41 protein-coding genes and 2 pseudogenes are annotated in these 45,528 nt (G+C 44.0%); 17 read left to right on the top strand and 26 right to left on the bottom strand.

All coding sequences use genetic code 11. The features are described 5' to 3' along the window. Nucleotides 1–101: 101 nt before the first annotated feature. The 5 genes from JGK14_RS22920 to JGK14_RS22900 form a co-directional block, all read right to left on the bottom strand. Nucleotides 102–1,763, bottom strand: a complete 1,662-nt coding sequence (locus JGK14_RS22920) for a trypsin-like peptidase domain-containing protein (protein WP_293184068.1) — start codon at nt 1,761–1,763, stop codon at nt 102–104. 26 nt (nt 1,764–1,789) lie between these two features. Beyond that, on the bottom strand, nt 1,790–2,845 hold the full coding sequence (locus tag JGK14_RS22915; RefSeq protein ID WP_293184066.1) for an RRXRR domain-containing protein: 1,056 nt from the start codon (nt 2,843–2,845) through the stop codon (nt 1,790–1,792). A 332-nt stretch (nt 2,846–3,177) separates the two neighbouring features. Continuing rightward, nucleotides 3,178–3,963 (bottom strand): S1 family peptidase, encoded by a 786-nt coding sequence (locus JGK14_RS22910; RefSeq protein ID WP_293184063.1) that lies wholly within the window; start codon nt 3,961–3,963, stop codon nt 3,178–3,180. A gap of 31 nt (nt 3,964–3,994) precedes the next feature. Further along, nucleotides 3,995–4,558 carry a COP23 domain-containing protein gene (locus JGK14_RS22905; protein ID WP_293184061.1) on the bottom strand — a complete coding sequence of 188 codons (564 nt, stop codon included), beginning with the start codon at nt 4,556–4,558 and terminating at the stop codon, nt 3,995–3,997. A 397-nt stretch (nt 4,559–4,955) separates the two neighbouring features. Then, entirely contained in the window at nt 4,956–6,242 is a 1,287-nt protein-coding gene (locus JGK14_RS22900; protein WP_293184058.1) for a Glu/Leu/Phe/Val family dehydrogenase, read from the bottom strand. A 36-nt stretch (nt 6,243–6,278) separates the two neighbouring features. Between JGK14_RS22900 and JGK14_RS22895 the strand changes: the two genes are divergently transcribed. Further along, nucleotides 6,279–6,404 carry a hypothetical protein gene (locus JGK14_RS22895; RefSeq protein WP_325315526.1) on the top strand — a complete coding sequence of 42 codons (126 nt, stop codon included), beginning with the start codon at nt 6,279–6,281 and terminating at the stop codon, nt 6,402–6,404. Nucleotides 6,405–6,722: 318 nt separating this feature from the next. Continuing rightward, nucleotides 6,723–7,334: a DUF4126 domain-containing protein gene (locus JGK14_RS22890; RefSeq protein WP_293326261.1), complete on the top strand. Its 612-nt coding sequence runs from the start codon at nt 6,723–6,725 to the stop codon at nt 7,332–7,334. A gap of 425 nt (nt 7,335–7,759) precedes the next feature. Here the strand turns inward: JGK14_RS22890 and hemH are convergent, their stop codons facing one another. Further along, nucleotides 7,760–8,923 (bottom strand): ferrochelatase, encoded by a 1,164-nt coding sequence (gene hemH, locus JGK14_RS22885; protein WP_293184056.1) that lies wholly within the window; start codon nt 8,921–8,923, stop codon nt 7,760–7,762. Nucleotides 8,924–9,023: 100 nt separating this feature from the next. Between hemH and JGK14_RS22880 the strand changes: the two genes are divergently transcribed. Next, the gene (locus tag JGK14_RS22880; protein WP_293184054.1) at nt 9,024–9,665 is read left to right on the top strand and encodes a class I SAM-dependent methyltransferase; all 642 of its coding nucleotides are present in this window, start codon (nt 9,024–9,026) and stop codon (nt 9,663–9,665) included. A 227-nt stretch (nt 9,666–9,892) separates the two neighbouring features. Here the strand turns inward: JGK14_RS22880 and JGK14_RS22875 are convergent, their stop codons facing one another. From JGK14_RS22875 to JGK14_RS22855, 5 genes are all read right to left on the bottom strand, one after another. Next, complete coding sequence (locus JGK14_RS22875; RefSeq protein WP_293184051.1) at nt 9,893–11,023, bottom strand: hypothetical protein; 1,131 nt, start codon at nt 11,021–11,023, stop codon at nt 9,893–9,895. Nucleotides 11,024–11,326: 303 nt separating this feature from the next. Beyond that, nucleotides 11,327–12,028: a GDYXXLXY domain-containing protein gene (locus JGK14_RS22870; RefSeq protein WP_293219482.1), complete on the bottom strand. Its 702-nt coding sequence runs from the start codon at nt 12,026–12,028 to the stop codon at nt 11,327–11,329. 180 nt (nt 12,029–12,208) lie between these two features. Next, nucleotides 12,209–13,609, bottom strand: coding sequence for a DUF2157 domain-containing protein (locus JGK14_RS22865; protein WP_325315525.1), 1,401 nt, complete (start codon nt 13,607–13,609; stop codon nt 12,209–12,211). Between the two features lie 341 nt (nt 13,610–13,950). Continuing rightward, nucleotides 13,951–14,655 (bottom strand): DUF547 domain-containing protein, encoded by a 705-nt coding sequence (locus JGK14_RS22860; RefSeq protein ID WP_325315524.1) that lies wholly within the window; start codon nt 14,653–14,655, stop codon nt 13,951–13,953. 513 nt (nt 14,656–15,168) lie between these two features. Beyond that, entirely contained in the window at nt 15,169–15,558 is a 390-nt protein-coding gene (locus JGK14_RS22855) for a pentapeptide repeat-containing protein (protein WP_325315523.1), read from the bottom strand. Between the two features lie 129 nt (nt 15,559–15,687). On the opposite strand from JGK14_RS22855, the gene JGK14_RS22850 reads away from it, so the two are divergent. Further along, nucleotides 15,688–17,166, top strand: a complete 1,479-nt coding sequence (locus tag JGK14_RS22850) for a bifunctional orotidine-5'-phosphate decarboxylase/orotate phosphoribosyltransferase (RefSeq protein ID WP_293219474.1) — start codon at nt 15,688–15,690, stop codon at nt 17,164–17,166. A gap of 400 nt (nt 17,167–17,566) precedes the next feature. Here the strand turns inward: JGK14_RS22850 and leuB are convergent, their stop codons facing one another. Beyond that, complete coding sequence (leuB, locus tag JGK14_RS22845) at nt 17,567–18,652, bottom strand: 3-isopropylmalate dehydrogenase (protein ID WP_293184039.1); 1,086 nt, start codon at nt 18,650–18,652, stop codon at nt 17,567–17,569. 119 nt (nt 18,653–18,771) lie between these two features. Between leuB and JGK14_RS22840 the strand changes: the two genes are divergently transcribed. Continuing rightward, a complete protein-coding gene (locus tag JGK14_RS22840) occupies nt 18,772–19,572 on the top strand; it encodes a Uma2 family endonuclease (protein ID WP_293184036.1) in 801 nt (266 codons plus the stop codon). A gap of 185 nt (nt 19,573–19,757) precedes the next feature. On the opposite strand, the gene JGK14_RS22835 is transcribed toward JGK14_RS22840, so the two are convergent. Beyond that, on the bottom strand, nt 19,758–19,985 hold the full coding sequence (locus JGK14_RS22835) for a hypothetical protein (RefSeq protein ID WP_293184072.1): 228 nt from the start codon (nt 19,983–19,985) through the stop codon (nt 19,758–19,760). Nucleotides 19,986–20,008: 23 nt separating this feature from the next. Between JGK14_RS22835 and JGK14_RS22830 the strand changes: the two genes are divergently transcribed. Next, nucleotides 20,009–21,133: a DUF4336 domain-containing protein gene (locus tag JGK14_RS22830; protein ID WP_325315522.1), complete on the top strand. Its 1,125-nt coding sequence runs from the start codon at nt 20,009–20,011 to the stop codon at nt 21,131–21,133. Between the two features lie 158 nt (nt 21,134–21,291). Here JGK14_RS22830 and JGK14_RS22825 read toward each other — a convergent pair whose 3' ends face one another. From JGK14_RS22825 to JGK14_RS22815, 3 genes are all read right to left on the bottom strand, one after another. Beyond that, nucleotides 21,292–21,894 (bottom strand): HEPN domain-containing protein, encoded by a 603-nt coding sequence (locus JGK14_RS22825; protein ID WP_293270917.1) that lies wholly within the window; start codon nt 21,892–21,894, stop codon nt 21,292–21,294. Nucleotides 21,895–21,946: 52 nt separating this feature from the next. Then, a complete protein-coding gene (locus JGK14_RS22820) occupies nt 21,947–23,194 on the bottom strand; it encodes a DUF262 domain-containing protein (protein WP_293207565.1) in 1,248 nt (415 codons plus the stop codon). A gap of 266 nt (nt 23,195–23,460) precedes the next feature. Next, a complete protein-coding gene (locus tag JGK14_RS22815) occupies nt 23,461–25,245 on the bottom strand; it encodes a metallophosphoesterase family protein (protein WP_293232142.1) in 1,785 nt (594 codons plus the stop codon). 397 nt (nt 25,246–25,642) lie between these two features. Between JGK14_RS22815 and JGK14_RS22810 the strand changes: the two genes are divergently transcribed. Further along, a complete protein-coding gene (locus tag JGK14_RS22810) occupies nt 25,643–26,614 on the top strand; it encodes an acetamidase/formamidase family protein (protein WP_293212572.1) in 972 nt (323 codons plus the stop codon). 161 nt (nt 26,615–26,775) lie between these two features. Next, a complete protein-coding gene (locus JGK14_RS22805) occupies nt 26,776–27,060 on the top strand; it encodes a hypothetical protein (RefSeq protein ID WP_293184022.1) in 285 nt (94 codons plus the stop codon). 160 nt (nt 27,061–27,220) lie between these two features. Here JGK14_RS22805 and galT read toward each other — a convergent pair whose 3' ends face one another. Beyond that, nucleotides 27,221–28,243, bottom strand: a complete 1,023-nt coding sequence (gene galT, locus JGK14_RS22800; RefSeq protein ID WP_293326251.1) for a galactose-1-phosphate uridylyltransferase — start codon at nt 28,241–28,243, stop codon at nt 27,221–27,223. A 103-nt stretch (nt 28,244–28,346) separates the two neighbouring features. Here galT and JGK14_RS22795 point away from each other — a divergent pair, with 103 nt between their 5' ends. Further along, nucleotides 28,347–28,661, top strand: coding sequence for a colicin D domain-containing protein (locus tag JGK14_RS22795; RefSeq protein ID WP_293270925.1), 315 nt, complete (start codon nt 28,347–28,349; stop codon nt 28,659–28,661). A gap of 2 nt (nt 28,662–28,663) precedes the next feature. Further along, complete coding sequence (locus JGK14_RS22790; protein WP_293270927.1) at nt 28,664–28,951, top strand: colicin immunity domain-containing protein; 288 nt, start codon at nt 28,664–28,666, stop codon at nt 28,949–28,951. Between the two features lie 29 nt (nt 28,952–28,980). On the opposite strand, the gene JGK14_RS22785 is transcribed toward JGK14_RS22790, so the two are convergent. Continuing rightward, nucleotides 28,981–32,316: an AAA-like domain-containing protein gene (locus JGK14_RS22785; RefSeq protein WP_325315521.1), complete on the bottom strand. Its 3,336-nt coding sequence runs from the start codon at nt 32,314–32,316 to the stop codon at nt 28,981–28,983. Between the two features lie 21 nt (nt 32,317–32,337). Then, a complete protein-coding gene (locus JGK14_RS22780) occupies nt 32,338–33,645 on the bottom strand; it encodes an AAA-like domain-containing protein (protein ID WP_325315520.1) in 1,308 nt (435 codons plus the stop codon). 379 nt (nt 33,646–34,024) lie between these two features. On the opposite strand from JGK14_RS22780, the gene JGK14_RS22775 reads away from it, so the two are divergent. Beyond that, nucleotides 34,025–34,255 (top strand): hypothetical protein, encoded by a 231-nt coding sequence (locus JGK14_RS22775; RefSeq protein WP_325315519.1) that lies wholly within the window; start codon nt 34,025–34,027, stop codon nt 34,253–34,255. Between the two features lie 69 nt (nt 34,256–34,324). Here JGK14_RS22775 and JGK14_RS22770 read toward each other — a convergent pair whose 3' ends face one another. From JGK14_RS22770 to JGK14_RS22760, 3 genes are read right to left on the bottom strand one after another with little or no spacing between them, the layout of a single operon-like run. Beyond that, a complete protein-coding gene (locus tag JGK14_RS22770; RefSeq protein WP_293270933.1) occupies nt 34,325–34,528 on the bottom strand; it encodes a type II toxin-antitoxin system prevent-host-death family antitoxin in 204 nt (67 codons plus the stop codon). 19 nt (nt 34,529–34,547) lie between these two features. After that, a complete protein-coding gene (locus tag JGK14_RS22765) occupies nt 34,548–34,796 on the bottom strand; it encodes a type II toxin-antitoxin system RelE family toxin (protein WP_293225477.1) in 249 nt (82 codons plus the stop codon). Nucleotides 34,797–34,847: 51 nt separating this feature from the next. Next, complete coding sequence (locus tag JGK14_RS22760) at nt 34,848–35,507, bottom strand: restriction endonuclease subunit R (protein WP_293207579.1); 660 nt, start codon at nt 35,505–35,507, stop codon at nt 34,848–34,850. Nucleotides 35,508–35,779: 272 nt separating this feature from the next. On the opposite strand from JGK14_RS22760, the gene acs reads away from it, so the two are divergent. Continuing rightward, on the top strand, nt 35,780–37,750 hold the full coding sequence (gene acs / locus JGK14_RS22755) for an acetate--CoA ligase (protein WP_325315518.1): 1,971 nt from the start codon (nt 35,780–35,782) through the stop codon (nt 37,748–37,750). A 95-nt stretch (nt 37,751–37,845) separates the two neighbouring features. Here acs and JGK14_RS22750 read toward each other — a convergent pair whose 3' ends face one another. Both JGK14_RS22750 and JGK14_RS22745 read right to left on the bottom strand, forming a co-directional pair. Then, nucleotides 37,846–38,133, bottom strand: coding sequence for a hypothetical protein (locus JGK14_RS22750; protein ID WP_293192510.1), 288 nt, complete (start codon nt 38,131–38,133; stop codon nt 37,846–37,848). Then, entirely contained in the window at nt 38,133–38,429 is a 297-nt protein-coding gene (locus JGK14_RS22745) for a hypothetical protein (protein ID WP_293192508.1), read from the bottom strand. Before JGK14_RS22745 ends, JGK14_RS22750 begins: the two co-directional genes overlap by 1 nt. Nucleotides 38,430–38,448: 19 nt before the next feature. Here JGK14_RS22745 and JGK14_RS22740 point away from each other — a divergent pair, with 19 nt between their 5' ends. From JGK14_RS22740 to JGK14_RS22730, 3 genes and pseudogenes are all read left to right on the top strand, one after another. Then, the gene (locus JGK14_RS22740; protein ID WP_293183987.1) at nt 38,449–38,607 is read left to right on the top strand and encodes a hypothetical protein; all 159 of its coding nucleotides are present in this window, start codon (nt 38,449–38,451) and stop codon (nt 38,605–38,607) included. An 11-nt stretch (nt 38,608–38,618) separates the two neighbouring features. After that, nucleotides 38,619–38,798, top strand: a pseudogene (locus tag JGK14_RS22735) (hypothetical protein); the annotation flags it as partial. A gap of 276 nt (nt 38,799–39,074) precedes the next feature. Further along, nucleotides 39,075–39,971, top strand: a complete 897-nt coding sequence (locus JGK14_RS22730; protein WP_293183982.1) for a thermonuclease family protein — start codon at nt 39,075–39,077, stop codon at nt 39,969–39,971. A 98-nt stretch (nt 39,972–40,069) separates the two neighbouring features. On the opposite strand, the gene JGK14_RS22725 is transcribed toward JGK14_RS22730, so the two are convergent. Together JGK14_RS22725 and JGK14_RS22720 are read right to left on the bottom strand one after the other, a co-directional pair. Next, nucleotides 40,070–40,399, bottom strand: a complete 330-nt coding sequence (locus JGK14_RS22725) for a hypothetical protein (RefSeq protein ID WP_293197997.1) — start codon at nt 40,397–40,399, stop codon at nt 40,070–40,072. A gap of 435 nt (nt 40,400–40,834) precedes the next feature. Further along, nucleotides 40,835–42,784, bottom strand: coding sequence for an iron uptake porin (locus JGK14_RS22720; protein WP_293270937.1), 1,950 nt, complete (start codon nt 42,782–42,784; stop codon nt 40,835–40,837). 707 nt (nt 42,785–43,491) lie between these two features. On the opposite strand from JGK14_RS22720, the gene JGK14_RS22715 reads away from it, so the two are divergent. Then, on the top strand, nt 43,492–44,259 hold the full coding sequence (locus tag JGK14_RS22715) for a class II glutamine amidotransferase (protein ID WP_293183975.1): 768 nt from the start codon (nt 43,492–43,494) through the stop codon (nt 44,257–44,259). A gap of 524 nt (nt 44,260–44,783) precedes the next feature. Then, a pseudogene (locus JGK14_RS22710) lies at nt 44,784–45,374 on the top strand (transposase); the annotation flags it as partial. Between the last annotated feature and the right edge of the window lie 154 nt (nt 45,375–45,528).

Raw genomic sequence — 45,528 nt, 5'->3', positions numbered from 1 at the left:
GTTATCCAAAAGTGAATAATGCTGAATATTCTGCTAGTTTAACACATTATTCAGATAATTGCAGCAAAATTCAGTAAATCAATCAACAGGAGAATGCTCCCCTACGAACCGGCTTGATTTTGCCACTTTTTGCCGAAATCTGTTAGCGTTTCCTTGGGAATTTGCTGCTGCAACCATTCCAAAGCCCGATTTTGGTGCGGGTGGAGGCCGGCGCGATCGTACACTTTGCAAACATCGACCAAATTAATCGGCCTGTTACCGACTCTTGCTATCAATTGAGTGCGCCACTCTTCAGCAAATTTCTGCATGGTTGGCGCGGGAATCCTGCCCTGCAACCACTCCAAAGCTCTTTCTTGGTGAGGACTTTGACCGCTGAGGTCGTAAGTATTGCAAACATTCACTAAACTCAAAAACCCGATCGGCCCTGCGGCTCTAGTTTGAGGTGGATTTACTCTGGCTGCGGGAGTAGGTGCAGGCCTTGTCGCAGGTGCAGTCTGGGTTGCTACGTTTTGCTGCGGCAGACTGCTAGCAGTCTTGCGTTGGGTACCCACACCGCAAACTAAATTATTTCTGCCGTAAGTCGGATCGGAAGGGCGAACATTGATTGGTGTGGTGGCTTCGCAGACAATGGAGATAGTCACCGGATTCTTTAAACTGGCGTTTTCTTCCAAGAAAATTGCTCCGACATAAGCTTTCATATCCGCAGATTTCGGTATTGCATAGTGAAAAGCGCCTCTGGTAGTGGTGCGAATTGCAAAGTTGTAATCCTGTGGCAATAAAATACTAAAGGTTTTGGCGATCGACCCCACAGAATTGAGAAAATCGTGGTTGCGAACCACATAGGTTTGCTGGCCGCGCACCATCGCACTAATTGCCGACTCCGCAGGTGATAGCGCTTCCCTCGCTGCGATGCGTTCCGGTGCTGGCACTAAAGCCTGCGACTGTTGTACTTCCGGCGGCTGGGCTGCGGGTGCGGGTGCGGGTGCGGGTGCTGGTGCGGGTGCTGGTGCTGGTGCGGGTGCTGGTGCTGGCGTTATCGGCGGTGGCGGTGCTATTTGCACGGGTGGATTCTGGGCTGAGGTCGATCGCACGTCGCCCCTTATTTGGTTCCGTCTCGCCAGAAATATCTCAAAAGGAACGCCGTAATTCTCTACAGCCTGTTGAAGCCGCACGTCAGCTTTACCGTGAGTTGCTACCACACGGCCGTTGCTGTCGAGAACCGGGCCGCCGCTCATACCGGGGAGAGATGCGCCGTCGTAGGATAGTTCGTAACCTTCACGAGAGCCGGGGGCTCTACCGTTGACGTTGACAGGGTAAAAGCGGTAGCCGCGTTTGGTATCAAATTGTCCGGGACTGGGATAGCCTGCTACATAAACTGTTGACCCAGGCTGCAAATTTGCAGAGGTCGCAGTTTGAGCGACTCCGTAGTTATTTTTGCTTTGGAACTGCAACACTGCTAAATCTGTTCCCGGCACGTTTATCGCTTCGTAGATTTTGTAACGCATACCGTCGCCAGTTTGAATAAAGCATTCACCAGTAGTTGCTACGACGTGATTGGCTGTGAGGACAGTATAATTTTCACCTTGACGCTCAATTATCGATCCCGATCCCTGACAGTCGCCAGCGATCATTACTGTAAATTTTTTAGCAATTTCCCCGATTTCGGTTCGTTCTAGTGCTGGTGCTGGCAGAATTTGCACTGAGACGACGATCGCCACCGCCCCTACCAATGTTGTTGAAATTCTGCTATAAAATTTTGTCATCAGAAAAATGGGTTTGAAACCCCGTCCTAGAAGGACGGCTTTACAATGTTTGCAATGCGCCACGAGTTGTAAGCCAAAAACTTACAATCTGGGGGTAATGCGTTTTGAGTTAGACGCTTGCCAGTTTTTAACTCGTGCAAGCTAATTGTTTTTCGGTCTGGTTCTTTCTTTGTAGGAGATTCTTGCCATCCGCCAACATAACAGAACCCATATTTAGGATGTTTAACGATCGAACCACGCTTAAACCCCGCACTTAAAGTGCCACCGTACCGAGAGCGGATATGACCTGTAGAATGCTGCAAACGATGGAGTTGCCTGCGATGAAACTCAAGAGAGATTACTTCTATTAGCTTGGTATTATCAGGTTGAATGTGTCCCCCTGTATACCAATTAGCTAATACCCAAGAATCAATGCAGTGAGCCTCAAACTTCTTCGATAGCTTCTGTTTGGATTTTTTTAGTCCTAAACTTTGACGTAGCTCATAAGTATCGTTTCCCGATCTAATCTCAAGATGGGCAATCTTTCTAATCTCACAGTAAAACCACTTTTTGCCCACTTCTAAAGGACTAAACGATACATTCCACACGGGCGATCCGTTTTTCCTCTTTTGTGCCTTGATGTCCTCTACAACAAATGTCGATATCGGAAACATCAATGTCAACCAGTTAGCTATCCTTAACTTCCACTGCCATCTTGATGCCGTGGATGGGGGGATACGATTTTTGTTAACCAGCCTGTTAGCTCTATTTTGGCGGCACGGCGTGTTCCGAAACCGACGAGATCGTCGCATATTGCGCCTGACCTCTACACGGTCTTTTACCCAATCAATTGCATGAGTTTGGATATTTAAGTAAGTATGCGATTTGGATTTAACGGTAAATCCTTCGCGCTTGCTGCCTGGATCGATGCCAACCGCTATGGGTTGATAGTTGTGATTTGAAGGTTCTGCATTTAGTCGGATGCAAAATACTCCTTTTTTCCAGAATGGTGTTGCCTTGCCTGATTTGATCCAACGCTTAGCACGGGCGTTGGTAGTCGGCATTAACGGTCTATTTTCACTGTTGACAACGGGTACAAACATTTACGGTAAGTCCTATTTCTAGGTGTATATTTCCCTTCGCCACTGACTGCCAGAGCGGTTAAAAACTAGAGAGGCATTCTTAACGTCTTGCAGGATACCACTCCCAGGCAGTTCAGTCTGTCTTTTAAGGACGTAGGCTAGACACTGTTTTAGTCTTGAATCAAGAAGGTGGTGAGTCTTCCTCTTTCAAGCCCCACGCCTTGATAGCTGGGGTTAGTGACTGTCCAATTATTTAGTTTAGTTTAAGGAATAGTAGGGCGGGTTTGTATATATTGTCGATCGCTCAAATCGCCACCAAGCCAAAGCACGAAATATCGCACACTCAATCGCGCCTATTTTTTCACAGAATTGGTTGTCATTTCCAGCCCTGAAGGTGCTAGCTGCTTAAAAGTGTCGATCGGAATTCCCCAACTGTACTTACTCATCTGCTCTCGCAGCGCTGCATTCGGTTCAGTGCCATCTTTATACTGGTATGGGTCTCCCCACAGCGGGTAAGCGTGGACGCCGTTAACCCCCACCACCTCGCCGCGAACATTCAGCAGCGGCCCGCCGCTCATCCCTTTTTCAATCTCATTGGTGTAACCAATTTGATAGCCACCTTCCAAAGCTTTATCTAACACTCGCCAAACTTTGCCAGTTTTGAAGACAAATCCTCGGTCTTTTTGACCTTCTTCTGTCAAAGGAAACCCACCTGCAAATACTGCATCCTCAACTTTTGGTACGGCACCCGGCTTAGCAGTGGTATATTCAACGCTGCTAGTAAAGCGCAACAACGCCAAATCATTGCCTTTAAAATTAGCGTCTTTGACGAAGATTGCAGGGTAAATTTTATTATCTGGGGTTTGGATTTGGTAGGGAGCCTTGCCGGCTTTGAGGACGTGTTCGTTTGTCAGTACGGTGTACTGCGAACCCTGCTTGCGAATGGCGATTCCCGTTCCGGCAACTTGTCCAGACGATCGCACCCTAACAGCGATAGACTCAGCTTGTTGCTGCAATTGCTGTTGCGACATTTCGACTGGCATCTGTTTTAAGAAATTTTTGGCACGCGGAAGTTGTGCAGGCAAAATCATTGAGATGCCACTGATACAAGTTGCCAAGATTAGTGAACGCCAATCCATGTTTGTTTAGCTCGCAGTTTCTTTGCTACTTTTACCACAAACGCTCGTTGTCTGGTAGTTCGTTTTCAAACCATTGATTGAGATTGACGTTAGCAAAGCCATTTTCGTATGTTACCAGTTGCTTTTCCCCACTCAGGTAAAGCGGCTGCTTGGAGGCGCGGTTGCGGGTGTTGAGCATTTCTTCGAGAATCTGGTTGGCATTGTTGGGCCGGGGTACTGTCAGCACTATTGCTTCAGCACTCGAACAGTTCCCGCTACCTCTGACTCTATCGACGCACAATACTTGTTGACCATTGAAAGTCCCCGCTCTCATGAATCGGAGTTGACCGTTATCGTTAAACCGTTGAAATCTAGCCGATACGTCTTCGCAGCGCCGTTTGGGAGTCCAACCTGAACCGGAAAAAGCTTCATTGTTCCAAACTATCAGCGGTACGGGGCCTTTAGCGGCCGTGCGGACGATGGTTGCTGGTTTGCCTTCGCTAATCCCGCAGAAAAATTGATTTCTGGTTTGAGCTTGGCTCGGCTGCGAAAAAACACCCGATGTACCTATAACGATCGCTGCCGCGGCGAGCTTGCCAAATAAAGGTTGTCTCATTAGAGTAGCCTATATAGTTTTAATGATTGGAATTTTTTTTACGTTCTCTCCCGTTAAACTCGATCGAGTTCACAGGAGACCCCTTGCCGCACATAGTTTTTAAATCTTGCGACCCTTAACATTTTACTTTACATTATCAAATAATATTAGTCAATCTGCGTCCACCAAATTTTTGATAATTAGCTGCTACCTGTTCTGAGCCTCGCCGCAGCCCGCCCCACAATCATATTCAATCTTTTTTTTGTGGAACAGGCTTCTAGCCTGTTGTTGTGGAACAAGCTTCTAGCCTGTTGTTGTGGAACAAGCTTCTAGCCTGTTGTTGTGGAACAAGCTTCTAGCCTGTTGTTGTGGAACAAGCTTCTAGCCTGTTCGTTCGATCGCACTTCCCAGCATTCCGTCAACCATTTAAGTAATAATCCCGCGTTCCCTTCGCATTCATAGCTTCTCCGAGTCGTTGCAAACCGTACACGTAAGCAGCAGTTCTCATACAAACCGACAATTCCTGAGATTTTGTCCAAATTGCCTCAGTTTCCTCGACCATTTTGTGCTGCAACCGCTGGTTGACTTCCTCCAGCGTCCAATAAAGCCCACTGCGATTTTGCACCCACTCAAAATAACTCACCGTCACGCCCCCGGCATTGACTAAAATATCCGGGAACACCTGAATTCCCCGCGCTTCCAAAATCAAATCAGCAGCAGAATCTATCGGCCCGTTTGCTACTTCAAAAATAAACTTAGCCTTGACATCATTGACATTTTGTGCAGTGATTTGATTCTCCAAAGCTGCTGGAACCAGCACGTCTACATCTAAGGCTAAAAGCTGCTCGTTTGTCAAGATTTCGTGTTCGACAATATTGCAGACAGAACCTTCGCAGTAAATAGCTTTGATACCTTTGTTAGCTTCTTTGAAGCGGCGGATGCTGGGAATATCCAGCCCTTGTTTCGCATGAATTCCCCCTTGGGAATCGCTGACAGCCACAACTTTGTAACCTGCTTTCCAGAGCAATTCTGCTAATTCGGCTCCGGCATTACCAAAACCTTGGACGGCTACCGTTGTCTCCCACGGAGTTCGGTTAAATTTGGGTAGGAGATTTTGAATTACAAAAAAAGCGCCGGTGGCGGTAGCGGTATCTCTGCCTAAACTGCCACCGATTGTCACTGGTTTACCTGTCACAACCGCCGGACTGAGCTGCCGCTTAATAATATTGTACTGATCCATCATCCAACCCATAATCATGGGATTGGTGTAGACATCCGGTGCGGGAATATCGACATCTGGGCCGATAAAATCTGCGATCGCATCTACGTAACCCCGACTCAATCTTTCCAATTCGAGTTTGGATAATTCTTTGGGATTGACTGTGATTCCGCCTTTGGCTCCTCCAAAGGGTATGTTGAGCACTGCACATTTAAATGTCATCCAAAATGCCAGTGATTGCACTTCATCGAGGGATACTTTCGGGTGGTAGCGCACTCCTCCTTTAGACGGGCCTCTGGTATCGTCGTAGCGCACTCGATAACCTTGGAAAATTCGCAGGGAACCGTCATCCATCCGCACGGGAATTGATACGATTAAACTGGATTTGGGATATTTGAGCCGCTCGCTAGTATCCTCGGAAAGGGATACATATTTTAAGGCTCGTTCTAGTCGGCGGCTGGCATCGGCAAATAATGATTCAGACATAAGAATAGTTGACAGTTGACAGTTGACAGTTGACAGTTGACAGTTGACCGAAGGAAGAAGCTAGAAGGAAGAGGAAAGACGGGAAAAGGAACAATGAAGAAGGAAGAAGGAAGAAGAAAGAGGGAAGATAGGAGAATAATTTGCCGGAAAACTTTGGGTTAGCTGGTATTTTAAATTTAATTATTTTGGCTTAACTGCTGGTTTTTCGATCATTTCTAATTTAATCACGATCGCGGTTTGATTCTGGATAACTGCCTTCTACCTTCTACAATAACTGTATAAGTGGCTTCTGTCCCCCAAGTCGATCGACAATCTGGCAGTCCCAAGCAGCAATTCAGCAGATACAGTTAAAATAGAGGGTGATATTTAAGCTCAAGCAGCAATTTGAGGAGAGATCGCTCAAATCACCGCCAGCCACCAGGGGAATTATATTCTGAAATCTTCGACGCTTTAGCAAACGCTATAAACTAAATTATTATGATGGTTGGACTCCTAGCCGCGCTCTCTGCGTCTGCGGCGGGGGGTATGAGAATTGCCCTTCCCCTGCTGTTGATTGGTTTGTTGCGGATTGACAAACTTTGGTCAGAAATACCTCTATTGTCTCGCGTTCACCCCCAAGTGGTGATATCCATCTTGGTGAGTTGGTCGCTGTTAGAGTTATTTGCTTCTAAAACTTTTACGGGACAGCGGGTGCTGCAAGTTGTACAAATTATTTTTAGTCCTATTGTAGGAGCAATTATGGGAATTGCGATCGCTCAGGTAAGTGCGATCGACGAAATGATTCTTCACCCTGGGATGCTGTGCATCATTGGTATTGTCGGAGGTTTGCTGGCTTTAGTGCTGCAACTGGTACAAGCAGGATGGCTTTACCGACTACATATTTTACCGATTTGGGTGATTTTCCTGCAAGATGTTCTGTGTATTTCCTTGGTTTTGTTTGCCTTTGACGCCCCGAAAGAGGGTGCGTTAATTGCTATGCTGCTGCTGTGGTTGGCTATTCGCAGTTCTAAGGAGTGGTATTGCTGGTACAGAAGTCAGGGAGTACCGGGGGATGGGGGAAATCCCCGCCGCCACAAGCGCAATCCCGATTAATTTTTAGGTACGTAGTTGCGCTTGAGCGCTCTTTCTTAGGAATGATAATTAGATAACTTACAATCTTTATTGTTATTGTGGGATGGGCGTCCCGCCCGTCCAGAAAGGACGAGATCTTCTGGCCAATCCCACTTTCTTTGTGTAAATTATTTAATTCGCGATCGTTATATAAAAGCAAGAGCGCTGAAGCGCAACTACGTACCTTTCGGAGCGCTGAAGCGCAACTACGTACCTTTCGGAGCGCTGAAGCGCAACTACGTACCTTTCGGAGCGCTGAAGCGCAACTACGTACCTTTTATTCAATGAATTTAATCTCGATACAAAAACCGCCCTCTTGCGGTTTTTAGATGCGCGGGGCGGGTTTTATGTTGAGATTCTTTGTCTGCTGTTGGTTCGGATTGCAGGCTTAATCTGCACCTAAAGATCTAAAGCAAGCCGATCGAGTGTAGCGGGCCTTGACCCGTAATTAACTCGATCACTAATGCTATAAAACCAATCATTGCTACACGACCGTTCCAGACTTCCGCCCCCGTCGTCAAACCCCACTCCCACTGCTCTTGAGGGTACATTTTAACTTTCTTGGAAGGGCGTATCACATCCGCAAATTTAACGCTGGGAGATTCTATCGACTCGATTACTAAATCTGCCAAGGCTTCAATAAATACCGGATGAGTATTCAATGCAGGGACTCGGTAGAAATTTTCAATCCCCGACTCTTCTGCTAATTCTCGATACTCCATGTCAATTTCTTGCAGAGTCTCGATGTGCTCGGAAACAAAACTAATTGGAACTACCAACAAATCTTGAACTCCACTTTCTGCTAATTCGGTAATCGCTTCTTCGGTGTAAGGCTTGAGCCATTCCACCGGGCCAACCCGACTTTGATAAGCTAGTGTGTGTTCGTTCGATCGATTCAAATGTTCCATAATCAGACGAGTACAATCTTGAATCTCCCGCTGATATGGGTCTCCAGCCTCTTCTACGTAGCTGAGGGGGACGCCGTGGGCGCTGAAAAAGATGTGAACTCGATCGGGATTTGGACTGTTATCTAATTCTTGGGCGATCAATTCCGACATTGCCTGAAGGTAGCCTGGTCGGTGATACCAAGAAGGAATCGCGGTATATTCTATCTGGTTGAGATCTGGATCTTGGTTCCACATTTCTTCTAGCTGTCGGAAGCTAGAACCGCTGGTGCTGATCGAAAATTGAGGATACAATGGCAAGATTGCCAATTGTTCGATGCGATCGCGCTTTATTTTGGCGATCGCCTCTTCAGTAAAAGGATGCCAGTAACGCATCCCCACATATACTTTGGCATCTTGTCCCTTAGACTGCAAAAGTTCTTGCAGCGCCAAGCCTTGTTCTTCGGTAATCCGCCGCAAAGGAGAGCCGCCACCGATTTGGCGGTAGTTTTCCTGGGATTTTTTAAAACGCAGAGTCGAAATCAACCAGGCGAGCGGTTTCTGCATCCACGGAAACGGAATGCGAATGATTTCCGGGTCAGCGAACAAGTTGAACAGGAAAGGACGGACATCCTCGATTTGATCGGGCCCGCCCAAGTTTAATAGTAATACTCCTACACGGCCCATAGCGGTTACGCCTCTCCCATCGTCTCAGTTCTGTTAGTTATTTTTATCATATAACTTAATAATATCTTAAGTCGATAGCAAGATATACATAATTTTGAATATGGCAACAATTTTGAGAGATTTAAGTTATAGGTATCAGTGGCTGTACGATGCGATCGCGCGTCTGGCTGCTTTGAGCGTAGGTGGCGAAACTCGTTTTAGGCAGCTAGCCTTGGAAAATGTGACCCTGGGCGCGAAAACTAAAGTTTTAGACCTTTGTTGCGGTAGCGGTCAAACTACGCAATTTCTCGTGCAATATTCCCAGGATGTCACAGGACTTGACGCTTCACCATTATCGCTGCAACGGGCAAGAAAAAATGTGCCATCAGCCAATTATGTAGAAGCTTTTGCCGAATCGATGCCTTTTGGCGACAATCATTTTGATTTAGTACACAGCAGCGTTGCGATGCACGAAATGCAGCCGTTACAGTTGAGGCAAATTTTTCAAGAAGTATACCGCGTGCTCAAGCCCGGTGGTCTATTCACTTTGGTAGATTTTCATCGGCCCACAAATCTGCTATTGTGGCCGGGGTTGGCTGTATTTTTGTGGTTGTTTGAGACTGAAACTGCTTGGCAGTTGATTGAAACTGACTTGGAGAGTTTGTTGGCCCAAGTGGGATTTCAACTCTACAATTCAGAAGAAAGCGAACAACCTAAACTTTATGCTGGCGGCAGCATTCAAGTTATCCAAGTTAAAAAATAGGTACGTTGTTGCGCTTGAGCGCTCTTTCTTTTATATATAAGCAAGAGCAAGTTAAAAAATAGGTACGTTGTTGCGCTTGAGCGCTCTTTCTGTATATCTAGGAAAGAGCAAGTTCAAAAATAGGTACGTAGTTGCGCTTGGGCGCTCTTTCTTTATATAGATCAAAGAGCGCTCAAGCGCAACTACGTACCTGGATTTAATGTGACATTTGCGTCCATGACTGTTGACTAAACAAACTTTTTCGCTTCAGCCAAAGCTGCTTCAAACTTAAGCAATACATCCTTTTCTGTGTGAATAACTTTCTCCTGTTCTAGTAGCGGGCGGCCAAACCGAAAAATACCATCTTGTTCTACGTGGTCTACAGCAGGAAGCGTTTCGGGATGTGGCAAAAATTTGCGACCGATTGTGTACGGCGTGTGGTAAGAAAAACTAAAATCTGGAAACTTATCGCTCTTAATTTCCAGGTAGTAAAGCGAATAATAATCCTTTGTTTCACAGTACACGCATTCGCGACACTTATTTACCAGTTTCCGGTTTTGATAGAAAAAATCCCACTTATCCCAATAGTAGTCATCTTTCATCATGTCTTGGTGGTCGTCGCACAGTTCGAGATATAATTTGTCAGCACCGGGAGGACGGTAAAAGTAAAGCATCGCATAGGGCATTTCAATCAGTAATTTGACTGCTTGATTTTTGCGCTCGTACCATTCTTGCTGGTGAATTTCGTAAATTTCGTAGACTTCGTTAGATTTAATTGCTTTAAAGCTGTTAAGCTGATTTTCTTTTGCCCACCGCGACGCCCAAACTGTCCAGTAAGCTAACTGGAAAGTTGCTGAAATTTCCGCCGAACCTTGTTCTTTCCAGTCGGAAATAATTTTTTCCCACGCTGCACTAAAAGCTCCTCGCGATTGTTCGTTTTGTTCGGAGTTTTCTGTATTGATTGGCTCGGCTGTTGGGCGATGATTTTTAATCAGTCCTTTGGGTTCTTTGCGCCAGTTATCAATGTCAGTTGGCGTGAGAGTTAAGATGAATCTTCTGTCGTGAACGGGATATTCTAAATGAATTCCCGATTTGCGAAAAGAGCGGTATTCTAGGATCGGGAGCCTGCCTTGTTCGATCCATTGCTGGCGTTCTGCTGCTGAACACTTGAGCATTGCTTCTAATTCTACCGGATCGACGGCTAATTCACTTTTGAAGGTCTCCCAAAATCTTTCTTGTTCGGCTGCATTTGCTTCCAGCACTGATACAATTGTGCTGACGATGCGATCTGTTTGGTCTTGAGAATTGTCGGGAAGTCCTAAGAAGTCGAGGAGTTGGGCTTTGAGTATTCGTCTGGCAGAAATTAGCTCGGCTAACATGAGAAGCTCCAGTAGAGTCTGAACTTGCAACCTTGAATTCGCAAGATTTGTGCAAGTCTTATATATCTTAATGGATTCTCTTGAGTTGTCGGCAATTGAATTCACATCCGATCGCCAATTGTAACGGATATTGTCTCGCACAGGTCGATTTTACGGGATTTGGGCTTGAAAGTCGTGAAGCGTAGCTATCGGGCTCTTAATCGCCCGCTACCCAGTCATCTCTAAGCAAAAATACTCAAAGCCAGGTTGTAAGGTCGATTCCCTACGGGATAGCTACGTCGCGCGTGCTTGTGCCAAAACCGGCTAAAATCGATAATTGCGATCGCGCACCCACAAACTCACAGGCACAGCATGGCCTGTTTTGTCAACCTTGACTTCTACGACAAAAGACTGCCGCTGCTTCCGTTGAGCTTCGCTAATCTCGTCATTGACTTTTTCCCTTTCATTCTCGGGCATATAATAAGTTTCCAAGCCGTATTCCATGCGCGAACCGTTATATTTGCCTTGAATGGCGATTTGATTGGCTGGCAAATTTGGGGGATTTTTGAGACTGACGCGCGTCGGTTTCCAAGCTTGGGGGCGGACAGAATTTGTCGCGGCTTTTGGCGCTTCTAAGATTACATAAAAACTGATATTTTGGTTGACACGGTATATTTGTTTTTCGCAAACAACTCCGCGCGGACAAGGTATTTTCTCTAGTTTTCCTGGTAAATCTTGCCAGCCGGGGAGCTTTTCGAGATTTGTGCGATCGGAAATATCATAACTCAAAACTTGGTAATATCCGCGCAAAAAGTCGTAGGGGTCTACTGGTGCAGTTTGCAAGACAACGGTTTTGCCAGTAACAAAAGTGTACACTGCTGGAGCCGGTACTGCGGCAATCAGTCCAATTTGTAAAATCAATGGAATCCACAGCCGCCACGTGGGAAGCCGTTTTGCAGTGGGGGGAAGGGTGAAGGATGGGGACTGAATTAAAGTGTTGGTTGTTTCTGAGTTTTCGGTATTCATATTAGTATTTGGGAATTTGTGATTAATTGGTATGTTGTTGGGCTTGAGCCTCCTTGAGACGTATAGACAAAGAGGGCTAAAGCCCAACAACGTACCTAATTTTTAGGATAACAATAAAACGACCATGCTTCGATCGAGGGGCTAGGAAGATCGGATTGCAGTGAAACAACTATCTGACTTCTAATCATCGATTTTAGCGAAGTGTTTCTCGAACCACAAGCCAGCGGCAATTACGCCAATTCCACACAATACAAATACAAAAGATTTGAGCAACAATTCTGTGTTATATTCAAAGACTCGACTGATAATTTGCAAAGTTATCAATACCATTCCTCCCCAAAAACTCTGACGGTTTCCTAAAGCTAAACCTTCTCGGATTAAGCCGACTGCGAGCAGAAATGATAAAACATTAAACAGAAAAGTTGCTAATTGAGGAATTGGAGTAAAAGTCAGGTGAAAAAACGGTATGAAAGCGCTGGCGAGAATGAAAAGTGCGATCGCACCTGTAGTCAAATTCACTGCTTTTTGCGTGCGGCGGCCCATCTCCAAACGTCCCAAATGCAGCCACTCCAACACCGCTAAACCACCCAAAACAGCGACATTTGCCAACAAAACCCAATCAGGCTGGGTTTGCCTAGGTGTCGGCAAATCTTGCCAAAACCAGTGGAAAGACAGAAAGTAAAACAGACCGGCGAAGTACAGCAGTGCTAAACTGCGGGCGGTAGGTTGAAACAGTCTGCTGTGCAACTTCGGCCATATAGCATCGTCGTATCCCCACAGCAAAGCGGGCGCTAAACCACAAAATATTGCTGCACCCCAGCCGCCATCTGCTGTTTGGGCAATAGAAACTTGTAATGAGAAAATTATGGCGATCGCACCTATAGTAAAAATAACACGCGATCGACACCAATAAGCCAACGGCACAAACATCAAACTCGCAGCGATTGGCATTTGTCGCACCAAAACTTCCAGCCAAGAAAACTCAACTTTAGAAGACCAATCTAACACCGCCAGCCAATAGCCGAAACCGATTAAAAGTGCCGACAAAACACCCAACGAAGTCAACCGCAAACTGTAAGCCATTCCCAACACTCCGATTCCCCAGACTAGATAAAGTCCGTAAGCAGAACCGCCAATGTGGAACATTTGCGCCATCAGCGCCATATTTGCTCCTAAAATCAGAGCACCTAACAGTAACAATCCTTCACCGAGAAGTTTGTTTCGCCCTTTTGTTGCGGGTAAAATACTTGGATTTAAGTTTTTGTTTTGGGAAGGGGGAATGCGCCACAAATAAAAACCCGCCACATTGACTGCAACGAAAACGCTTAGCAGCATTGCAACTCTCACTTCGCGCGACCAAACTTGCCAGTTTGCTGCTACAAAGGTGATGACTCCTATACCTAGAAGTATGCTGCCCAAGCCGATGAGAATGCTCAGAAATTGGTTGCGGGAACTGGTTTCGATAATGTGAAATTGATATCGTTCCGAAAGTTGTTGGTAGAGAGATTTGTCGATGAGTCCTTCTGCTTCCCAGAGTTTGGCTTCTGCGCGCAACTCGCGCCGAAATTTATCTGAAATCATTTTCAATATTCCAGAGTGTTTTAACTGTGATTGTTATAATAATGTCACTTGTCGGTCGATTGTCAGTGGACGTTGGGACACCTGCTGAAGTTGCACAGGAGTGTTTGAAGACAGTAAACTTGAATTGCCTAAATTGTTGATTGATAGAGTAACCGCAGATGTAAGGCAGATAAACACGGATGAACGCGGATATTTTCAAGATAGTTGGCGATTTTTGCAATTCCAGTATATGATTGGTTTATAGTGATTTTCAAAGGTATTGCTAGAGCGAGAGATCAGGCAAAATCTCTTAAAATTATCTGCGTTCATCCGTGTTCATCTGCTTTACATCTGCGGTGGTTCTAAACTTGATTTAAATTCCAATCATAGGGCAAAAAAACGATCGCCCATTCATCGCTTACACCCACCTCCGGGCCCAAATAACCGCCCACATAGGCAGCTACCGAACCCGCATTCTTGACAAAATCCTCGCCGTACCACTCAAAAATCTTGCTCAAATAAAGCGTCTTTTTCCCAGCATCGTACCGCACTTTATCGGGATTCTTGATAAAACTATTCGCATCCGTCTCCAGTTGAGTTCGCACAGACTCGGGGAAGTAAGCGCCGCGGCGCAACAACGGACATCCGACGGAAGCGCAAACTAAGGCAAAATGAATGCGCGCTTCGGCAAATTCCGGGCGCAAAATAGCGTGTTCGATTTGATTGAGGCTGTACTTTTTGCCGCCAATAATTGAATTTGAACGGGTGAAGAATTCCAGAAAACCCAGCCAGTTGGGGATTCCTAAAATTTTGGGACGGATGGACGCGATCGGGTATACTTCGATTACTTGGGAAATTGCGATCGCATTGTACGCATTCAACCACAGCGCCAACCGCGCATCCGCATCCGTCATAGAAGCTAAATCTACATCTGTCAAAGTTCCCAGCCAATTGCTCAAAACCTCCGCCCCTTCAGCTTTCCAGCGTCGGTAATTGACGCGGCCGAAATCGTCAACGTAGCATTTTAGCAACTCGTCCCAAGTCGAAAAGTCGATCGAATTTATCATTAAGTAGAAGGGAGAAAGAAGAAGGAAGAAGGAAGAAGAAAGAAGGGAGAAGTAAGAAGTAAGAAGGAGGGAAAAGAGATACACAGCCAGCTTTTTAGCTATCCGTATTTCACGTTTAATTAGATCGATTTACCAGCAAGAATTGGTTGAAAGCCGGAACCCTTTGAGGGAGAAATTAAACTCAAACTATTCATTACTCCAATCCTCTTCGTTTTAGGTAGAAGTCGCTTTCCAACTATCAACTGTCCCAGGTCAACTGTCAACTGTCAACTGTTGAATTACTGTCCACATTCTAAAGCCGACATTGCTTTAGCTTCGGGTTTTATTTATTGTACACTTATTTTCTTTTAAGTCTTGTGCGGTAGCCTTCGACGCTGCCCAAAAGTTCAATTTAAGTGTACAGCCTTTCTCAAATAAATGAGGTATGCCCTATGCCCTATGCCCTATGCCCTATGCCCTATGCCCTATGCCCTATTAGCAGCTCATGTTACACCAGAAAGGCGATACAACAGCTTATTTAATAATACCGTCAACCCAAGTAGCCCCTTTCAGCTTAGCATTTTCCAAATTAGCCCCCGTCAAATCGGCTCCGGTTAAATTAGCATCAGTCAAATCAGCACCTGCTAAATTAGCTTGCCGCAAAGAAGCCCCGCTGAGTGAAGCCCCACTCAAATTTGCCCCGGATAAATTAGCCTCCCTGAGATTCGATCCTCTCAAATCTGCCCCTTGCAAATCGGCATTTGCTAAACTCGCTTGCTGAAGGGGAATGCTTCTCAAATCGCATCCCGGACATTGGTTAGTTTGCAGCAACTGGTTGATTTGCTGGGGGTTCCCTGCAATCACCGCTGTAGCCAGCCCGAATATCAGTCCAAATGAAATCGCTCCTAAAGTTACAGATTTCATAGTCTTTACCTTCTACAATTATAAAAGATTCTTAATTTAAACTTCAACGGCGATCGGTTTATTCCGGCACAACACCAATCCCACTTTCTGATGTTAATTTGTAATTTTTCGTTACCAAACAAACCAACTATGAGCGATCGCACCAATTTTTTTGATAAACTGTTAGCGGCTGTTGAAATCAATCAAAGTCTGCTGTATTTAGCCCTCGACCCAGACCCGGAAACCTTGCCAGCACTGGTTTCGATGACTGTCGATGAAACTCAAAGTTTTGTAACTGATTTGTTGAAAAGGCTCAAAAGTGCGATCGACCAAACAGCCGATTTAATCTGCGCCTGCAAAATCACCCTCGGTTTTTATCAATCTCTCGGCATTCCAGGCTGGCAACTGCTGCAACAAATATTAACAATTATTCCCGAACACATACCAGTAATTTTAGATGCCAAACACAGCGATTTAAACACCAGCACGGTGTTTGCCAAAACCGTATTTCAAGACTGGCAATTTGACGCTATTACCTTAAGTCCTTACGCGGGATTCGATGAAGTAGCGCCATTTTTATTATATCCCGGAAAAACAGTCTTTGTCCTCTGTGCCACGGCCAACCCGTCGGCCGCCGAATTGCAAGAATATCCGACAGCAGAAAACCCTTTCTACTTGCAATTAGTCCGAGTCTCTCAAACTTGGGGAACTCCCGAACAACTGGGTTTAGCAGTAGGAGTAATGCCGGATATGTTGGCGCGAATCCGCCAAGCTGCTCCCGAACGGCTGATTTTAGTTGAAGGAGACATCGCCGGAGAAAATCACTTGACAGAAGAAAACGACCTCGCGCAACTGCTGGCGGCCGGTTTAAGCAAGAATGGTGAGGGTTTATTGCTGCCAGTCCCCCCAAGTTTGTTGGCGGGGAAAGAGCCACGCCGAGAAATTGAGAAATTACGGGATAATATTAACAAAGAGAGGCTGCGCGCGATCGAAGGAAGTCCGACTTGCGAATTGTGGCTACCGGATGTTTGCTTTTTGCAACCGGAACCCAACCGCGATTTAATCTTGCAACTTTATGACATTGGCTGCGTAGTTTTTGGCGACCACGTACAAGCATCGGGCGCTGTATTTCCATATTACATTGACTTGCGAAAAATCATTTCAACTCCACAAATTTTCCATCAAATTGTCAGCGCCTACGCAGACATTCTCAAAGACTTAAAATTCGATCGCATTGCGGGCATTCCCTACGGTTCTTTACCTACAGCAACGGGTTTAGCATTGCGAATGGAACGCCCGATGATTTTCCCGCGCAAGGAAGTGAAAACCTACGGTGCGGGTAAGTTAATTGAGGGGCATTTTCAGCCTGGAGAAACGATTGTCGTAGTCGATGATATTTTGATTAGCGGTAAAAGCGTGATGGAAGGTGCGGGGAAGTTAAAATCTGCGGGGTTGAATGTGGAAGATATTGTGGTTTTGATTGACCACGAACAGGGAGTGAAAGATAAATTGAAGGCTAACGGTTATCGCGCACATTCTGTGCTAGCACTTTCTGAAATAGCTGAGATTTTGTATCAAGCAAATCGCATTGATACCGAACAATTTAATATGTTGACAGCCGAAGGCTAAGTCACAATTGTTGTAGGGGCGGGTTCGCCGACATCTATGAAACCCATAAACAATCTCATAAACCCGCCCTCCTTCGCCGTTATTTAAAGCAACATTTAATCTTAAAAAATTGGGTACATTTGTATTGTTTGTTGGGTGGGAAGGGTTTATGGAATTCTCGATTTTTGCCGTTAAATTTTGGCGAATTCGCCCCCTAGAAGTCGGGGATTTTTTATCATGTTTTTAGGACACATTTGGGTACATTTGTATTTTTTAGGACACATTTGGGTACATTTGTATTGTTTGTTGGGCGGGGGCGGGTTTATGAAATTCTCGATTTTTGCCGTTGAATTTGGGTGAACCCGCCCCTACAATGTTTTGTATTGTTTGTTGGGCGGGGGCAGGTTTATGAAATTCTCGATTAACCTTGCAAAACTTCAATTAAAGCCTCGCCCATCGCCCGACAACCGACCAGTTTCATACCTTCCGACATGATATCACCAGTGCGATAACCTCGATCCAAAACTGCCACAACCGCTTGCTCAATTTTATCAGCAGCTTCGGGCTGACTTAAGGCGTAGCGCAACATCATTGCAGCGCTTAAAACTTGGGCGATGGGATTAGCTTTATCTTGTCCGGCGATATCCGGCGCGGAACCGTGTACTGGTTCAAAAACTCCCGGGCCGCTTGCACCCAAACTCGCAGAAGGCAACATTCCAATACTACCAGTTAGCATCGCCGCCGCATCCGAAAGAATGTCGCCGAATAAGTTACCCGTGACAATTGTATCGAACTGTTTCGGCCAGCGAATTAACTGCATGGCTGCGTTGTCAACATAAAGGTGAGAAAGTTCCACATCGGGGTATTCTGAAGAAAGGGCAATTATACGATCGCGCCACAGTTGCGAAACATCCAAAACATTCGCCTTATCAACCGAACACAGCCTTTTTCCGCGCTTCCGGGCCGTCTCAAAAGCCACGCGCCCGATGCGATCGATTTCCGACTCGGTGTAAGCCATCGTATTCACACCGCGTTTTTCCCCGGTTTCCGTCTCAAAAATGCCTTTTGGCTTGCCGAAATAAATGCCGCCAGTGAGTTCGCGGATCACCATAATATCCACACCTTCGACAACTTCTTTTTTTAAAGAAGAAGCATCAACCAACTGCGGTAAAATAGTTGCAGGACGCAAATTTGCAAACAATCCCAATCCGGCGCGCAGTCCTAACAATCCAGTTTCAGGACGCTGTTCGCGGGGCAAATTGTCCCACTTGTAACCGCCGATAGCTGCTAATAATATCGCATCGCTGTTGCGGCACTTTTCCAAAGTTTCTTCCGGTAGCGGATTGCCTGTGGCGTCAATAGCAGCGCCGCCCATTAATGCTTCTTGAAATTCAAAGCCGATGTCCAATTGTTTGCCGACAAGTTTCAGGACATCTACCGCTACAGCGATAATTTCAGGGCCGATGCCGTCTCCCGGTAAAAGAGTGATGCGGTAGTTTTGAGTCATATCGATTTAGGAGTTTTGATTTGAGATTTGTGATTGAGAGTTAAGGGGAATTCTTTGGCAATCCAAGACATTCTCACAAGGCTATAATCATATCAGGATAAGCAACCTCAGAATTCATTATGACATTCCCGACTTACCCGCCTGCTCAAGCTGAACCGCCTCTAGACCCCCGGCAGAGTTTGCCAACAATGTATGATTTACCTAGCGAAGACCCAAAGGAGCCCGGTTTGCCTGATACATTTCATTTAGATCAGCCGCAACTCTTGGAATTCACGTTTTTGCCACCTGGATGGGATGCGGAGCAAGTATTTACAGCCAGCGACCTAAATTTGTATTACGATGCAACACAGCCGCGCTGGCATAAACGCCCGGATTGGTTTGCTGCGGTGGGTGTGCCCAGGCTTTATCAAGGGCGCGATATGCGTTTGAGTTATGTAGTTTGGCAAGAACGGGTAAATCCGTTTGTGGTGGTGGAATTGCTATCGCCGGGAACTGAGGATGAAGATTTGGGCCGGACTGTTCAGCAAGCTGGGGAACCGCCGACTAAGTGGCAAGTTTACGAACAAATTTTGCGGATTCCTTACTATTTTGTGTTCAGTCGCTACACGGATGAATTGCAAGCTTTTCATCTTGTAGGTGGTCATTATGAACCGGCAGAATTAATGGATGGGCGGTTATTTATTCCTGAGTTGCAGTTGAGTTTAGGGTGGTGGCAAGGCACTTATAAGAGTATGAATCGTTTGTGGTTGCGGTGGTTTACGGCCGAAGGAGGGTTGATTTTGAGTCCGGGTGAAAGGGCAACTGCTGCGGAACGGCAACTGATAGAATATCAACAGCAACTTATAGAATCTCAACAGCGAGAGGAAAGGCTAGCGGCGCGGTTGCGGGAATTAGGTATCGATCCTGAACAGTTGGTTTAATAGTCCCGCACTCAGCCCTGGTGAAACCGTTTCTTGGTATATTTATCGTAAGCTGTCGCACATTTAAATTGTATATTCAGGGCGGGCGGGACGCCCACCCCACTCATTGTCTGATTTTTTTGAGATGCAATTTAAATGCAGAACAGCTTAATAAACGCAAATTTTCTGAGAAACCTGGCTTCTAGTCATCCGTAAGTCCTGTTTGAGTATTCCAAAAGCAGGCGCGGCGCAGCTATCGGGATCTTAATCGCCCATAACCGCTTTTCAACTCCTCGCATCCGTGCAACAAGATTGAAATAAAATAACAAAAGTTCGATCGCACGCACGTACAAAAAATCGGCAAGGAGTCGCACCAGTGACAGACGGGGAAAGCACACCAACATCAGCACAGATTGACAATCGAGACTATTCATGGCCCTTTTGGCCAATTGTTCCAATGTATCCCTACAGCAGGCGACGGACAATCCGCAAGGAAATAGTCAAGGACAAAATCTGGACTTTTGACCAACTACAAGGCATTTTCTACGTCATTGTGCCGATTCGGATGACAGTCATCAAACTCGAATCCGAAGGCCTTCTCGTCTACGCCCCCGTCGCGCCGACTCCTGAGTGCATCCGCTTGCTAAACGAGTTAGTCGCAGAACATGGCGAGGTTAAGTATATCCTGCTGACAACGGTTTCGGGCATCGAACATAAGGTATTTGTCGGCCCCTTTGCGAGGTGTTTTCCCGAAGCGCAGGTGTTTGTCACTCCCAAGCAATGGAGTTTTCCGCTAAATTTGCCGCTGAGTTGGCTGGGTTTGCCCGGTAAACGCACCTCTGTACTGCCTTTGGATAGCAGCAACACGCCCCTTGCAGATGAATTTGATTGGGCAATCCTGGGCCCGCTGAACCTCGGTTTAGGCTTTTTTGCGGAAGTTGCGTTATTTCACAGGGAATCGCGCACGCTAATGTTAACAGATTCTGTGGTTTCGATTCCCGAAAACCCGCCCGCGATTCTCCAACTCGACTCGTACCCGCTGCTATTTCACGCCAAAGACACCGCTTTGGATGTGGTGGCAGACACCCAAGAAAATCGATGCAAAGGGTGGCAGAGAATCGCCTTATTTGCGATGTATTTTCGCCCTAGCGTGTTGGAGGTGCCGCCGTGGTCGGGGGTGTTAGCCAGCGCCCTGAAAGCGCCAGAGCGATCGAGAAAAGCTTATTTTGGATTGTATCCGTTTAAGTGGCAAACTGATTGGGTGCGATCGTTCGAGGCTTTGCGGGGAGGAGGGCGGTTGTTGGTGGCGCCGGTGTTGCAGACTCTGATTCTCAACCGCGCGCCGAGGGAAACTCTCGATTGGGTGGATAAAGTCGCGAGTTGGGACTTTGATCGGATTGTACCTTGTCACTTCGATCCCGCGATCGACTGCAAGCCCCGCGAATTTCGCCAAGCATTCTCATTTCTGGAAAAACATTCGGTTGTTAATTCTTTACCGGAAGATGATTTTAAATTGCTGAGGGATATTGATGCTGGTTTGAATAAAACTGGTTTAGTTCCGCCTGCAAAAGAGAAGGTTTAATCTGATATTTTTGACAATTCTGAATAAGCTGTTTGAGCACAAACAAGATGCCTGTTGCACTCAAAAATTCAACTATTGTGGAACGGGCATCTTGCCCGTTCCGGCTAGAAGCCCATCGCCAAGATAAAACCCTTAACAATTACTGGAAATTTATTCATTTATCTCATTAAATCATTAATCAACTCATCCACCTTCAAAAGTTCTTGAATAATTTGCTCTACCCTCTGCAATTCATTTATGGGATTGAGAACTCTAATAGTTGTTGGGGATGTAGCTGAAGTATGGACTGCAACACCTCTGTCTTCCCCAAAGGTATTCATAGTAGCCAGCCAAAAAATATTTAGATTCTCGGAATTGATTCCTATTGGCAAAAGCAACGACAGAATATTAGCTTCTTTTATTCCATGATTCTGGTCAATGATTCGCTTAAAACTATTAATAGCTAAATCTATCTTTTTGTTGATTTTTATTTTCTCATCCGGTATTTTTTTAGCTGGCTTTGTTGGACTTAGTGTATCTGGTGGTAATTCCATCATTTGACCGGAAAAGGCAAGCAAACATATCAAAGTACAGCAAGTCTTACCCTGACTGTCCCAATTGTTTTTAGCATTAAGGGCTGCTTCCCAAACTCTATCCTCTAGATAAGCTTCAATTTCGGCATGAGCTAAAACTCTGTAGGCAAGAGTTAAGGCTAACTGTCTGGGGGAATAAAAATGTCCGGGCTTAATCTTAGGAATGAATTGTTTTTTTAACCTATTCAACTCCTTAGTTAGAGTACGAAATCTGACGGATTTTGGCATACTGCTTAAGAACTTACCACAACCCGTTAAAGATAATGCGGTTATCTGCGAGTTCGGGGACATAAAACTCTAAATTTAAAACCTTTCGCAAAGTTTTGCCCCACAGTGAGAGACGAGTATGAGTTTCGCGAATGCTAGTTGTTCTTTTCTCAACAGCGTCTCTGAATTCGCTATTAGGGGACGAACATAACTCTTTAAAAGCATTTTCTACTCGCTCCTTATTATTCTTAGCAGCTTGTCCTATCTCGGGATATGAAAAATAAAAAACCATTACATCTAAAATAGCTCGATTCATTTTTTTGCGGTAAGTATTAGAAGTGTTAGACCATACGCGAAATATATTTTCTTCTCCAAATATTGCAATGGTTGTTTGCACCGCGTTCTCAAATTCGCTAACTGTATCTTCGATCTCGATTTTTCGTTCGTCCCAATTATTGTTGAGTTTTTCGCAGGTCATGTCCAGGAATTTTTTAAGATTCCCGCGATAATCGGATAAAAAATAATATAAGGCTACATACCGCAGCAACAATTCGACATCGCGCATCCGAGGATCGGGATTTTTTGATTTAAGTATTGTTCTTAAAGCCTGATTTTTAATTGATGCGTCGTCTAAAAAATTGACAAAATCTCCGGGATGCAATGCTTGCCTCAATTCTTGGGGAGATAGCGGAGTATTCTCTAAATTCAGGCGTAAAAAAACTTTGTATAGTAAACTTTCTGTACGCCAGTTTCTAATCAATGTAGTCCGAATAGTTTGAGTGTCGAGTACATTAAGTACGGGACTCAACACAACATCGTTTTTTATATCCTTATAGGTATAACCATTGAGATCGGGTCTAAATTCTAAGTTTACCAAAGCAAAACTATCATTAGGAGTTTCGCTCATTCCATAAAATTGCAGGATGGCAAGCAAGCGTTGCTTGCCATCAAGAACTATAAAATTTCCGCGCCTCTTTTCAGGAGAAGCTAAAACTATTTCTGGAATGGGAAATCCTAGAAAAATTGATTCGATAAACCTACTTTTGCGAGTTATATCCCAAGCATCTCGTCTTTGAAATCTTGGATTGAGTTGAATGTTTTCCCGCATAATTAGATCGAGGATGCTGGTTGTTGTCCAATCAGTGCTACCTACAATGATTTCTGAAATTTCTTTTAATATCGATTGTGGCTTTTCATTAGATTCCAGCTCATCATCTAAATATTCATCTTCTTTATCAAAGATTACTTCTTCTGGTTTTTCCAAGAGTTTTTGTTTGGGCATGACTGTACTCTACTCGTGAGTTTAATTTGGATAGACTATCTATTACCTAAGTATAGCAGAAGTCAAAAGACTGAAGTTGACTCTTGACCGAGAACGAGAGAGTTTTCTTCCCAACTCATAAATTTTGTAACTTCCACAGCGTATTAAACTATTGTCTATTGGTGCGTCGCTGTCATATTTTTCATTTTTATTTGGGATGAGCGATAGCGACGCACCCTACGAATACTGAGGACTTCAGTCCTCACTACAAACCTGACAGCACAAAATCACGATTTTTTTAACTTAAACTCATCAAATTTCACCACTTCCGAGTCTGGTTTCCGCGTATCAAAATAATAGCTACTAACCGTAGCATTCCCCGTGTCAAATATACTAAAAGCCGTAATATCATTACTATCAATATACGGCAATGCCAGCCCATCTTTCCCCAACAAAGGTGCAACTGTTGGCATCACAGGTTCCAATCCGTTCGGATCTCCAATCGCGCTGTAATCCTCCCCATATCCAGGCGGCACAAATCGGCGCTTTCTCCCCGCAAACGCCCCGTAACTGTTACCCACATTGGAAGTCTCTAAAAAGTGCATTCCGCTGGAACTCACAAACCGATTCCACAAATGCGAATGTCCGTACAAAACTAACTGCACGCCCGCCGTTTCTAGCAGCGGCATCACATCCCGAATCAGATAATCTTGCTGTTTCGGATATTCGTAACGCACCATCTTAATCTCGCCGTCCAAAGTGCGATCGACTATTTGCACTGGGTCAGTATAAGCAGGTACAATATTGTCACCCAGAGAATGCGGTGGATGGTGAAACATCACAATTTTATATTTAGCTTGCTGAAATTCCGCACTATATAACTCTTGTTCCAGCCAAGAATATTGAGCGCTACCTTTGGCAATTGGCTCAAAAATATGCTGTCCGTATCCCCATTTTTCAGGACGATCAAAATCTTCGTCCCGTTCCCGATACCTGCCTCTCGCCCCCGGATCTAAATTCGGAGTCCGCCAGATATTCGTAACATACAAAGTCACTAACCGCACGTCTCCAAACGTCACAGCATAATAATTCTTCTCACTTGGTAAACTGAAAATTTCGTTGTAAGTATCACTATTAAAACTATTGTTTTTTAACAAAACATCTTGGTCTTTCATCCCATATTTTTGAGTGAGGTATGGATATATTTTTTCCACAGCAGCGCGGGGAAAAGGGTCATTAAACTGGTCGTTGAGACTGCTGCTAGTTGAAAACCTACCCATAATCTCATGGTTCCCAATCGTCGGAAATATAGGCGCGTGTTGGATCAGTTCGCCACCGCTGTACACGGTTTTGATGCCGTTTTTGTCGATTTCGGAGAAGGCGCGGCCTTGCAAACCGGGGAAAAAAGCGCGGCCTCGGTCGTCGTCGAACCATTCGGAAGCGCGATCGGCTATATTAATTAAATCACCAGCCATGAAAACTGCATCAACTTTATCAATTGTTTGTGCTACTTTCTGGAGATTAGCCGCTGTCATCGGCATCAATTGATGATCGGAAGTAAATAGGATTTTTAGCCCAATTCCCGCTGCTGGTGTCGGAGAAAGGCTGAAAACTTTGCTGCTAACAGATTCACCATCTTTCGTTTCGCTAGTCACTAGATAAGGAATGCGAACACCGGGCATTAAATTAGTAATTTCTGCTTCGTGGCGCCAGATGTGGCGGACAATTGGATTGTTATCAATTATGCCCTGTTTCATTTCATCGGAGATGTGCGAGTCTTTGTCTTCCCGAACCCGGCTTAGCTTGGTAGTATTTGCAGTCGCAATTTTACTCAAGTTTTCGCCGTAAGCAACAATGTTCCGAGTCCCGGAAAATTCGGTAAACCAAACAACTCGCACCGAGTTAGTTGTTGGAAGTTGCAGAAACGGATCGGTTAAAAGTTTTGGTTTGTTGAGGAAAGATTGCATAATCAAACCTAGGAATAGGACAATCAAAATCAAAACAGCAAAAAACCACAGGTTGCGAGAAGAACCTTGGGGTATTTCTAATTTATCGGGCAATGGTGTTAACATAAGTTATTGTCAGTAGTCTCTAGGGGAAAGTTCAACAGTAAAATATAACTCCCAACCCCAATATATATAAACTGGCCCCCGGTTTGAATTTTAGACTACCAAAGTTATCAAAAAGTTAAGAAATTCTGAGAATATCTCAGATATCACAAACCGGGTGCATCTGACTTTTGAAGAGGGCGAAGCATGACCGCAGATAAGTTATTAGTTATAATCTCATATTGAATGCGGTCATGCTTCGCCCCTACACATATATTTGCCAAACATGAGATGCACCCCACAAACCTCAACTATTAATCTCAAATATAGCGGTTCTCGGAAAGATGAGGTATTCACCAATTCATTAACAATTACAAAATCCCCCAATCCCCAATCCCCCCAATCTAAAATCTAAAATCGAATGACTCACCACCTTCTCAAGGCTAACTGCAAAACCGTACACTTAGGCGGTTTCTCTCCCAAGCTAGAACCTGCTTTAACTGTCGATTCGGGCGATCGCATCGATATCGAAACCTATTCAGGATATTATGTTGCTGACAAGGCCCCGCCGGAATTTTTGACGCCGGAATTTTTAGATATCTGTCAGAATTTACCTGACAACCGCAAAGTCGGCCCGGGCCCGCACTTGCTAACAGGCCCGATTTATGTTAATGAGGCTGAACCCGGAGACGTTTTAGAAATTCACATCGAGGAAGTTTACCCAAGTTTACCAGTAGGATTCAATGCAATTCGCGCTGGTTGGGGAGTTTTACCTGAATATTTTCCTGACCCTAAATTGCGGTTTATTCCCCTAGATTTAGAACAAAAGATTGCGGAATTTCCGGCAAATAGCGGCGTCCAGATTCCGCTGCATCCATTCTTCGGAATTATCGGTGTTGCAGATTTTGAAATCAACCGTTCTTCTATTCCTCCACAACGCTACGGCGGCAATATGGACAATCAGGAATTGCAAGCAGGAACGCGGTTATTTTTACCTATTGCGGTGCGTGGCGGTTTGCTGTCAATCGGCGACGGACATTCGGCACAGGGAGATGGCGAAGTTAATGGTACGGCGATTGAAACTTCGATGAATGGGACTATTCAAATCATCTTGCGTAAGGATTTATTTTATATATTTCCGTTTGCGGAAACTCCTACTCATATTGTAGTTATGGGTTTTGGTCAAACATTAGATGATGCGTTTGATATGGCGGTAAAACAGACTGTTAATTGGCTACAAAAATATGCAGGTTTTCAAGAAGAAGATGCCTATGTTTTCTGTTCCCTCGCCGCCAATTTTCGGATTACTCAGGCTGTCAATAATCCCCGCAAAGGAGTTCACGGAATGATACCTAAGTCGATTTTGCCCAATGTGCAAATTATCGATCGCTAGCCGTGATGTGGTATGATAACAGCCGATCGCCAAAACAACCTCGATCGCGATCGCACAAATTACACATTTTTATCACTGCGGTTCGTCGATCGCGATCGCACCAGCGTTCAAAATTTAGCTTAAGATTAGGATAGGTTGCAAATTCTATCTAAATGGGTTCCATGAAAAACCAGACTGACGATTCTGCAAAACAAGATTTAGTCGATCGGGCTTTTGGAAGTCCAGCCATCCCAGATCCGACAGCGTGGGTGGATGAACATTATTTTCTGGCTAATTTTGCCAATACTCTCGCCCACCTCCAAGAAAATTTATCTGATGAGAGTTGCGAAATCGCCGAGAGTGCTGAGTCTGGCGAGGCGAGATTGTCGCTCGATGCTAAAATTAGAGATATATTGAAAGCTAATTTTAGCGATGACTGTTGGCAGTATGTCGAAAGTTTGTTGTGAGTTCGGTAATATTAATAAATATTTGTAGGTTGATAAATTTTGAGTGTCAATTAAGCTGTTGCAGATTTAAATTGTCTATTTCAACCGATGATTGAAAATCATTAAATTGTCTCCCGTCTTCGCTTCGGACATTCCTTGATAAATTGTAACTTTTTATACTTTAGGTTGGTCGAAAATTAGGGTTGATAGGAATTGCGATCGATCGCAAAAACTCAGCACTTTCTTCGGGTAAAGCAGTATTGATAAACATCCCGCTACCCAACTCAAACCCAGCCTGCTTCGACACTCTGGGAATAATGGCGATATACCAGTGGAAGTATTTTGTTGCTTGTTCCGCCGTTGGTACCGATCGAATACTATAGTTGTAATCTGGATTGTTCAATCCGTAATAAAGCTGAGCGAGTACAGTTTTCAAAGTATCAGCCAGATCCGTAATTTCCGCATCAGTAATATCATCAAACGAAGATGAATGTCGGCGCGGAAAAATCCAGATATGAAACGGTGAAAGTGCAGCGTAAGGAATAAAAGCCACGAAATATTTGCTCTCAAAAATTACTCTTTCACCTGCCGCTAATTCATCTTCCAAAGTCCTGCAAAATAGACATTCTCCCGTATCATCAAAATAGCGAACTGCTGCATCGATGCGGCTGCGAAATTGGCTGGGGACAACGGGCGTCGCTGCTATCTGCGAATGAGGATGTTCAAGAGAAGTTCCGGCACTTTCCCCGTGATTTTTGAAGATCACAATTGTTTCAACGTGGGGATATTTTCTAATTTCTAAATAGCGATAACGATAGACTAAAAGTATGTCCGTTACTTCTTCAACGGTCAACAAAGCAGTCGTCAAATCGTGTCGCGGGTGTTCCACAATTACTTCGTGAAAGCCGATTCCCGACATCATGCGGTGAATTCCCGATGATATCCTGATCCGTTCTGCTGTCGGCGACAGGGCGGGATATTTGTTGCCAATTGCGCGGACTTTCCATCCCGTGCGATCGCCCAAACGGCAAGTTTCTAATGTGCCATCTTCTTCGTTACCCACGCAAAACGGGCAGTCTGGGCGGTGTGAGGGTAGGAATGCGGGTATTTTTTTTGTGTTGGCGAATTGGTCAGGTCTTTTTGCGCGATCGGTGGCGATGATTACCCAATCTCTGGTAATTAGATTTTGTCTAAGTTCAGACATTTTCTTACCTTTTGTTTCAGGGTTGAGCCGTTTCTTATGGTAAGATAGGAGTTTGCCTGATGTCACTGCTAATTGTAATTTTTTAACAAATCTTGACTTGAATATGTCTGTAAATGTGGCTATGTGCGATCGGCAAATTCAAAAGAAATTCAAACACGCTGCCGATTTTGGTGTTTCAGGCAATTACAATTTGCAGACAGCAGCAGCATTTGCAGCAGCTATTCAAACTCATGTCCAGAAACAGGGAGTGCAGGAGATTGAGGGTACTTATCGCAGGCAACCTGTAAAGCACTACTTTGACCCTGCGACTAATTTAAATGTTATAGTGGACGCAGGAGACAATTTTATTAGCGGCTGGAAACTGAATTCTGCCCAAATTGCTGAATTAAGTGCGACTGGAGATATTGGAGGTGGATAAATATGGATAAGTACATCAAGTTATTAGAAGAGTTTGCAGGCAGTAAAATCAGCGCTGATGAGTTTGAACGGCGGTTTCTACAATTGTTTAAGAGTGACAATAACCTCCAGCCGGGGAGAGAATTTAAGATTTTAGACAAGTTGTTTTCCGATGTTGATGCTTATTGCAGCGACCCGGATTTGATTGAAGACCCTCGATTTGATATTGGTGAGGTTCAATTGCGAGTATCTGCCCAGGAAACGCTGGATCAGTTGCTAAACTTAACAACAGTTTTAACAAGTGAGAAATAAGAATCAAAACCATCCACGTGCATCAGCGGTTAAAATTTATCACCCAGCCATTCCCTCCCCCTCGCCAACAACTCATCCAAACTTTCCACGGGCCAAAACCGCACCTTTCCATCCTGCGAACCAGTTATTAAAAACTTCCCATCCCGACTAAAACAAATACTATAAATCGGAGTTTTCAACTCCACAAAATCAGCCTCACCTTTGAGTAAATTACCCTGATAGCCACTAAACTCGGCCAGTAAATTCCCCTGCAAGTCCCACAATTTGGCGGTGCCGTCTTGTGATGCAGTGGCGATCGTATCTCCTGTTGGGCTAAAACTGACACTCCATACCGAGTCATTATGTCCGGTGAATGTTACCAAGCAGTTGCCCTGCAAGTCCCACAATTTGGCGGTTTTGTCTTTTGAGGTAGTGGCGATCGCATCTCCTGTGGGGCTAAAACAGATACTTGTTACCCTGTCATTATGTCCGGTGAATGTTACCAAGCAGTTGCCCTGCAAGGCCCACAATTTAGCAGTTTTGTCAGATGAGGCAGTCGCAATCGCATCTCCTTCAGGGTTAAAACTGACACTATTTACCGAGTCATTATGTCCGGTGAATGTTAGCAAGCAGTTGCCCTGCAAGTCCCACAATTTGGCTGTTTTGTTTTGTGAGGCAGTAGCGATCGCATCTCCTGAGGGGCTAAAACAGATACTTGTTACCCTGTCATTATGTCCGGTGAATGTTGCCAAGCAGTTGCCCTGCAAGTCCCACAATTTAGCAGTTTTGTCAGATGAGGCAGTCGCGATCGTATCTCCATTCGGGCTAAAACTGACACTTCTTACCCAGTCATTATGTCCGATGAATGTTACCAAGCAGTTGCCCTGTAAATCCCAGAACTTGGCGGTTTTGTCATCTAATGCAGTAGCGATCATCTCATCTCCTGTTGGGCTAAAATTGACACTTCTTACCGAGTCATTATGTGCGGCGAAAGTCGCCAAATAGTTGTCTTGCAGTTCCCATAATTTGGCAGTGTCGTCAGATGAAGCAGTGGCGATCGCATCTCCTTTCGGGCTAAAACTCACACTATTTACCGGGAAACGATGTTCGATGAAAGTTATCAAACATTTGCCTTCCAAGTTCCATAATTTGGCGGTGCCGTCATGTGATGCAGTGGCGATCGTCTTTCCTGTAGAACTAAAACTAAGACTATTTACCGACGAGTTATTATATTCGTCGGTGAATGTTGCTAAGCAGTTGCCTTGCAGTTCCCATAATTTGGCAGTGTCGTCATATGAGGCAGTAGCGATCGTATCTCCTGTGGGGCTAAAACTGACACTTGTTACCGAGTCATTATGTCCAGTGAAAGTTACTAAGCAGTTGCCCTGCAAGTCCCATAATTTGGCGGTTTTGTCAACTGAAGCAGTAGCGATCGCATCTCCATTCGGGCTAAAACTGACACTCCATACCGATTTATAATGTCCGGTGAATGTTAACAAGCAGTTGCCCTGTAAATCCCACAATTTTGCTGTTTTGTCAGATGAGGCAGTCGCGATCGTATCTCCTGTGGGGCTAAAACTGATACTTGTTACCGATTGCTTATGTCCGGTGAATGTGACCAAACAGTTTCCCTGTAAGTCCCACAATTTTGCTTTTTTGTCAAATGAAGCAGTAGCGATCGTATCTCCATTCGGGCTAAAACTGACACTCCATACCGATTTCTTATGTCCGGTGAATGTTGCCAAGCAATTGCCCTGTAAATCCCATAATTTGGCGGTGTTGTCAGATGAGGCAGTAGCGATCACATCTCCTTTCGGGCTAAAACTGACACTTGTTACCCAGCCACGATGTCCAATCAATACACGCGGTTTGCGGATTTTAGCGATAATTACTTGCAAAGCGGACAAAGGAGTAACTGTGGGATATTCGGAAAGCGGGGGATTATCTGGTATCCACTGCTTTAAATCTTCTCCTGCTTTGATAGCTGCCCGCAAGGCTTCTATTTGCTTTCCCTCGAAATGAAAAAGCTCTAAGGCATTGCGTCCAGCTTCTTCAATTTTAAAAACTTCCCTGAATTGTTTACGGAATGCTCTTAATGATTTATTATTTTTCTTTAGTTCTTGCCGTTCATCATCTCGACTGGCATCTAAAAAATCATTATCCTCATCGCTTAAACGTTTCCCCACTTTCCACTGCAACGCATCATCCAACGCTTGGCCGTGTAGCAGTCGGGAAGTATCTTGACGATTTGAGGCGATCCAAGCGGCGAAGTTTTCCTGGTAGGGGCGGAGTTTCGCTAATTCTTGCTGTACCCAATCGAGGTTAAAAATAGCGGCGTATATGGGATTATAAACTTGTAGATATCCGTTGCGTTTGACGACTAATCCTGAGAGTTGTAACCTTCTTTGATCGAGACTATTATCAGCACAGATTTTCCGATCCGCGTCCGTCAGTATTTGCTGATAAATACCGAGCAGTAGCGCCGTGCGGTCTTGATAGTCAAGCAGCAAGCGACGCCTAATAGTCTTAAAGTGTTCTTGTTCGTCATTCGCTTCCCAATTGTCAATGACATACTTTTTTACTAAATCTTCCACATCAGCAGTCCGACTTGCAGATTTATAGACCATCAGTTGGCACAGCTTTTGCATCAAAAAAGGTTGCCCGTTTGTCCACTGAAAAACCTCAGCTAATATCTCCTCCGATATCTCCTGCGATCGCTCTCCCATTAAGCCAGGAATTAAAGCAGGTTTAGCTTCATCAAAAGTAAAGCCTGTTAAATCAATAGCCTTGCCAATATTAAAAGGTGTTCGGTCTTTATCGCGAATCAAATCTGCTGGTGTCGCAACTCCCAAAAGACAAAAGGTAAGGCGCTTATATTCAGAATTAATCGCTCTTTTGTTATAGCAAGCGCGAATCAATAGAAAAAAATCATCTTTCCAGCTTAGATTTAAAATCGAATCAATTTCATCAATAAAAATCACAATGTTTTGCGAAATTTCTGTCAATAAAACATCTTCAATAAACTGACTTAATCGCTGAGACGGTGACAGCAATTGTCGCTGCTGCCACCAACTGTCACTATCCACCTTTCTTGAGAGTGCGCCACCCCGAACCAACTCAGAAATAATCCCAAAATACCAGTAGTCTGAAGTTTCGCTACCGATATCTGTTAAATCTATAGCAATACATTTAAAGCCTGCTTTTTCGCGCAAGCGTTTCATCGTTTGTACTTGCAAGCTAGACTTACCCATTTGTCTGGAGTTCAACACATAACAAAATTCTCCTGCTATCAAACTTGCATAAAGTTCACTGTCTGCAAGACGCTTAACATAGGTAGGATGTTCGTACTCTAAAGAACCACCAACTTGATATTGATAAACCGTCATAATCTGGTTTTACTCCCGACTCTAATCTCGAAATTTTTCGGCAAAATAATCCCGATATAACCGACAGCTAGAAGTGATACCATGCTGATGCCGCTTGACTAAACCCGTACTCAGCAACTTAAATTCTAGCACCTGTTCTAATTTTACCGAACTGTCTGCAAGTACAACTTGTTTAAGAGCGAGTTTGAGCTCAGAATATTTTTGCAAATCCGTCCAGTGACGATACAAGTGCTCGCCGTAAATTCCCACGTCTGTAGCTGCATTGTGCAAAACTTCTGCTAAAGATAGATTGGAATCATGCAAATGATACAGTGCCTTGCGTACTAGATAAGGATAACCACCAACTATTGCCATCAATGCTATCACTTCATCAGTTCCCCAGGATAATTGATGGCGGCGGGCTAAATCTAGAATATTTGGCTGGTTAAATTCGGTCAACTCTACTGAAAAACCGACATTAAAGGGTGATTGATTATGAGGTAATTCCACGTAAACATTTGTAGAATGAAGCAGCACCATTCGTAAGTTTTTCCAAATGTCAGTTTTCTTAGTTTCTTCAAACCAGCTTCGTAACATCTTCAGAAATTCTTGGGCAGTTTTCTCATAATGAAAAATACAGTCGATTTCTTCTAAAGCCAAGACCAAAGGACAATTTATAGCTTCTAAAACTTCAGTTTGAAAGTATTTTTTGCAGTTTACGAGAATGCCCCCGCGCGCCTGCAAATCGATATTACATTCTAGTTTTAGCTTTTCGCTGATATTGAAGCAAAACCATTCAAAAAATTTATTTGTGTTGTTCAATACGTCTTCTTCAGCATCTCTAAAATCTAAACGTACTAACCGATACTCATTTATTTGTGCATTTTTTATGATGCGATTTAATAGAGAAGTTTTTCCCATTAATTTGGGAGCTTTAATGCGAATCATTGACCCCGGTCTTAAAATCTGCTGATAACAGTCAGCTTCCATTCTGGAACGCTCTATATAAAACTCAGAATTTAATGGCACTATCTCTTCTGGAACTTCTAATATTTTTCGAGGTTCAGGGCTTCTTTCCCCAAATTCCTTTAATAACTTTTCACAAACTAATTCGGGTTTGTATTGTACAAATAATTTAATCAAATCATCGCGTTGCGTATATGCACCCGGTTTATTTTCCACCCCAAACAATTTGCAAATCTTTGATATATTGGAAGAAACCGCCGTTCGATCTTTATGTAAAACTTGAGAAGTTTCTGCATCCAATCGACCTTGCAAGAACATCTCTAGCACTGAATGCTGTGTAGAAGTAATATTTTTATAGATCGCCTCAAACTCCTGTTTTGTCATCTTCCCCATGCCGATTCAGCCTCGATCGCGCTTCTTTCTCTTAAATTAGCATAAATCAGAGCTTTAGCGTAGTTGTCCTGTCAATTCCTGGTGAGTTTTCACAATTTTATAAGTCAAACATGATTTGTGAGTTTTTTTTCACAAACTCTTTCACAAATTATTCAAGCCCAACTCACAATCTCTCCAAATTTTTACCTGACAACTAATTTGGGAGTCTAAATTAACGATCGCCCGCGAACACAAACAATCCAGATATTCTAAAGTTACGCATCAAAACCAAAGAAACCGGGTTTTTCGCAGTTGATGCGCTGTAACGAAATATTCCCGCAAAAACCCGGTTTCTGGCCACCCGTGCATAAGTCCCATGAAACTTAAAACCATGAAACTAGAAAAACATAATCCGGACAAGACTAAATTAGCTAAAAAGGTAAAGCAAGTGAAAAAATCTGACAATTCAAACATCAAGTGGTTGATCCAGGAAGTTGTAGTACCGATCGCGATCGCCCTAATTCCTGCCCTAATTCCCTTAGCCACAGCGTCGATCGCCCCTCCAAATCCCCAACAACCGCCAAATCCAGCGATCGATCGCACAATTCCACCGTCAAAATGATGTTTTGTGCGATCGCTCTTAGAAAGGGCGATCGTACAACCGTATAAGACAACAATATCGATCGCAAATTTATGTCTCTAATCCTAACAGTCTCTTCACCTCTGCTAGCGGCACAGAAGGCTGATTTGCCTCTTCTTCCTTCGCCGCCCTCAAATCCATCAAATCTTCTATATCAGCAATTAATTCTTGCAATGCTTCAAATTCTTCGTAAGGTATCACCGCAAATTCCTTTTTGCCATTTTTGGTAATAAACTCAGGATGTAACTGAATCATGGGTATTTCCTCCAATCGTTTAAGAGTAAGCATCTTTTCTGTGTTTGACGCGGTAGATTACCAAAACATCTCCCTCAATTTCAAACAAAACTCGGTAATCTCCTACCCGCAACCGATATTCGGGCGTATAATTAGTTAAGCGTTTCACATCTCCTGCTAGGTTATTTTGCATTAACTCAATCTTGGTCAAAACTCGGTGTTGTACCTCTGCTGGCAAAGATGCTAAATCTTTGACTGCTTTCGGCTTAAACTCAACTTGATAATTCATCAAACTGTCGCCTATCTACAGGATAACTGATAAGCAACCAATTGTATCATCTTACGCCAACTGTAACTGCACATTCTGCAACTTGCAAATCGCTTTCAACACTTGCGCCAACAAGAGCGATCGCTCTCTATCAATCAAATTCAATTCCGGTAAAATCTGATAAGTGCAAGGATTCCCCCGCGTCACCCGCACAAACCGATAACTTTCCCCATTCGTAGTCAATCCCCAAACTGACGATTGCTGCTGCAAACTTTTATAAGCATAAGTCAGCAATTGTGGCAAACCGGCCAAAGGAGCGATCGCACTATTTTTCGCCTCCACTACCAAAATCCAAAACGGTGTCGCCCCTATCTCCGCATCCGGCTGATTTACTGCTAAAATATCCAACCGGCCTTTAATTAAAGTATCCTTATCTTCAACTTCAATGGGTATGCTATCCTCCATTGTCAGTACGATCGGAATATCAAAAAATCCTGTTAATCTCATCAAAGGTGAAAGCACTAAAAACTTAACGAGTTCTTCTGAAACTTTTCCGGCGGATAGGTATCGTCGAAAGTCATTTCTAAGTTTCAATAGTTCCTGCTGTTCTGATTCTGTCAGCGGTTCCAGAGAGAAAAAATCAGTGAAGCCTTCTCCTTCTAACTCTTCGAGTTTGAGAAGGTGGCGAACGTCATTTAACGAAAGTTGGCTTGCTTCTAAATTTTGAGTCATGGCTTTTGTGCGATCGCTGATCCATTCAACTATATTATAAAAGCATTTTCATAGAAATAGCAAAACTCCGCAAATTCAAAGCATAAAAAAATGCCCGGATCAAAACTGATGCCCATTCAGTATCTCTTTGATGAAAATTAGGTAATTGGTAATCGGTAATCGATCCCGATTTTTACACAAGTATTCAAAGTCTTAAGGAAAATAAACATACTTTTACCCCAACTTATGCACAAAATAGCTAAAAAGAGTAAGTTAACTAAAAACTAACAGCGATGTCACAAGATACGATCGAATCAATCCTCCAAGAAAAACGCCTGTTTCAGCCGCCTGCTGAATTCTCCCAAAAAGCTCACATCAAAAGCCTAGAAGAGTACCAAGCCCTCTACGACAAAGCCAAAGCTGACCCCCAAGCATTCTGGGCCGAACTCGCTACCCAAGAATTAGACTGGTTTCAAAACTGGGATACCGTGCTCGACTGGCAGCCGCCCTTTGCTAAATGGTTTGTCAACGGTAAAATTAACATTTCTTACAATTGTCTGGACAGACATTTAACAACTTGGCGAAAAAATAAAGCCGCCCTTATCTGGGAAGGCGAACCCGGAGACTCCCGCACCCTGACTTACGCCCAACTCCACCGCGAAGTCTGTCAAATGGCTAACGTCATCAAAGAATTGGGTGTCCAAAAGGGCGATCGCGTCGGCATTTATATGCCCATGATTCCCGAAGCTGCGATCGCCATGTTAGCCTGTGCCAGAATCGGTGCAGTACACAGCGTCGTCTTTGGCGGATTTAGTGCAGAAGCTTTGCGCGATCGCCTCAACGACGGCCAAGCAAAACTCGTGATCACCGCAGACGGCGGCTTCCGCAAAGACGCAGCAGTCGGCCTCAAAGTACAAGTAGACAAAGCCCTCGCCAACAACGCTGCACCCAGCGTTACCAACGTTCTCGTCGTCCAGCGTACCAAACAAGAAGTGCAAATGGAACCAGGGCGCGATCGCTGGTGGCACGAATTGCAAAAAAACGCCTCCGCAGATTGTCCCGCCGAACCGATGGATAGCGAAGATATGCTATTCATTCTCTACACTTCAGGAAGTACCGGCAAACCGAAAGGAGTCGTCCACACCACAGGCGGCTACAACCTTTACACCCACATGACAACCAAGTGGATATTCGACCTCCAAGATACCGATGTTTACTGGTGCACCGCCGACGTAGGTTGGATTACAGGGCACAGTTACATAGTCTACGGCCCCCTTTCCAACGGTGCAACAACTGTCATGTACGAAGGTGCTCCGCGCGCATCGAATCCCGGTTGTTTTTGGGATGTAATCGAAAAATACGGCGTCACTGTTTTCTACACCGCACCAACAGCAATTCGCACCTTTATGAAGATGGGCGAAGAGTTGCCGAATGCCAGAGATTTATCATCTTTACGATTGTTAGGAACTGTCGGCGAACCGATCAATCCTGAAGCTTGGATGTGGTATCAGCGCGTAATTGGCAACTCGAATTGTCCGATAGTCGATACTTGGTGGCAAACAGAAACCGGGGGAATTATGATTACTTCATTGCCAGGTGCAATCCCCACAAAACCCGGTTCTGCAACCCTTCCGTTCCCCGGAATTGTTGCCGATATCGTTGACCAAGATGGCGAACCAGTAACTAATCAAAGCGGCGGTTATTTAGTAGTCAAACATCCTTGGCCGGGAATGATGCGTACACTTTACAACGATCCCGATCGCTTCCGCCGCACTTATTGGGAATATTTGCACCCAAAAGATGGCCAATTCGTGTACTTTGCGGGGGACGGCGCGCACAAAGATAAAGACGGTTATTTCTGGGTAATGGGCCGCGTTGACGACGTGATTAATGTCGCCGGACACCGACTCGGTACGATGGAAGTTGAATCGGCTTTGGTGTCTCATCCAGCGGTGGCGGAAGCTGCGGTTGTGGGGAAACCGGATGAGATTAAGGGTGAGGAAATTGTGGCGTTTGTGACGTTGCAAAATACTCAGCAGCCTAGTGATGAATTGATTAAGGAATTGAAGCAGCACGTTGTGAAGGAAATTGGGGCGATCGCCCGTCCCGGCGAAATTCGCTTTACCGATGCTTTGCCGAAAACTCGCAGCGGAAAGATTATGCGGCGTTTGTTGCGTTCTTTGGCTGCTGGTTTGGAGGTGACAGGGGATACTTCTACTTTGGAAGATCGGACGGTGTTGGATAAGTTGCGGGCTGATTCCTAGGGGTATTTTTGCAACCGCAGATGTAGGCTGATTAACGCAGATGAACGCAGATAAGATTACATCTGCGTTCATCTGCGGTTTAATTGTTAATTCCGTTATTTACCTCGCCACAAATGAACGGCATCGCTGTTAATTTGCGACCTTACTTGCAGCCAATCTTCTAGCAAGTAGTCATCATCGACTGCTTCTGAATGCTGTTCGTCTTTGAGAATTGCTAAGACGTGAACTCCAGACGGATAGTTGACATGACGGATTTCTGGGTCATATCCTAAGTCTTGAATTTTTGCTAAAATGCGATCGACTGCACCAGCAACAGTTAAATCGACGGCCAGAATAATTTGACCGAGTTTAGCACCAGGTTTTACACACTCCAAAACAGCCATTATTCTTTCTCCTTGTAGTTGCAACGGTACACTTGAGGGCGATTTTCGACTTTTCGGGGTTGAGTTACAGATTCTAATTCAACCCGGTAGCGATCGGCTCGTTTTTGGCACTCCTGTTTCGCTTGGTTGGGGTTATCCGCTAAAATCGGCTCATCCCAACGTTCTGGTTCTTTTTCTGGATCTTGAATCATAATTAAATTGCTCCTTTGTTGGACGTTCAACTTCGGGGAAGTCGTCTTGGCATGGTGCGGTAACATTGTGCCAAGGCGCATTTCTCTGCTATGATTGTACTGCATTTTTCAGTATAATTGCAGTATGAGTAAAAACGTTAAAGTTCTAACCATCCGACTCCCTGAAGTAGAAATGCTTCGGCTAGAAGCTTATTGCGCGAACAGCGGTAGAACAAAAACCGATGTGATTCGCGAACAGATTAGGAATTTAAAAGTTGAAGATAACTCGCTTTACCCCGATTGATCGCCTTGGTTGATTTACGCGCGATCGCCCGTCCCGGCGAAATTCGATTTACCGATGCTTTGCCGAAAACTCGCAGCGGAAAGATTATGCGGCGTTTGTTGCGTTCTTTGGCCGCTGGAGAAGAGGTTTCTGGGGATACTTCGACCTTGGAAGATCGGACAGTTTTGGATAAGTTGCGGGCTGATTCTTAGGGGTATTTTGTAACCGCAGATGAACGCAGATGAACACAAATGAACGCAGATGTGTTTTGATCTGCGTTCATCTGCCTTTATCTGCGGCTGTATATAATTTTAGATCGACCGCCAGCATAATTTGACCAGTTTTTACACCGGGTTTTACATACTCTAGAACAGCCATTACTCTTTCTCCTGGTAGTTGCAACGGTACATTTATTGCATTCAGCAGCAAACTCATGTACAATTAACCCAATATGTGAATCAAATCTCAAGTTTAACAGGGTGCGAAATATGGCAACTAGAATTCCGAACCTGCAAATAACTCAAGTAGTTGATGGCGATACTGTCAAAGTTGCTCTCAACGGCAAAACCGAGTCTCTGCGGCTGATTTGCGTCGATACAGAAGAAAGTTACTCTAACACTTCAAAGCCTGTAACTGCCGCAGGGAAAGCAGCTTCGGAAATGGCTAAACAATACTTCGCTACAGCAAATGGTGGGCTTGCTAAAATTGACATTGAATTTGATACAGACGATCCGGTTGAAATTGCTCTAGAAAAACACCGTGACAACTACGGGCGCCTCTTATGTTACGTACATAAAGATGGAGAAAATTACAATCTAAAACTGATTAAAGAAGGCTGGAGTCCCTACTTTATGAAATACGGGCGATCGAGATTGTATCACCGACAAATGACCGAGGCAGAATCGGCAGCCAAAGCTTACAATCTGATGATTTGGGATCCGATTACCAATGCCAAGATTCCCTCTCGCAACTATGCTAATTTGCTGCCTTGGTGGTCGATGCGAGGCTCGATTGTTGAAGAGTTTCGATTGTCGGAAGCAAGGGACGGAGCACTTTCTGTGAGATTGCACTACCCAAAAATTTTAGCAGCTTCCGAGAAAGCTAAATCTATTACTATTTTCTGCGACTTGCAGGCAGGAATTAATAAATGGATCGGCGGCAATGCCCTGATTTATGCAGGTTCAGTTTATCATAAATTAGATTTGTGGATACCCGATGCCGAAACTTATGAAATGGCTCCTTTGAAGCGGTTGATTGAAAAGCGTTATGCAGGTCAAGGACGCGGTTACGTGTATATCAGCGGCAAGGTTGAACAGTACAAAAGCAAGCCTCAAATAATTTTGAAGAATATCAAACAGTTTTCTGACTTTCCCCCAGAAAGTTGAATTAAAAATGAAGTTAATTAAGCAAATAGAGAGCAATCCTCAGAAAGCATCGCCCTCTCTTCGGCCACGATCTTCTCTTTTTCCGATATCTGCGGTATTTATTGCTGCATTGAAGGAGTATTAAAAAATCGACATCCCAAGGGATTGCTGCGTACAGTTCGATTTTCCGGAGCCGCCGCCGTCGCACTAGGTTGAACGGTTACGGTATTAGTCTCTGAAACCACAAAAGATTTAGAAGTGCTAATAGTTTTTGAGCGATCGCCAGTAGAAGTGTTAGCACCATTCTGCTGGTTAGTGGTTGTTATATTCTTATCTCCCGTTAAATTTATATTTGATTCAACAGCCGTTTGTGCTTGACAAGGACAGGCTGTCAGAGCCGAAATTGCTGCCAAGCCCAGAGCCAAAAAATAGCCATTTGATTTAATCATGTTTTTTTAAATCCTAACTTCAGGAACTATCGAAGATATGTTAAGATATTAATTGAATTTAAAAATAATTCCTAGAGTGTTTGTGCGGATCTTTTTTTTACAAGTAATTCAGTATTTTTATCTACAAAATAAAGATTGAATGACGATATTAGTCCCAAAAATGTGAAGTTTTAGTAAAGCTCATGTGTTTGTACTTAGAAAAAAGATTAAGACATCTTCCTCGGCGTTTTAATCCGCGTCAGAAAGCGAAAACTGATTGAGGTTCAAAACTTGTATTTGTTGCAATAATTCGGGATTCCCGCAAAAAAGTTTAAGTCCTGGCGCGAGCTGACTGATAACTAATATTAATTATTTTAAAATAACCGTTATAAGTTTATAGTGAGGACTTTAGTCGTCTGACTTTTATGAGGACTGAAGTCCCCACTACAAACAAAATCAAAAAGAGAACGAAGTTCTCAAGACACCCACCGTAATCGGATCGCTATTGCGAGTGTGATCTGGTTGAAAAATCACCATTACTCCTGGAGTAACGCTGATATTATCGCTCACCTGCCAGCGGTAGAACATCTCTACATGAGTAGTCGTTCCCGGTTGGCCGCCTTTGCGCCCTAAACCCGTATCTAAAAAATCGGGAATATTGTTGCCTGTCGGTAAATTACTGCTAACAATTTTAGGAGGTTGCCCGATATAAATCCCCCCCAAATTTCCAGTGCCAAATAAATCTGGAAAATTCACAAACACCATATAATTTGTAGTGGCCACACTCCCAGATTTACCCGGAATCCGAGAATTAGTATAACCAGCCCAACCTCCCAAGGAAATACGCGAAGAAACCCGCCAATTTACAGTTGCTCCCACAGCATTCGTTTGGAGGGATGCTGATTTGCTGGTACTGGGATTAACAGCAGTTAATTGACTGTCTCCCGCCAGACCAAGCAAATTGCCGTTAGGCGAATAGTCGTTGACATAATAAACAGTAATATCTAGTGGATCGGCGGGAGTGAGAGTTAATTGCAATCCCAGTGTATTGTGTCCGCTCGGCCCGTTAGAACTGACAAAAAAACCGGGAACTGTAGTAGAATAAACAGCTTGCAAACTCGCTCTTTTGGCAAATTGCCAGTCAATTCCCGCGCCGCCTTGACCGAGACCGATGTTCAAAATAGGGTTTCTTTGAGCGAAGGTTGAAATCGGGCCAGAAGCGGCGCTTTCAGCTCGATTCGGTCCTCGGAAACCGCTAATCATGTTAACTCCTGCTGTCCCTCCAATTACTGCTAATTTATCGCCTACCAGAAAGCGATAGTTAAGATCGCTGAGGGTAAGGGCAGAATTTTCGCCAAAATCGTAAGCAAGGTTTACGTCTTCGGTTAATTGCGGTGATGTCTTTCCTCTCTGATTTAAAAGACCGATGAATAAGTTACTGCGGGGAGTGAATTGAGCCGTTAAATATAACTGACTTAAAGCGATAGTGTTGATATTTGTGCCGGGGTCTTTCGTATCTCTTTTGCCATCTCTAGGAGCGCGATCGGCACGGTTGGGACTGCGACCTTGTATCCCCACAATTGTCAATCCTGATAGCTTGACTGTCGGCGAAAATTGATTGGCTTCTACTTCTGTTATTCGCGCTTCTAATAAGTCGGTGCGCCCTCGCAGTACGGCGATATCGGCTGCAAATTCTTCTTGCAGTTTTTGAATTTTTACCAAGTCTTCTTGCTTGACTCTGTTTTCATTGCCTGTGTCAATTAATTCTCTAATTTTATCTAAACAAGCATTGACTCCGGCTGCAAATTCATAGCGGGTTAAAGCGCGGTTGCCACGAAAGGTACTGTCGGGATATCCAGCTATACAACCGTATCTCTCTACTAAGGATTGCAGTGCTTGAAATGCCCAATCAGTGGGTTTTACATCGCTGAGTTGAGAGACAGATGTAACTTGTTCTGTGCTTTCCTCTGAGATTGGTTCACTCTGGTTTTCAATAGTTGTTGGAGATTCAAGTAAACTGGCATCGGCTGGGAGATTTTGATTGGCTGATTGAGGATTTTCGACTAATATTTTCTGGAGTGAGTCAACTGCAATTTCGGTAGGGGCTGGTTCAGCAAGAGTTGCAGGAGTAGGGGAAGACTGGGGTAAGCTGGGTGTGGATGGTGGGATAGACCGATCGACAAATTGCTGATTTTCCGGTAAGATTGTCTCCGGTGCCTCAACTGCAATTACGGAAATTGCAGTTGGGGTGCGTTGAGCCTGGTTTTCAATCACAGCGGGAGATTCGGGTAAACTTGGTTGTGCTAATGCTGGAAGGCTAAATAGTCCTTGCAATCCCCATCCGAGGATTAAGCCTGTGAGAATTTGTCGGTTTGGGCGATCGTCTTTTTGATTGAGATTTTGCATTTTCAGTTGTTATACTTGGTGCTTGTTGATTGAAGATATGTGAAAACGAGACGACCCGATCAAAAATGACGCTATGAAATTAAAGATATTAGTAGTGAACTGCGCCGGAGAAACCTGAAAATCTCTGCCGAAGTGTAGTTAATGTAGCTAACATTAAATACCTGCTACTTGTCGCCAAAAATAACTCACAATCTCGTCATATTTGGGTGTTTTAGCATTCCTAATTAGATCGATCACATTGGCATTAATCTGATTGATTTGATGGAAAATTACGATATAGTCATCAATATGCTGTTAATGTGATAACTGATACCAGTTTAAAAAATAATGTAACAGTCGTCAAGCTCCAAACCAGATAAAATAAGTTATTTCCAACTTTTGCATCTAAAATCACCTGACTTTTTGTGGCAACTGAATCGCCAGTGTGTTGATAGTTGTTTTACTATTGCGCAGGGATAGATACCCCGCCAGCCCACATCAGCAAATATTTGCAACACAAACGGAACAATCAAGACTGCTCTCGGGGATAGGGTACTGAATTTTAGCGCCTCGGATTTTTCTCTAACTAAGTATTCTTACGGTTGACAAAGCAAATTAATTATGTTTTTTTTATAACGCTAAATCACTTCATACTATAATGGTATTATCAAAAATCTGTAGCTGCCCATAGCTGCGGCATCCATCCAAACTCCAGAGATTTAAAAGCTATGTGCCAATTACTGGGAATGAACTGCAATGTTCCAACAGATATTTGCTTCTCTTTTGAAGGTTTTTCTGCAAGAGGTGGTCGAACAGACATTCATCAAGACGGTTGGGGAATTGCTTTTTTTGAAGGCTTGGGATGTCGCCTGTTTATAGACTCAAAACCTGCGGTTGCTTCTCCGCTTGCTGAAGTAGTGCGTCGCTATCCCATTCACTCAACTAACGTCATTGCTCATATTCGTAAAGCTACTCAAGGGGAAATTGCTCTAGAAAACTGTCACCCTTTTATTCGGGAACTTTGGGGGCGGTATTGGGTATTTGCCCACAATGGAAATCTGGAAAACTTTAATCCTGAAAGTGCCGGGATTTACAAACCAGTCGGCAAGACTGATAGCGAAAAAGCTTTTTGTTTAATATTAGAAAAGCTGCGAGAAAGTTTTCCTCACAATAAACCTACTGTGACGGAAATTTACGTGGTTCTCAACGAAATTACTAAAAATCTTGCCGTTCAAGGAATTTTCAACTATTTACTTTCTGATGGAGAACACTTGTTTGCACACTGTTCTACTAATCTGCATTATATTGTGCGACAAGCACCTTTTGCCAGCGCGCACTCGATCGATGAAGATGTAACTGTGGATTTCCGGGAATTGACCAAAGAGGACGATCGCGTCGCGGTGATTGCCACTTTCCCGCTCACTGATAACGAAGTCTGGACGCAAATAGAACCGGGAAAATTGCTGGTATTTCAGGATGGTTTGCCTGTTATTTGAAAGCCGAATTAAAAAAAGATTAATGAAATTAAACCTTGTTGCATATTAGCTTTCCAAGTGTATACTTTGACTTTATATGGTTCCAAAATTATTAATTCATATTCAACTAATGCTCTTTGAGGACTCTAGGAAAATCGATTTTATTTCAGACAGCAATTCGCTGAGATAGTATAGCCTGTTGATTTTTATATGAATTCTCACACAGCACCAAAGTTACATTAAGCTGTTCGACATTCAAACTGCACTATTTGTAGCTCAGACCCCATGCTGTAAGAGGTTCAAGCAATAAATTTAAATGACTAACAGCTTAAACATCTGTAACGAGGAAGGTTATGTAGGGCTTGCTGAATAAGCCTAAAAGCCTTACCTGAAAAGACTTTGACTCGCGATCGGCGCGGATAAAGTGTAAGACTATGAGCTAAAATTAGTCAAAAGCCATGCACAGCATCACTTTCGTTCATGTACCGAAAACTTGACTAGGGCCCCAAAAGCACCGTCCAACTTTGACCTTAACGATCGCGTGACAATTATCAGAGAATAATCGTTGGGTAATCATGGCAAAAATAATTCCGTGGTCAGAATTTGAAGTAGAATATGCCAAAAATTTCACCTGCTCAACGGGAGCTCCTGCCAAATCGTTTCGTATCGCCTTAGGGGCATTAATAATCAAAGAAAGATTAGGAACTAGCGATGCCGAAACAGTAGAACAAATAAGAGAAAACCCATACCTACAATACTTCCTAGGTCTGAGTGGCTATAGTAATGAAGCACCATTTGACTCATCCATGCTCGTTTATTTTCGGCAAAGAATAGGTGTCAATCTAGTCAATAAAATCAACGAAAAAATGGTCAAAGAGCAGACCGAAGTGCCAGGAGAGCTGGTTGAAAAAAAGTCATCAGAAATAAGTGAATCCAAAAATCAAGGAAAATTAATATTAGATGCAACCTGCGCGCCAGCCGACCTTAAATATCCGACCGACTTAGGACTATTAAATCAAGCAAGAGAGAATACTGAAAAAATCATAGATGCTCTACACAATCAAATTAAGTCACCTGTAAAAAAACCGAGGACATATCGAAACAGAGCCAGGAAAGAATACCTAGCCATAGCAAAATAACGAAAACCACGACGATAATCCAATACGGTTTACTTAAGGGTTGGGAGGCTTTAAAATATTAAAAATAGGAGGATTAGTTTTTATTCCAGTACCTCTGTGCTTGACTTTTTTGGATTTAAACTTTGAAACAGGTTTTTTGACAACTCTTGGG

The organism is Microcoleus sp. PH2017_28_MFU_U_A, from assembly GCF_020738035.1.
Taxonomy (GTDB): Bacteria; Cyanobacteriota; Cyanobacteriia; order Cyanobacteriales; family Microcoleaceae; genus Microcoleus.
Note: the sequence above shows the minus strand (reverse complement) of the source record. Positions and strands in the feature narration are given on the sequence as shown.

Excerpts from the sequence above, each read along its gene's own strand:
- JGK14_RS22920 (WP_293184068.1), bottom strand. The coding sequence starts at position 1,763 with ATGACAAAATTTTATAGCAGAATTTCAACAACATTGGTAGGGGCGGTG.
- JGK14_RS22915 (WP_293184066.1), bottom strand. The coding sequence starts at position 2,845 with ATGTTTGTACCCGTTGTCAACAGTGAAAATAGACCGTTAATGCCGACT.
- JGK14_RS22910 (WP_293184063.1), bottom strand. The coding sequence starts at position 3,963 with ATGGATTGGCGTTCACTAATCTTGGCAACTTGTATCAGTGGCATCTCA.
- JGK14_RS22905 (WP_293184061.1), bottom strand. The coding sequence starts at position 4,558 with ATGAGACAACCTTTATTTGGCAAGCTCGCCGCGGCAGCGATCGTTATA.
- JGK14_RS22900 (WP_293184058.1), bottom strand. The coding sequence starts at position 6,242 with ATGTCTGAATCATTATTTGCCGATGCCAGCCGCCGACTAGAACGAGCC.
- JGK14_RS22890 (WP_293326261.1), top strand. The coding sequence starts at position 6,723 with ATGGTTGGACTCCTAGCCGCGCTCTCTGCGTCTGCGGCGGGGGGTATG.
- hemH (WP_293184056.1), bottom strand. The coding sequence starts at position 8,923 with ATGGGCCGTGTAGGAGTATTACTATTAAACTTGGGCGGGCCCGATCAA.
- JGK14_RS22880 (WP_293184054.1), top strand. The coding sequence starts at position 9,024 with ATGGCAACAATTTTGAGAGATTTAAGTTATAGGTATCAGTGGCTGTAC.
- JGK14_RS22875 (WP_293184051.1), bottom strand. The coding sequence starts at position 11,023 with ATGTTAGCCGAGCTAATTTCTGCCAGACGAATACTCAAAGCCCAACTC.
- JGK14_RS22870 (WP_293219482.1), bottom strand. The coding sequence starts at position 12,028 with ATGAATACCGAAAACTCAGAAACAACCAACACTTTAATTCAGTCCCCA.
- JGK14_RS22865 (WP_325315525.1), bottom strand. The coding sequence starts at position 13,609 with ATGATTTCAGATAAATTTCGGCGCGAGTTGCGCGCAGAAGCCAAACTC.
- JGK14_RS22860 (WP_325315524.1), bottom strand. The coding sequence starts at position 14,655 with ATGATAAATTCGATCGACTTTTCGACTTGGGACGAGTTGCTAAAATGC.
- JGK14_RS22855 (WP_325315523.1), bottom strand. The coding sequence starts at position 15,558 with ATGAAATCTGTAACTTTAGGAGCGATTTCATTTGGACTGATATTCGGG.
- JGK14_RS22850 (WP_293219474.1), top strand. The coding sequence starts at position 15,688 with ATGAGCGATCGCACCAATTTTTTTGATAAACTGTTAGCGGCTGTTGAA.
- leuB (WP_293184039.1), bottom strand. The coding sequence starts at position 18,652 with ATGACTCAAAACTACCGCATCACTCTTTTACCGGGAGACGGCATCGGC.
- JGK14_RS22840 (WP_293184036.1), top strand. The coding sequence starts at position 18,772 with ATGACATTCCCGACTTACCCGCCTGCTCAAGCTGAACCGCCTCTAGAC.
- JGK14_RS22835 (WP_293184072.1), bottom strand. The coding sequence starts at position 19,985 with ATGAATAGTCTCGATTGTCAATCTGTGCTGATGTTGGTGTGCTTTCCC.
- JGK14_RS22830 (WP_325315522.1), top strand. The coding sequence starts at position 20,009 with ATGTATCCCTACAGCAGGCGACGGACAATCCGCAAGGAAATAGTCAAG.
- JGK14_RS22820 (WP_293207565.1), bottom strand. The coding sequence starts at position 23,194 with ATGCCCAAACAAAAACTCTTGGAAAAACCAGAAGAAGTAATCTTTGAT.
- JGK14_RS22815 (WP_293232142.1), bottom strand. The coding sequence starts at position 25,245 with ATGTTAACACCATTGCCCGATAAATTAGAAATACCCCAAGGTTCTTCT.
- JGK14_RS22810 (WP_293212572.1), top strand. The coding sequence starts at position 25,643 with ATGACTCACCACCTTCTCAAGGCTAACTGCAAAACCGTACACTTAGGC.
- JGK14_RS22805 (WP_293184022.1), top strand. The coding sequence starts at position 26,776 with ATGAAAAACCAGACTGACGATTCTGCAAAACAAGATTTAGTCGATCGG.
- galT (WP_293326251.1), bottom strand. The coding sequence starts at position 28,243 with ATGTCTGAACTTAGACAAAATCTAATTACCAGAGATTGGGTAATCATC.
- JGK14_RS22795 (WP_293270925.1), top strand. The coding sequence starts at position 28,347 with ATGTCTGTAAATGTGGCTATGTGCGATCGGCAAATTCAAAAGAAATTC.
- JGK14_RS22790 (WP_293270927.1), top strand. The coding sequence starts at position 28,664 with ATGGATAAGTACATCAAGTTATTAGAAGAGTTTGCAGGCAGTAAAATC.
- JGK14_RS22785 (WP_325315521.1), bottom strand. The coding sequence starts at position 32,316 with ATGACGGTTTATCAATATCAAGTTGGTGGTTCTTTAGAGTACGAACAT.
- JGK14_RS22780 (WP_325315520.1), bottom strand. The coding sequence starts at position 33,645 with ATGACAAAACAGGAGTTTGAGGCGATCTATAAAAATATTACTTCTACA.
- JGK14_RS22775 (WP_325315519.1), top strand. The coding sequence starts at position 34,025 with ATGAAACTAGAAAAACATAATCCGGACAAGACTAAATTAGCTAAAAAG.
- JGK14_RS22770 (WP_293270933.1), bottom strand. The coding sequence starts at position 34,528 with ATGATTCAGTTACATCCTGAGTTTATTACCAAAAATGGCAAAAAGGAA.
- JGK14_RS22765 (WP_293225477.1), bottom strand. The coding sequence starts at position 34,796 with ATGAATTATCAAGTTGAGTTTAAGCCGAAAGCAGTCAAAGATTTAGCA.
- JGK14_RS22760 (WP_293207579.1), bottom strand. The coding sequence starts at position 35,507 with ATGACTCAAAATTTAGAAGCAAGCCAACTTTCGTTAAATGACGTTCGC.
- acs (WP_325315518.1), top strand. The coding sequence starts at position 35,780 with ATGTCACAAGATACGATCGAATCAATCCTCCAAGAAAAACGCCTGTTT.
- JGK14_RS22750 (WP_293192510.1), bottom strand. The coding sequence starts at position 38,133 with ATGGCTGTTTTGGAGTGTGTAAAACCTGGTGCTAAACTCGGTCAAATT.
- JGK14_RS22745 (WP_293192508.1), bottom strand. The coding sequence starts at position 38,429 with ATGCAGTACAATCATAGCAGAGAAATGCGCCTTGGCACAATGTTACCG.
- JGK14_RS22740 (WP_293183987.1), top strand. The coding sequence starts at position 38,449 with ATGAGTAAAAACGTTAAAGTTCTAACCATCCGACTCCCTGAAGTAGAA.
- JGK14_RS22730 (WP_293183982.1), top strand. The coding sequence starts at position 39,075 with ATGGCAACTAGAATTCCGAACCTGCAAATAACTCAAGTAGTTGATGGC.
- JGK14_RS22725 (WP_293197997.1), bottom strand. The coding sequence starts at position 40,399 with ATGATTAAATCAAATGGCTATTTTTTGGCTCTGGGCTTGGCAGCAATT.
- JGK14_RS22720 (WP_293270937.1), bottom strand. The coding sequence starts at position 42,784 with ATGCAAAATCTCAATCAAAAAGACGATCGCCCAAACCGACAAATTCTC.
- JGK14_RS22715 (WP_293183975.1), top strand. The coding sequence starts at position 43,492 with ATGTGCCAATTACTGGGAATGAACTGCAATGTTCCAACAGATATTTGC.